At 64.6% G+C, this 57,671-nt stretch carries 50 protein-coding genes and 3 pseudogenes (2 of these 53 running past the window's edge); 27 read left to right on the top strand and 26 right to left on the bottom strand.

Annotated features, from left to right (window positions below; all coding sequences use genetic code 11):
* A protein-coding gene (locus H276_RS24650) for a hypothetical protein (protein WP_155943066.1) crosses the window boundary here: on the top strand, window positions 1–207 show its 3' portion. The gene continues 21 nt to the left of window position 1, outside the view; only the last 207 of its 228 coding nucleotides appear in the window; the start codon falls outside the window, past its left edge; its stop codon occupies window positions 205–207.
* Here H276_RS24650 and H276_RS0112280 read toward each other — a convergent pair.
* A complete protein-coding gene (locus tag H276_RS0112280; RefSeq protein WP_019971611.1) occupies window positions 184–516 on the bottom strand; it encodes a hypothetical protein in 333 nt (110 codons plus the stop codon). The genes H276_RS24650 and H276_RS0112280 overlap by 24 nt on opposite strands.
* A 23-nt stretch (window positions 517–539) precedes the next feature.
* Here H276_RS0112280 and hisN point away from each other — a divergent pair, with 23 nt between their 5' ends.
* The 3 genes from hisN (at window position 540) to H276_RS0112295 (ending at window position 4,095) form a co-directional block, all read left to right on the top strand.
* Window positions 540–1,322, top strand: coding sequence for a histidinol-phosphatase (gene hisN / locus H276_RS0112285; protein WP_019971612.1), 783 nt, complete (start codon window positions 540–542; stop codon window positions 1,320–1,322).
* Window positions 1,323–1,425: 103 nt separating this feature from the next.
* Window positions 1,426–2,835: an acyl-CoA dehydrogenase family protein gene (locus H276_RS0112290; RefSeq protein ID WP_019971613.1), complete on the top strand. Its 1,410-nt coding sequence runs from the start codon at window positions 1,426–1,428 to the stop codon at window positions 2,833–2,835.
* A 39-nt stretch (window positions 2,836–2,874) separates the two neighbouring features.
* Window positions 2,875–4,095 carry an acyl-CoA dehydrogenase family protein gene (locus H276_RS0112295; protein WP_019971614.1) on the top strand — a complete coding sequence of 407 codons (1,221 nt, stop codon included), beginning with the start codon at window positions 2,875–2,877 and terminating at the stop codon, window positions 4,093–4,095.
* Window positions 4,096–4,221: 126 nt separating this feature from the next.
* On the opposite strand, the gene H276_RS0112300 is transcribed toward H276_RS0112295, so the two are convergent.
* Window positions 4,222–5,199: an esterase family protein gene (locus H276_RS0112300; RefSeq protein ID WP_019971615.1), complete on the bottom strand. Its 978-nt coding sequence runs from the start codon at window positions 5,197–5,199 to the stop codon at window positions 4,222–4,224.
* Between the two features lie 484 nt (window positions 5,200–5,683).
* Window positions 5,684–6,241 carry a type 1 glutamine amidotransferase domain-containing protein gene (locus tag H276_RS0112305; RefSeq protein WP_019971616.1) on the bottom strand — a complete coding sequence of 186 codons (558 nt, stop codon included), beginning with the start codon at window positions 6,239–6,241 and terminating at the stop codon, window positions 5,684–5,686.
* 203 nt (window positions 6,242–6,444) lie between these two features.
* Here H276_RS0112305 and H276_RS24660 point away from each other — a divergent pair.
* The 19 genes and pseudogenes from H276_RS24660 to nuoN all read left to right on the top strand — a co-directional run.
* A pseudogene (locus H276_RS24660) lies at window positions 6,445–6,600 on the top strand (alpha/beta hydrolase); the annotation flags it as partial.
* A 17-nt stretch (window positions 6,601–6,617) separates the two neighbouring features.
* Window positions 6,618–7,817 (top strand): CaiB/BaiF CoA-transferase family protein, encoded by a 1,200-nt coding sequence (locus H276_RS0112315; protein ID WP_019971618.1) that lies wholly within the window; start codon window positions 6,618–6,620, stop codon window positions 7,815–7,817.
* Window positions 7,814–8,704: a hydroxymethylglutaryl-CoA lyase gene (locus tag H276_RS0112320; RefSeq protein ID WP_019971619.1), complete on the top strand. Its 891-nt coding sequence runs from the start codon at window positions 7,814–7,816 to the stop codon at window positions 8,702–8,704. Before H276_RS0112315 ends, H276_RS0112320 begins: the two co-directional genes overlap by 4 nt.
* A gap of 74 nt (window positions 8,705–8,778) precedes the next feature.
* A complete protein-coding gene (locus H276_RS0112325) occupies window positions 8,779–9,297 on the top strand; it encodes a YceI family protein (protein WP_019971620.1) in 519 nt (172 codons plus the stop codon).
* Between the two features lie 64 nt (window positions 9,298–9,361).
* Window positions 9,362–9,760 carry a response regulator transcription factor gene (locus tag H276_RS0112330; RefSeq protein WP_019971621.1) on the top strand — a complete coding sequence of 133 codons (399 nt, stop codon included), beginning with the start codon at window positions 9,362–9,364 and terminating at the stop codon, window positions 9,758–9,760.
* A 174-nt stretch (window positions 9,761–9,934) separates the two neighbouring features.
* The gene (locus tag H276_RS0112335; RefSeq protein WP_019971622.1) at window positions 9,935–10,303 is read left to right on the top strand and encodes an NADH-quinone oxidoreductase subunit A; all 369 of its coding nucleotides are present in this window, start codon (window positions 9,935–9,937) and stop codon (window positions 10,301–10,303) included.
* Window positions 10,294–10,848, top strand: a complete 555-nt coding sequence (locus H276_RS0112340; RefSeq protein ID WP_026356910.1) for an NADH-quinone oxidoreductase subunit B family protein — start codon at window positions 10,294–10,296, stop codon at window positions 10,846–10,848. Before H276_RS0112335 ends, H276_RS0112340 begins: the two co-directional genes overlap by 10 nt.
* Entirely contained in the window at window positions 10,845–11,522 is a 678-nt protein-coding gene (locus H276_RS0112345) for an NADH-quinone oxidoreductase subunit C (RefSeq protein ID WP_019971624.1), read from the top strand. Before H276_RS0112340 ends, H276_RS0112345 begins: the two co-directional genes overlap by 4 nt.
* A complete protein-coding gene (gene nuoD / locus H276_RS0112350) occupies window positions 11,522–12,820 on the top strand; it encodes an NADH dehydrogenase (quinone) subunit D (RefSeq protein ID WP_019971625.1) in 1,299 nt (432 codons plus the stop codon). Before H276_RS0112345 ends, nuoD begins: the two co-directional genes overlap by 1 nt.
* Window positions 12,821–13,552, top strand: coding sequence for an NADH-quinone oxidoreductase subunit NuoE (nuoE, locus tag H276_RS0112355; RefSeq protein ID WP_019971626.1), 732 nt, complete (start codon window positions 12,821–12,823; stop codon window positions 13,550–13,552).
* Entirely contained in the window at window positions 13,549–14,865 is a 1,317-nt protein-coding gene (nuoF, locus tag H276_RS0112360; RefSeq protein WP_019971627.1) for an NADH-quinone oxidoreductase subunit NuoF, read from the top strand. Before nuoE ends, nuoF begins: the two co-directional genes overlap by 4 nt.
* A 92-nt stretch (window positions 14,866–14,957) precedes the next feature.
* Window positions 14,958–17,345 carry an NADH-quinone oxidoreductase subunit G gene (locus H276_RS0112365; protein WP_019971628.1) on the top strand — a complete coding sequence of 796 codons (2,388 nt, stop codon included), beginning with the start codon at window positions 14,958–14,960 and terminating at the stop codon, window positions 17,343–17,345.
* Window positions 17,342–18,562: an NADH-quinone oxidoreductase subunit NuoH gene (nuoH, locus tag H276_RS0112370; protein ID WP_019971629.1), complete on the top strand. Its 1,221-nt coding sequence runs from the start codon at window positions 17,342–17,344 to the stop codon at window positions 18,560–18,562. The genes H276_RS0112365 and nuoH overlap by 4 nt, the downstream gene beginning before the upstream one ends.
* The gene (nuoI, locus tag H276_RS0112375) at window positions 18,555–19,079 is read left to right on the top strand and encodes an NADH-quinone oxidoreductase subunit NuoI (protein ID WP_019971630.1); all 525 of its coding nucleotides are present in this window, start codon (window positions 18,555–18,557) and stop codon (window positions 19,077–19,079) included. The genes nuoH and nuoI overlap by 8 nt, the downstream gene beginning before the upstream one ends.
* Complete coding sequence (locus H276_RS0112380) at window positions 19,076–19,840, top strand: NADH-quinone oxidoreductase subunit J (RefSeq protein WP_019971631.1); 765 nt, start codon at window positions 19,076–19,078, stop codon at window positions 19,838–19,840. The genes nuoI and H276_RS0112380 overlap by 4 nt, the downstream gene beginning before the upstream one ends.
* 77 nt (window positions 19,841–19,917) lie before the next feature.
* Window positions 19,918–20,217 carry an NADH-quinone oxidoreductase subunit NuoK gene (gene nuoK, locus H276_RS0112385; RefSeq protein ID WP_019971632.1) on the top strand — a complete coding sequence of 100 codons (300 nt, stop codon included), beginning with the start codon at window positions 19,918–19,920 and terminating at the stop codon, window positions 20,215–20,217.
* Between the two features lie 7 nt (window positions 20,218–20,224).
* A complete protein-coding gene (gene nuoL, locus H276_RS0112390; protein WP_019971633.1) occupies window positions 20,225–22,105 on the top strand; it encodes an NADH-quinone oxidoreductase subunit L in 1,881 nt (626 codons plus the stop codon).
* Window positions 22,099–23,703: an NADH-quinone oxidoreductase subunit M gene (locus H276_RS0112395; protein WP_019971634.1), complete on the top strand. Its 1,605-nt coding sequence runs from the start codon at window positions 22,099–22,101 to the stop codon at window positions 23,701–23,703. Before nuoL ends, H276_RS0112395 begins: the two co-directional genes overlap by 7 nt.
* Before the next feature lies 1 nt (window position 23,704).
* Window positions 23,705–25,270, top strand: coding sequence for an NADH-quinone oxidoreductase subunit NuoN (gene nuoN, locus H276_RS0112400; protein ID WP_026356911.1), 1,566 nt, complete (start codon window positions 23,705–23,707; stop codon window positions 25,268–25,270).
* Window positions 25,271–25,343: 73 nt separating this feature from the next.
* On the opposite strand, the gene H276_RS0112405 is transcribed toward nuoN, so the two are convergent.
* The 9 genes and pseudogenes from H276_RS0112405 to H276_RS0112445 all read right to left on the bottom strand — a co-directional run bounded on the left by H276_RS0112405 (window position 25,344) and on the right by H276_RS0112445 (window position 34,253).
* Window positions 25,344–25,940: a TetR/AcrR family transcriptional regulator gene (locus H276_RS0112405; RefSeq protein WP_019971636.1), complete on the bottom strand. Its 597-nt coding sequence runs from the start codon at window positions 25,938–25,940 to the stop codon at window positions 25,344–25,346.
* Window positions 25,937–27,430 carry an FAD-dependent monooxygenase gene (locus H276_RS0112410; RefSeq protein WP_019971637.1) on the bottom strand — a complete coding sequence of 498 codons (1,494 nt, stop codon included), beginning with the start codon at window positions 27,428–27,430 and terminating at the stop codon, window positions 25,937–25,939. Before H276_RS0112410 ends, H276_RS0112405 begins: the two co-directional genes overlap by 4 nt.
* A 147-nt stretch (window positions 27,431–27,577) precedes the next feature.
* Entirely contained in the window at window positions 27,578–29,002 is a 1,425-nt protein-coding gene (locus H276_RS0112415; RefSeq protein WP_019971638.1) for a DUF2252 domain-containing protein, read from the bottom strand.
* A gap of 51 nt (window positions 29,003–29,053) precedes the next feature.
* Window positions 29,054–30,091 (bottom strand): zinc-dependent alcohol dehydrogenase family protein, encoded by a 1,038-nt coding sequence (locus tag H276_RS0112420; protein ID WP_019971639.1) that lies wholly within the window; start codon window positions 30,089–30,091, stop codon window positions 29,054–29,056.
* Window positions 30,092–30,139: 48 nt separating this feature from the next.
* Entirely contained in the window at window positions 30,140–30,826 is a 687-nt protein-coding gene (locus H276_RS0112425; protein WP_019971640.1) for a PIG-L deacetylase family protein, read from the bottom strand.
* 19 nt (window positions 30,827–30,845) lie between these two features.
* Window positions 30,846–31,015 (bottom strand): annotated as a pseudogene (locus H276_RS24080) (TetR family transcriptional regulator); the annotation flags it as partial.
* A gap of 237 nt (window positions 31,016–31,252) precedes the next feature.
* Window positions 31,253–31,612, bottom strand: a complete 360-nt coding sequence (locus tag H276_RS0112435; protein WP_019971642.1) for a DUF4345 domain-containing protein — start codon at window positions 31,610–31,612, stop codon at window positions 31,253–31,255.
* A gap of 62 nt (window positions 31,613–31,674) precedes the next feature.
* Complete coding sequence (locus H276_RS0112440) at window positions 31,675–33,165, bottom strand: NAD(P)/FAD-dependent oxidoreductase (RefSeq protein ID WP_026356912.1); 1,491 nt, start codon at window positions 33,163–33,165, stop codon at window positions 31,675–31,677.
* A gap of 155 nt (window positions 33,166–33,320) precedes the next feature.
* Window positions 33,321–34,253 carry an alpha/beta fold hydrolase gene (locus H276_RS0112445; RefSeq protein WP_019971644.1) on the bottom strand — a complete coding sequence of 311 codons (933 nt, stop codon included), beginning with the start codon at window positions 34,251–34,253 and terminating at the stop codon, window positions 33,321–33,323.
* Window positions 34,254–34,436: 183 nt separating this feature from the next.
* Between H276_RS0112445 and H276_RS0112450 the strand changes: the two genes are divergently transcribed.
* The 4 genes from H276_RS0112450 (at window position 34,437) to H276_RS0112465 (ending at window position 39,966) form a co-directional block, all read left to right on the top strand.
* Entirely contained in the window at window positions 34,437–35,405 is a 969-nt protein-coding gene (locus tag H276_RS0112450) for an NADPH:quinone oxidoreductase family protein (protein ID WP_019971645.1), read from the top strand.
* 84 nt (window positions 35,406–35,489) lie between these two features.
* On the top strand, window positions 35,490–36,587 hold the full coding sequence (locus tag H276_RS0112455) for a DUF2235 domain-containing protein (protein ID WP_019971646.1): 1,098 nt from the start codon (window positions 35,490–35,492) through the stop codon (window positions 36,585–36,587).
* 188 nt (window positions 36,588–36,775) lie between these two features.
* On the top strand, window positions 36,776–39,694 hold the full coding sequence (locus H276_RS0112460; protein WP_019971647.1) for a UPF0182 family protein: 2,919 nt from the start codon (window positions 36,776–36,778) through the stop codon (window positions 39,692–39,694).
* Between the two features lie 32 nt (window positions 39,695–39,726).
* Window positions 39,727–39,966 (top strand): hypothetical protein, encoded by a 240-nt coding sequence (locus H276_RS0112465; RefSeq protein WP_019971648.1) that lies wholly within the window; start codon window positions 39,727–39,729, stop codon window positions 39,964–39,966.
* Window positions 39,967–40,049: 83 nt separating this feature from the next.
* Here H276_RS0112465 and H276_RS0112470 read toward each other — a convergent pair whose 3' ends face one another.
* The 14 genes and pseudogenes from H276_RS0112470 to H276_RS22930 form a co-directional block, all read right to left on the bottom strand.
* Entirely contained in the window at window positions 40,050–41,306 is a 1,257-nt protein-coding gene (locus H276_RS0112470; protein ID WP_019971649.1) for an SLC13 family permease, read from the bottom strand.
* Window positions 41,307–41,614: 308 nt separating this feature from the next.
* Window positions 41,615–43,258, bottom strand: a complete 1,644-nt coding sequence (locus tag H276_RS0112475; RefSeq protein ID WP_019971650.1) for an NAD-dependent malic enzyme — start codon at window positions 43,256–43,258, stop codon at window positions 41,615–41,617.
* A gap of 32 nt (window positions 43,259–43,290) precedes the next feature.
* Window positions 43,291–43,485, bottom strand: a complete 195-nt coding sequence (locus H276_RS25305) for a hypothetical protein (protein ID WP_019971651.1) — start codon at window positions 43,483–43,485, stop codon at window positions 43,291–43,293.
* A gap of 383 nt (window positions 43,486–43,868) precedes the next feature.
* A complete protein-coding gene (gene sucD, locus H276_RS0112485; RefSeq protein WP_019971652.1) occupies window positions 43,869–44,741 on the bottom strand; it encodes a succinate--CoA ligase subunit alpha in 873 nt (290 codons plus the stop codon).
* A gap of 3 nt (window positions 44,742–44,744) precedes the next feature.
* On the bottom strand, window positions 44,745–45,935 hold the full coding sequence (gene sucC / locus H276_RS0112490; RefSeq protein WP_019971653.1) for an ADP-forming succinate--CoA ligase subunit beta: 1,191 nt from the start codon (window positions 45,933–45,935) through the stop codon (window positions 44,745–44,747).
* Between the two features lie 8 nt (window positions 45,936–45,943).
* Window positions 45,944–46,789 carry an alpha/beta fold hydrolase gene (locus H276_RS0112495; RefSeq protein WP_196807901.1) on the bottom strand — a complete coding sequence of 282 codons (846 nt, stop codon included), beginning with the start codon at window positions 46,787–46,789 and terminating at the stop codon, window positions 45,944–45,946.
* Between the two features lie 63 nt (window positions 46,790–46,852).
* The gene (locus H276_RS0112500) at window positions 46,853–48,139 is read right to left on the bottom strand and encodes an acetyl-CoA hydrolase/transferase family protein (RefSeq protein WP_036460966.1); all 1,287 of its coding nucleotides are present in this window, start codon (window positions 48,137–48,139) and stop codon (window positions 46,853–46,855) included.
* 105 nt (window positions 48,140–48,244) lie between these two features.
* A complete protein-coding gene (locus H276_RS0112505) occupies window positions 48,245–48,535 on the bottom strand; it encodes a hypothetical protein (protein ID WP_019971656.1) in 291 nt (96 codons plus the stop codon).
* Window positions 48,536–48,602: 67 nt separating this feature from the next.
* On the bottom strand, window positions 48,603–49,700 hold the full coding sequence (gene phaC, locus H276_RS0112510) for a class III poly(R)-hydroxyalkanoic acid synthase subunit PhaC (protein ID WP_231376664.1): 1,098 nt from the start codon (window positions 49,698–49,700) through the stop codon (window positions 48,603–48,605).
* 5 nt (window positions 49,701–49,705) lie between these two features.
* Window positions 49,706–50,446 carry a poly(R)-hydroxyalkanoic acid synthase subunit PhaE gene (locus H276_RS0112515; protein WP_231376665.1) on the bottom strand — a complete coding sequence of 247 codons (741 nt, stop codon included), beginning with the start codon at window positions 50,444–50,446 and terminating at the stop codon, window positions 49,706–49,708.
* A gap of 41 nt (window positions 50,447–50,487) precedes the next feature.
* On the bottom strand, window positions 50,488–51,627 hold the full coding sequence (locus H276_RS0112520) for a zinc-dependent alcohol dehydrogenase family protein (protein ID WP_019971659.1): 1,140 nt from the start codon (window positions 51,625–51,627) through the stop codon (window positions 50,488–50,490).
* The gene (locus H276_RS0112525; RefSeq protein ID WP_019971660.1) at window positions 51,624–53,300 is read right to left on the bottom strand and encodes an acetolactate synthase large subunit; all 1,677 of its coding nucleotides are present in this window, start codon (window positions 53,298–53,300) and stop codon (window positions 51,624–51,626) included. Before H276_RS0112525 ends, H276_RS0112520 begins: the two co-directional genes overlap by 4 nt.
* A 709-nt stretch (window positions 53,301–54,009) precedes the next feature.
* Complete coding sequence (locus tag H276_RS0112530; protein WP_019971661.1) at window positions 54,010–56,250, bottom strand: NADP-dependent isocitrate dehydrogenase; 2,241 nt, start codon at window positions 56,248–56,250, stop codon at window positions 54,010–54,012.
* A 171-nt stretch (window positions 56,251–56,421) separates the two neighbouring features.
* Window positions 56,422–57,671: pseudogene (locus tag H276_RS22930) on the bottom strand (CitMHS family transporter); it runs 230 nt beyond the window's last position.

Genomic DNA, 57,671 nt, shown 5'->3' on the forward strand with positions numbered 1-57,671 from the left:
CAAGTCTCGACCATCACCCTGTGGCGCACCCGTCATTGCCTGCCATTCGCGATCTGCCAATGCGGTTGGCACGGCAAGCCCCGTATTTTCGGCCGCCGGGCCATCGCCGACGCGCACCGGCATGCCGCGGCAACCAACCACATTCTGTCCGAGCCACTCGACCTTTGGAAGGCTGCCCGGCGTTCACGGCGCAGGAGAGTCCGGTGAGGCGAACGCCCACTTGTCCGGATTCTTCGGCGAATACACCACCGGGATCAGCTGGCCCATGGTGGGCCAGGCAGACACATCGACAGCCATGCGCTGATACACCACATGCTCGTTGACCGTCGGTCCGTTGATGACGCCGGTGATCGTCACGAACTGCTCCCCCTGGGCGTCCGGACGCGGACTGACCCCCGTGACCAGCAGCGTGCCGGATACGGTGTCGGGCCCCATACCGCGACGTCGCATGATCCGCGGCGCCAGCAGCAACACCAGCACGCCCACGAGCAACAGGAGTATCCCGAATTCCCACACCAGGCCATGGTAGGACTGCTGCCATGAGCACCTACGCAGATGACCTGTCCCTGGCACTCGGACTCGCCGATCAGGCCGACGCGCTGACCATGGCCCGATTCGGAGCGTTAGACCTGCGCATTGAAACCAAACCCGACCTGACGCCCGTCACCGACGCCGACCGCGGCGCGGAGGAGTCACTGCGAGCGACGCTGGACGACGCGCGGCCGGACGACTCGGTGTTCGGCGAAGAGTTCGGCGGCACCAGCGCTTTGACGGGCCGGCAGTGGGTTCTCGATCCGATCGACGGCACCAAGAACTTTGTCCGCGGCGTGCCGGTGTGGTGTACCTTGATCGCCCTCCTCGAGGATGGCACGCCGACTGTCGGGGTAATCAGCGCACCGGCGTTGGCCCGGCGCTGGTGGGCGGGCGCCGGCCAGGGCGCGTTCGGCTCGTTCGCCGGGACGACGCGCAAGCTGTCGGTCTCCGGTGTCAGCGATCTGGCATCGGCCAGTCTGTCGTACTCCGACCTCACGACCGGCTGGGAGGACCGCCGGGATCGCTTCGTCGAACTGACCGATGCGGTGTGGCGGGTGCGGGCCTACGGGGACTTCTGGTCGTACTGCATGGTCGCCGAGGGCGCGGTCGACATCGCCTGCGAACCCGAGGTGAAGCTGTGGGATGTCGCTCCGCTCGACCTCCTCATCCGCGAGGCCGGAGGCACTTTTACCAGCATCGACGGCGTCGACGGGCCGCACGGCGGCAGTGCGCTGGCCACCAACGGACAGCTCCACTCGGAGGTGCTGAGCAGGTTGTCCGCGGGGTAGCCGACCTGTGCCGGGTGTGAAATTGGTTACTGCGGCGCCATACCTTACTCCAGAGTAAGATACGGTCAGACGCGTCGCCACGACCAACCAGAGGCAGCTGACAATGACCAACACTCTGCCGTCCAAGAACGGCTCCACACCCCACCCCCAGCGCTCCGACCGGCCCAGCGCCGTGGGTATGCACAAGTACAAGCGGACAGCGACCGACATCGGCTTGGCGCTGATCACCCCGATCCTGGGCCAGGAGTTCCTGGATCGCTACGGATTGCGCGACCCGCTCAATCGCGGCCTGAAATATGGCGTGAAGCAGGTATTTTCGACTGCCGGGGCAGCCACCCGGCAGTTCCAGCGGGTGCAAGGCATAGGCAAGTCACCCACCCGGCTGGCGGGCCCTCGGCCCGAAAAGCGCTCAGACTACTTCGACCTCACCCCCGACGACGACCAGAAGATCATCGTCGACACGGTCAATGAGTTCGCCAAGGAACTCCTGCGGCCGGCGGCCCGTGACGCCGACGAAGCGGCCACCTACCCGGTCGATCTCATCGCCAAGGCCGCTGAGCTGGGTATCACCGCCGTTAACGTCCCGGAGGAGTTCGACGGCATCGCCGAGCACCGCAGCACGGTGACCAATGCCCTGGTCGCCGAGGCGCTGGCCTACGGCGACATGGGTCTGGCGCTGCCGATCCTGGCGCCCGGCGGGGTCGCGGCGGCGCTCACCCACTGGGGCAGCGCCGATCAGCAGGCCACCTACCTCAGGGAATTCGCGAGCGAGAACGTCCCGCAGGGCTGCGTGGCGATCGCCGAACCGCACGCGCTATTCGACCCGACCATGCTCAAGACCACCGCGGTACGCACGCCGAGCGGCTACCGGCTGTCCGGTGTCAAATCGCTGGTGCCCGCCGCGGCCGACGCCGAATTGTTCATCGTCGCAGCACAACTGGGTGGCAAACCGGCGCTGTTCATCGTCGAGGCGTCGTCGCAGGGCCTTACCGTCAAGGCCGATCCCAGCATGGGCATCCGCGCGGCCGCGCTCGGCCAGGTCGAACTCGACAACGTCGCCGTACCGCTGCACGCCCGCCTCGGTGAGGACGAGGCCACTGACGAGGATTACTCGGAAGCGATCGCGCTGTCGCGACTCGGCTGGGCAGCGCTGGCGGTCGGTACTTCGCATGCGGTGCTGGACTACGTGATTCCCTACATCAAGGAACGCCACGCGTTCGGCGAGCCCATCGCCCACCGGCAATCGGTGGCATTCACGGCCGCCAACATCGCCATCGAGCTCGACGGCCTGCGACTCATCACCTGGCGCGGTGCCGCCCGGGCCGAACAGGGCCTGCCGTTCGCCCGCGAAGCCGCGCTGGCCCACAAGCTCGGCACCGACAAGGGCATGCAGATCGGTCTGGACGGGGTCCAGCTGCTCGGCGGTCACGGATACACCAAGGAACACCCGGTCGAGCGCTGGTACCGCGGTCTGCGGGCCATCGGCGTCGCCGAAGGTGTCGTAGTTATCTAGCTCAGCGGTCCTTCCTCTTATCCAAGCGAAAGACGAATCATGGCAATCAATCTGGAAATGCCCCGCAAGCTTCAGGCCGTCATCGAGAAGGGCCATCAGGGCGCCGCCGAAATGCTTCGCCCGATCTCACGCAAGTACGACCTCGCCGAGCACGCCTACCCGGTCGAGCTCGACACCCTGGCCAACCTGTTCGAAGGCATCTCGAGCGCCAAGACCATCTCGTTCGCGGGCGCCGAAGCCTTCCGTGACGACGCGAACGGCGACGGCCAGAAGACAACTGTCAACGGTGCCAACATGTCCGCACTGCTCAACGCAGTGGAGATCAGCTGGGGCGACGTGGCACTACTGCTTTCGGTGCCGCGCCAAGGCCTGGGCAACGCCGCCATCTCCTCGGTGGCCACGCCCGAGCAGCTCGAACGGCTCGGCAAGGACGTGTGGGCCGCGATGGCCATCACCGAACCGGGCTTCGGTTCCGACTCCGCTGCCGTGACCACCACCGCGGTGCTCGACGGCGACGAGTACGTGATCAACGGCGAGAAGATCTTCGTCACCGCGGGTTCGCGCGCGACCCACATCGTGGTCTGGGCGACACTGGACAAGTCCTTGGGCCGTGCGGCGATCAAGTCGTTCATCGTGCCGCGCGAGCATCCCGGAGTCACCGTCGAGCGCCTCGAGCACAAGCTCGGCATCAAGGCCTCCGACACCGCGGTGATCCGCTTCGAGAATGCCCGCATCCCGAAGGACAACCTGCTCGGTGATCCGGAGATCCACGTGGAGAAGGGTTTTGCCGGGGTCATGGAGACCTTCGACAACACTCGACCGATCGTGGCGGCCATGGCCGTCGGTATCGCGCGGGCCGCGCTGGAGGATCTGCGCGCCATCCTGACCGATGCGGGCGTGGAGATCTCCTACGACAAGCCTGCGCACGCCCAGAGTGCCCCCGCGGCGGAGTTCCTCCGGATGGAAGCCGACTGGGAGGCCGGTTACCTGTTGACGGTGCGCTCGGCGTGGCAGGCCGACAACAGCATTCCCAACTCCAAGGAAGCCTCGATGGGTAAGGCCAAGGCTGCCCGTGTGGCCAGCGACATCACCCTCAAGGCCGTCGAAATGGCCGGGACCGTGGGCTATTCGGAGCAGACCCTGCTGGAGAAATGGGCACGTGACTCGAAGATCCTCGACATCTTCGAAGGCACTCAGCAGATCCAGCAGCTCGTGGTGGCCCGCCGGCTGCTGGGCCTCTCCTCGGCCGAGCTGAAGTAACCTTCCCCCCTCGCGAGCCGCACTTCGAGCCCAGCGCTGCGCTCCTGGTTTCCAACCGGCCAGCAGACAGAAAACTGCCCCAAATCCGAAGATTTGGGGCAGTTTTCTGTCTGCTCGGCGAGGTGGTTAGCCCAGGACTCGCTGCAGATCCGGAACCATGGCCTGCAGCTCCCGGCCCCAGTAGGCCCAGCTGTGCGTGCCGTTGTCCGGGAAGTTGAACACGCCGTTCTTACCGCCCGCGGCGATGTAGTTGTCCTGGAACGTCTTGTTCGTGCGGATCGTCAAACCCTCCAGGAACGTCGCCGGCAGGTCGCCGCCGCCGAGCTCGTCCGGCTGGCCGTTACCGCAGTAGATCCAGATACGGGTGTTGTTGGAGACGAGCCGCGGGATCTGCACCATCGGGTCGTTACGCTTCCAGGCGCTGTTCGGATCCTCGGTGGGACCCCACATGTCGTTGGCCTTGTAACCGCCGGCGTCACCCATCGAGATGTTGATCAGGAACGGCCACCAGCCCTCGGAGGGGTTCAGGAAGCCTGACATCGAGCCGGCATAGATGAACCGGTCGGGGTGGTAGGCGGCGAGGATCAGCGCGGCCGAACCGGCCATGGACAGGCCGATGGCTGCGTTACCGCTCGCAGCGACGTCGCGGTTCGCGGCCAGCCATTCCGGCAGCTCGCTGGTCAGGAAGGTCTCCCACTTGTAGGTGACGCAACCAGAGTTGCCACAGGCCGGCTGGTACCAGTCGCTGTAAAAGCTGGACTGTCCGCCGACCGGCATGACCACCGACAGCCCGGTGTTCAGGAACATCTCGAACGCGTTGGTGTTGATGTCCCAACCGTTGTAGTCATCCTGGGCGCGCAGGCCGTCGAGCAGGTATACCGCGTGCGAACCCGATCCACCGCTCTGGAACTGAACCTTGATGTCACGGCCCATCGACGGCGACGGGACCATCAGGTACTCCACCGGCAGACCGGGCCGGGAGAACGCTCCCGCGGTCGCCGATCCGCCCACCACGCCGATCAAGCCAGGCAGCAACAGTGCTGCCATGGCCGCCACCGAAAGCCGGCGCGCCCAATGGCCACGAATCTTGTCAATGAAGCTCATACTGCAAATCCGTCCATCTTCCGGTTAACTACGCCCAGTACTGCGCGATCAGAGGTCATCGTGCGACATGCAACGAAGGATCGCTGCATCGTCGCGCCCGCTCGACTGAGCCCGGTGCTTCAGCGGAGCGGACCGAGAAAATTCAGTTGTTGCGTCTTGAGTAAATCATGAGGGCGCGATGAGAGAAAACCGACGGCCCGTTGCGGCGCGGCGCAACTTGGCTCGGCAAAAAATGACGCCGCCTTTGTCTTCACGCCCTGCCGGGGTGTCCTACCAGCGCGAACAGGCACTGTCCCCCGTTCAAGTCCGCCGTGTCAAGTTACGGCCGCGGCCAATCTGTGCACAACCGGTGTCCGGAGGGTTATCCAATCGTCTCCGAGCAGATTCCGACTGCACCACTTCGAAACCACATACTAAATTTCTGCTGCGCCAACACGGGCCGTACTGGAATGGGCCGCAGGGCGGGGTGTCATGGACTGCCCGCCTACGTCTGGGCCGGGGTACTCGCCAGTTCATCGGTGATGGCTTCACAGAATGCCGGCAGATCGCTTGGTGAGCGGCTGGTGATCAGGTTGCCGTCGATGCAGACCTCCTGATCGACGACGTTGGCGCCGGCGTTGCGAAGGTCGGTGCGGATACTCGGATAACTGGTCAGTGTCCGGTCGCGTACTACGTCGGCCTCGACCAGGGTCCAAGGGCCGTGGCAGATTGCCGCAACCGGCTTGCCCGAACGGACGAAATCTCGGACGAACGCCACGGCGGTCCCGTCGAGCCGCAATTTGTCGGGGTTGACGGTGCCACCGGGCAGGATGAGGGCATCGAAGTCATCGACCCTCACCTCGCCCACCGTGCGGTCCACCTGAAAGCTGCCGGCCGGTTCGAGATCGTGATCGCGGGCCTGGATTTCTCCCGCGTTGATGGACAGCAGCTCGATGTGGCCACCGGCGTTCTCCACAGCGGTGCGCGGCTGTTCGAGTTCGATGCGCTCTACACCGTCCGCGGCCAGAATGCCGATCCGGCGGCCTTGTAATTCCTTGGACATGTGGGTCCTTTCGTTCTGTCCACGGCGCGAGCAAGATCGCTTGTGCGCCAGGTTGATTCGAGATCCAGCGTGGAGGAAGTCGCAGATCGGCGTCGGCGAAGGGCGACTGCGACTCCCTCCACGATCGGTGGCTACCCCGGGAAGCAGACGCTGAAACGCAGCGTTCACCTGCGCAAAGGCAAAACCCTCACAGCGGGTGGACGGGACAGTGCTGTCTAGGCGATCCTCAGGTGGTGAACATGAGCCCCGTGCGCCTGGCCCGATCCTGCACACTCCGCAGCTGGTTGTCGCGGTGGAGCTACGCCGATGCCAATGGCCACGCCGCCAAGACCGGCCCGGGTATCACGGCGCCCACGCTGGGCACGGAGCCGTCGCTGTGACGGGCGCATTGGACGGCATCAGGGTGCTCGAACTCGGCACCCTGATCTCCGGGCCGTTCGCCGGTCGGCTGCTCGGCGACATGGGCACCGAGGTCATCAAGGTCGAGCTACCCGGCAGCCCCGACCCGCTGCGCACCTGGGGCCAGGCCGAACTCGACGGGCACCATTTCTTCTGGACGGTGCACGCCCGTAACAAGAAGGCCATCACGCTGGACCTGCGTGCTGACCGTGGCCGCCAGCTGTTTCTCGAGCTGGTCGACCGCTCCGACATCATTGTGGAGAACTTCCGGCCCGGCACGCTGGAGAAGTGGAATCTGGGCTACGACGTGCTGCGGGAACGCAACAAGGGCATCATCCTGGTACGGGTGTCCGGCTACGGGCAGACAGGGCCGGAGGCCGGTAAGGCCGGCTACGCCTCGGTTGCCGAGGCAGCCAGCGGTCTGCGGCACATGAACGGCTTCCCCGACGGCCCTCCGCCCCGGCTGGCGCTGTCTCTGGGCGACAGTCTCGCCGGGATGTTCGCGGCTCAGGGGGCGCTTGCGGCGCTCTACCGCCGCAGCGTCACCGGCGAGGGACAGGTCGTGGACACCGCGCTGACCGAATCATGTTTGGCGATCCAGGAATCCACCATTCCGGACTATGACACCGGCGGGGTCGTGCGCGGACCGTCCGGCACACGACTGGAAGGTATCGCACCGTCCAACATCTATCAGACTGCGAATGGCAGCTGGGTGGTCATCGCCGCCAACCAGGACACCGTGTTCCGCCGCTTGTGCACGGCAATGGGCCGCCCTGAACTGGCCTCCGACGACCGGTTTGTCAATCACGTTGCGCGTGGCCGTAATCAGGACGAGCTGGACAAGATCATCGCAGAATGGGCAGCCCGGCGTCAGCCATCGGAAATCATCGAGACACTGTCGCAGGCCGGAGTGATCTCCGGACCGATCAACACCGTCGCCGAGGTGGTCAAGGATCCGCAGCTGCAGGCCCGCGGCATGATCGCCGACCACTGGGATGACCGGATCCAGCGCAACGTCAAAGGCCCTGGCATCGTGCCTGTGCTGTCCGAGTCTCCCGGCACCATACGCAACGCCGGACCGGCACGGCCCGGCTTGCACAACGACGAGGTGTACGGCGAGCTGCTCGGGCACTCCGACGCCGAGTTGGCAGCGCTGCGTGAGGAGGGGGTTCTGTGAAGGTCGATATCCGCGAAGTCTGTCTGCGCGACGGTCTGCAACTGGAGGATCCGATTCCATTGTCGGCCAAGGTCGCGCTTCTGGAGGCGATCGTCGCCACCGGCGTCAGGGAAGTCGAGGCAACCGCATTCGTGTCCCCGTCCAAGGTGCCGGCCCTGGCCGACGCCCCCGAGTTCGCGGAGATCCTGACGGCGTTTCCCGACGTGGAATTCTCCGCGCTGGTGGCCAGCCCCAATGGCGCCAAACGTGCCGTCGCCGCAGGGCTGCGATCCATCGAGTACGTGGTGTCGGCCTCCGATGGCCACAGCCAGGCCAACGTCGGCCGCACCAGCGCCGAGGCGACCTCGGCCATCGCAGATGTGACGCGAGTTGCGCACGACGCGGATGCCACCGTCGAGGTCATCGTCGCCACGGTGTGGGACTGCCCGTTCGACGGACCGACGGCTTCGCATCGGGTGCTCGATATCCTCTCCGCTGCAGTCGAATTCGGTGTTGATCGCGTCGCAATCGCCGACACCATCGGGACCACCACGCCGCGCCGGGTGACGTCGCTGATCGAGCAGGTGCGCCAGGTCATCGGTGCCCTGCCGCTCGGCGCGCACTTCCACAACACCCGGGGTGCCGGGCTGGCCAGCGCCTATGCTGCCGTGCAGGCCGGGGTGACGCGACTGGATGCCTCGGTCGGCGGCCTGGGCGGCTGCCCGTTCGCTCCCGGCGCGACGGGCAACATCGCCACAGAGGATCTTGTGTATCTGTTGCGGGACAGCAACATCGACGTCGACGTCGATCTCAGCGCCGCGATCGCCGCAGCCAAGGTGGCCGAGCAGGTTGTGGGCCACGCATTACCGAGCGCCCTGCTGCGCGCGGGTGACCGAATCCTGGACTGACGCGAACTCGATGCCGAGCACGTCGTAGCCCAGCCTGATCAAAGACCCACCAGCCCGATCGTCACGGAGGCGCCATGACCACTCTGCCGGACATCCTCGTCGACACCGCGGGCCGCTGGAGACTCGCGCCAAACCGATCCTCGGTGAGGTTCCGGAACAAGACCGCGTGGGGACTCTCGACGGTGACCGGCACATTCTCCGGGCTCGGCGGCGACGGCATCGTAGGAGAGACGGTGACCGGGCGCGTGACGGTCCGCACGACGTCACTGCACACCGGGATCGCCAAACGCGACAAGCATCTGCGCTCCGCCGATTTCTTCGACGTCGACAACCACCCCGACATCGTCGTGGAGGTGACGGGAGCGCAGCCTGCCGATGCGCACGATGCTCGGCTGCAGGCGACGCTCACGGTCCGCGCCATTTCGCGCCCCGTCGAATTGCCGGTCACCGTGCAGATTCTGGAGGACGGAGCGGTACGGGTGGCCGGTGGCTGCACGGTCGACAGGCGAGAATTCGGCGTCTCGGGCAACCTGCTCGGCATGGTCGGCCCGACGACGGAGATCTCCGCGGAGCTGGTGTTCACCCGCGACTGAACGTATAAGTCGAATTCGCCGAGTTGACCGGTCCGCGCGGTACTCAGCCAGTAGCATCGCGAGCATGGTCGGCCCCTCGCCGCTGCGCATCCTGGTGTACAGCAACAACCCGCGCACCCGCGAGCAGGTACGACTCGCGCTCGGCAAACGCATTCACCCGGAATTACCCGAACTGGAGTATGTCGAGATCGCGACCGCACCGATAGTGATCGCGCAGATGGACAAGGGCGGATTCGACCTCGCCATCCTAGACGGCGAGGCCACGCCCACCGGCGGAATGGGAATCGCCAAGCAGCTCAAGGACGAGATCGACGACTGCCCGCCGATCCTGGTGCTCACCGGACGGCCGGACGATGCCTGGCTGGCCAACTGGTCACGCGCCGAGGCGGCCGTCCCGCACCCGATCGACCCGATCCGGCTCAGCGACGCGGTGGTGTCCTTGCTGCGCACCCCCGCACGGTAACCAGAACGCGAAATATCCTGTAACCGTTCAATATTCATAGCACGGCAAAGTGCACTGTTGCACACCGGCCCGGTAGTAACCGATACTAATCAAAATGCATGGCGCGGGCCGCAAAGCTCGCTAGGCTGTGGGTGAGCTCACATCGACAGCCCAGCGAGGGAGCAGCCGCACGGCATGAATCTATACACACCAATTCTGGTTCTCGGTGCAATCGCCGCGGCGTTCGCGGTGGTTTCCGTGGGCATCGCCCTCATCATCGGTCCCAAGCGTTACAACCGGTCCAAACTCGAAGCCTACGAATGCGGTATCGAACCGGTGCCTCCCGGCTCGGCAGGCACCACCGGCCAGCGGATGCCGATCCGGTACTACCTGACGGCGATGTTGTTCATCGTGTTCGACATCGAGATCGTGTTCCTGTACCCGTGGGCGGTCGCCTTCGACAGTCTCGGCCTGTTTGCGCTGGTGGAGATGCTGTTGTTCATGCTCACGGTGTTCGTGGCGTACGCCTACGTATGGCGGCGAGGGGGCTTGAATTGGGACTAGAAGAACGTCTGCCCGGCGGCATCCTGCTCTCCACGGTGGAAGTGGTGGCCGGTTACGTCCGCAAGGGATCGTTGTGGCCTGCCACGTTCGGCCTGGCGTGCTGTGCCATCGAAATGATGTCGACGGCCGGTCCGCGATTCGACATCGCCCGGTTCGGGATGGAGCGGTTCTCCGCGACCCCCCGTCAAGCCGATCTGATGATCGTGGCAGGCCGGGTCAGCCAAAAGATGGCGCCCGTGCTGCGGCAGATCTACGACCAGATGGCCGAGCCGAAATGGGTGCTGGCAATGGGGGTCTGCGCGTCCTCGGGCGGCATGTTCAACAACTATGCGGTGGTCCAAGGGGTGGATCACGTGGTTCCGGTCGACATCTATCTACCGGGCTGCCCGCCCCGCCCCGAAATGCTGTTACATGCCATCCTCAAGCTGCACGACAAGATTCAGCAAATGCCACTCGGAGTGAACCGGGCCGAAGCGATCCGCGAGGCCGAGAACGCAGCCCTGTCGGTCGCACCCACCATCGAGCTCAAGGGGCTGCTGCGATGAACACCTCCAACGGCGACACACCCGAGGTGATCGGAGTGCGCCACGGTATGTTCGGCCCCTCCGGCACCGGCGATACCTCGGGCTACGGCGGCTTGGTGCGGTCGGTCGCCCTGCCCGGCAGTTCGCCGCGGCCGTACGGCGGGTTTTTCGACGAGGTGGTCGATCGGCTCGCCGAGGCGCTCGGGGAGGACCGCTACGAGGTATCGATCGAGCGGGTGGTGGTGTACCGCGACGAGTTGACCCTTGAGATCAGCCGGATGCAGCTGCCCGCGGTCGCGGCGGTGTTGCGTGACGATCCTGCCCTGCGCTTCGAACTGTGCCTCGGCGTTAGCGGTGTGCACTATCCCGACGACTCCGGCCGTGAACTGCACGCGGTGTACCCGCTGCTGTCCATCACGCACAACCGGCGCATCCAGTTGGAGGTCGCCGCGCCGGATGCCGATCCGCACATTCCGTCGTTGTACGCGATCTACCCGACGACCGACTGGCACGAACGCGAGACCTATGACTTCTTCGGCATCGTCTTCGACGGTCATCCGGCACTGACCCGCATCGAGATGCCCGACGACTGGGTGGGCCACCCGCAACGTAAGGACTACCCGCTCGGCGGCGTTCCGGTGGAGTATCACGGCGCCCAGATTCCACCGCCCGATCAGCGGAGGTCGTACAACTGATGACTACCGACGAATCCTCCGTCGTCATGGTCGGCGGACAGGACTGGGACCAGGTCGTGGCGGCCGCCCGGGAGCATGCCGGCGAGCGCATCGTGGTCAATATGGGCCCGCAGCACCCATCCACCCATGGAGTGCTGCGCCTGATCCTCGAGATCGAGGGCGAGATCGTCACCGAAGCCCGTTGCGGCATCGGGTACCTGCACACCGGCATCGAGAAGAACCTGGAATTCCGCAACTGGACCCAAGGCGTCACGTTCGTCACCCGAATGGATTACCTGTCACCGTTTTTCAACGAGACGGCGTACTGCCTCGGGGTGGAGAAGCTGCTCGGCATCACCGACGACATCCCCGAGCGGGCCAACGTGATCCGCGTGATGCTGATGGAACTCAACCGCATCTCATCGCATCTGGTGGCACTGGCGACCGGCGGGATGGAACTGGGCGCGATGAGCGCGATGTTCTACGGATTCCGTGAACGCGAGGAGATCCTGAAAGTCTTCGAGGCGATCACCGGTTTGCGGATGAACCACGCTTACATCCGGCCCGGCGGACTGGCTGTCGACCTTCCCGACGACGCGCTTCCCCAATTGCGGGCCCTGATGGAATTGCTGCCGAAGCGGTTGAACGACTTGGAGGATCTGCTCAACGAGAACTACATCTGGAAAGCCCGCACGGTCGGCGTCGGCTATCTGGATCTCACGGGGTGCATCGCACTGGGCATCACCGGGCCCGTGCTTCGGTCCACCGGGTTGCCGCACGACCTGCGCAAAACCCAACCGTATTGCGGTTACGAGAACTACGAATTCGACGTGATCACCGACGACCAGTGTGACTCCTACGGCCGCTACATCATCCGGGTCAAGGAGATGCGGGAGTCGTTGAAGATCGTGCAACAGTGCATAGACAGATTGGAGCCCGGTCCGGTCATGATCAGCGACAAAAAGCTGGCCTGGCCCGCGGATCTCAAACTCGGACCCGATGGGCTGGGCAACTCCCCCGAGCACATCGCAAAGATCATGGGCCGCTCGATGGAAGGGTTGATCCACCACTTCAAGCTCGTCACCGAAGGCATCCGGGTACCGGCAGGTCAGGTGTATGTCGCAGTGGAGTCGCCCCGCGGCGAGCTCGGCGTACACATGGTCTCCGACGGTGGCACCCGGCCGTACCGGGTGCATTACCGCGACCCGTCGTTCACCAATCTGCAAGCGGTGGCGGCGATGTGCGAGGGCGGCATGGTGGCCGACGCGATCGCGGCGGTTGCGTCGATTGATCCGGTCATGGGAGGGGTGGACCGCTAGGTGAACGAAGTTTTCCTGGAGCTCGGGCAACGGCCCGACGAAGCGGGCCCGCCGATCAACGGGCCCGCGGCATATCCCGACGACGTCACAGCCCGGCTGAACGTCGACGCGCAACGCATCATCGACCGCTACCCCGATGCGCGCTCGGCCCTGCTGGCCCTGCTGCATCTGGTGCAGGCGGAGGACGGATGCCTCACCCCCGCCGGAATCCGGTTCTGCGCAGCACGACTCGGACTGACCGACGCCGAGGTCACCGCGGTGGCGACGTTCTATTCGATGTACCGGCGCACGCCGGCCGGTGACTATCTGGTTGGGGTGTGCACCAACACGTTGTGCGCGATCATGGGTGGTGACGCGATTCTCGATGTGCTACAGGACCATCTGGGCATCAGCGCCGGTGAGACCACCGCGGACGGACGCGTAACCCTCGAACACATCGAATGCAACGCAGCTTGCGACTACGCCCCGGTCGTCATGGTCAACTGGGAGTTCTACGACAACCAAACCCCTTCGTCGGCACGCGATCTGGTCGACGGGCTACGTACCGGTAACCCGCCGGACCCCACCCGCGGCGCACCGCTGTGCACCTTCCGCGAGACCGCGCGCACACTGGCCGGGCTGACCGATCCACACGTGCCGGGCGGGGCACCCGGAGCCGCCACATTGGCGGGGCTGTACCAGGCACGTGAACTCGGGATGTCGGCTCCGAACCCGGACGGGACAGAAGCATGACTGCGCTAACACCCGTACTGAGCCGGTTCTGGGACGAACCGCAACCCTGGACGCTGGATACCTACCGCCGCCACGACGGCTACCGCGCATTGCAGCAGGCGCTGGCGATGCCGCCTGACGATGTCATTGCGCTGGTGAAGGATTCGGGCCTGCGCGGCCGGGGCGGTGCCGGCTTCCCGACCGGCATGAAGTGGTCGTTCATCCCGCAGGGCACCGAGGGGGCCGGCGCCAAGCCGCACTACCTGGTGGTCAACGCCGACGAATCCGAACCCGGCACTTGCAAAGACATCCCGCTGATGCTGACCACCCCGCATTTCCTGGTCGAGGGCGTGATCATCGCGGCTTATGCGATTCGGGCCAAGCATGCCTTCATCTACTTGCGCGGCGAAGTCGTTCCGGTGCTGCGGCGCCTGCAGGCGGCCGTCGCCGATGCCTATGACGCCGGCTATCTGGGCTCGAACATCCTCGGCTCGGGCTTCGACCTGGAACTGACGGTGCACGCCGGTGCGGGCGCATACATCTGCGGTGAGGAGACCGCACTGCTGGATTCTCTGGAGGGGCGCCGTGGCCAGCCGCGACTGCGTCCACCGTTCCCGGCAGTGGCAGGCCTCTACGCCTGCCCGACCGTGGTCAACAATGTGGAGTCCATCGCCAGCGTCCCGCCGATCCTGCTCAACGGCGTGGATTGGTTCCGGTCCATGGGGTCGGAGAAATCCCCCGGTTTCACGCTCTATTCGCTGTCCGGCCACGTGAACCGGCCAGGGCAGTACGAGGCTCCGCTGGGCATCACACTGCGGGAACTGCTCAACTACGCCGGCGGCATACGTACCGGCCACACATTGAAATTCTGGACCCCGGGCGGCTCCTCCACACCACTGCTGACCGCCGAACATCTCGACGTCCCATTGGATTACGAGGGGATGGCTTCAGTCGGGTCGATGCTGGGAACCAAGGCGTTGCAGATCTTCGACGACACCACCTGTGTGGTGCGCGCGGTCCGCCGCTGGAGCCAGTTCTACGCGCACGAATCTTGCGGCAAGTGCACGCCGTGCCGTGAGGGCACCTACTGGCTGGCCCAGATCTACGCCCGTCTGGAGACCGGCGCGGCGACCGACGAAGACATCGACAAGCTGCTCGACATCTCCGACACCGTCTTCGGAAAATCGTTCTGCGCGTTGGGTGACGGTGCTGCCACCCCGGTCATGTCATCGATCAAGCTTTTCCGCGACGAGTATGTCGCGCACTTGGACGGCGGTTGTCCGTTCGATCCGCACGCCTCGGCGCTGCTGGCAACCGAAGAGGCAGGTGTGTAGATGTTTCTCACCGCGAGCAGACACATAGGTACTCGACACGCCGGGGATACGGGGACTTTCATGTCTGCTCGCGCAAGGAAAGGGGGCCGCTCGTGACACTGGCCGAGCCGACCAAGGACACGCCACCGGTGGAAATGGTGACGCTGATCATCGACGGGGACGAAATCAGTGTGCCGAAGGGAACATTGGTCATCCGCGCGGCCGAGCTGATGGGGATCCAGATTCCCCGGTTCTGTGACCACCCGCTGCTGGAACCGGTGGGCGCCTGCCGCCAATGCCTGGTCGACATCGAGGGTCAGCGCAAGCCGATGGCGTCGTGCACCACCCCCGTCACCCCTGACATGGTGGTGCACACCCAGTTCACCTCCGAGGCGGCCGACAAGGCGCAACGCGGCGTGATGGAACTGCTGTTGATCAATCATCCGCTCGACTGCCCGATCTGCGACAAGGGCGGGGAATGCCCGCTGCAGAACCAGGCGATGTCCAACGGGCGTCCCGAAACCCGGTTCACCGACGTCAAGCGCACCTATCCGAAACCCATCAACATCTCCGCACAAGTCCTGCTGGACCGTGAACGCTGTGTGCTGTGCGCCCGCTGTACCCGTTTCTCCGCCCAGATCGCCGGGGACCCGTTCATCGACCTATTGGAACGCGGTGCGCTGCAACAGGTTGGGATCGCACCGGACGAGCCGTTCCAGTCCTACTTCTCCGGCAACACCGTGCAGATCTGCCCGGTAGGGGCGCTGACCGGCGCCGCCTACCGATTCCGGGCCCGGCCGTTCGACCTGGTGTCCAGTCCCAGCGTGTGCGAGCACTGCGCGTCCGGATGCGCCCAACGCACTGACCATCGCCGCGGGAAAGTGCTGCGCCGCTTGGCCGGTGACGATCCCGAGGTCAACGAGGAGTGGAATTGCGACAAGGGCCGTTGGGCGTTCACCTACCCGACCGTCGGTGATCGCATCACCACTCCCCTGCTACGTGACGACACGGGCACCCTGCGGCCGGCGTCCTGGTCGGAGGCCCTCACCGTGGCCGGAGCCGGTCTGTTGGCAGCGGGCGGCAACGCGGGGGTCCTGGTGGGCGGGCGCAGCACAGTTGAGGACGCCTACGCCTACTCGAAGTTTGCGCGGATGGTCTTGGGCACCAACGACATCGACTTCCGCGCCCGTGACCACTCCGCCGAGGAGGCCGACTTCCTTGCCACCGCGGTGGCCGGCCGGTCGATGGCGTTGCGGTACGCCGAACTCGAATTGGCGCCCACCGTCCTGCTGGCCGGCTTCGAGCCCGAGGAAGAATCGCCGATCGTGTTCCTGCGGCTACGCAAAGGTGCCCGCAAACATGGGGTACGGGTGCTGTCGCTGGCGCCCTTCGCTACCCGCGGTTTGGAGAAGATGTCGGGAACGCTGCTTCCCACCGTCCCAGGTGCCGAAGCCGCCGCGCTCGACGGCTTGACCGGCGATGCCCGGTTGCGCGAACCGGGCGCAGTCATCCTGGTCGGTGAGCGGCTCGCCGGGTCACCGGGTGCGCTGTCCGCGGCCGCGCGATTGTCGGCCGCCACCGGCGCCCGGCTGGCCTGGATTCCGCGACGGGCCGGGGAACGCGGCGCCGTGGAGGCCGGCGCCCTGCCCAACCTGCTGCCGGGCGGCCGTCCCGTCACCGATCCGCAGGCCCGCGCGCAGACCGAGCAGGCCTGGAGCTCCGGTGAACTGCCGAGCACACCTGGCCGCGACACGGCCGCGATCCTGGCCTCCGCGGCCGATGGCCAACTCGGTGCCCTGGTGGTCGGCGGTGTCGAACTCGACGATCTGCCCGATCCGGTCCTGGCGGTGTCGGCGCTGCGCACGACACCGTTCGTGGTCAGTCTGGAGCTACGGGAGAGCGCAGTGACCGAACTCGCCGACGTGGTGTTCCCGGTCGCGCCAGTGGTGGAGAAGGCCGGCGCATTCCTCAACTGGGAGGGCCGGATGCGCCCGTTCGAACCGTCATTGCGCACCAACGCGATTCCGGACCTTCGGGTCCTGCACTACCTGGCCGACGAGATCGGCGTCGACCTCGGCCTGAAGACCCCGGCGGCCGCGGATGCCGAGCTGGCCGCGCTGGGTTCCTGGTCGGGACCACGCCCAGACGCACCATCGGCGCCGACCGCGGCACCAGCGGATCCAGGGCCGGGGGAGGCGGTGCTGGCGAGCTGGCGCATGCTGCTCGACGCCGGGCGTCTGCAGGACGGCGAGCCGTATCTGGCCGGTACCGCACCGACGCCGGTGGCCCGGTTGTCGGCCGCCACTGCCGCTGAAATCGGTGCGGTACACGGTGATCCGGTGACCATCCGCACCGATCGCGGTGCCGTCACCCTTCCGCTTGCCGTCACAGAGATGGCCGACCGGGTGGTGTGGCTCCCGCTGCACTCCCCCGGCTCGGCGGTGTACCGGCAACTCGGCGCCGTCGCCGGGGCCGTCGTGTCGATCGGAGCCGGTTCATGACGTATCCCGACCCCACCCTGTTCGGCCACGATCCGTGGTGGCTGGTCCTGGCCAAGGCGCTGGGCGTCTTCGTGTTCCTGTTGCTGACGGTGCTGACCGCCATCCTGGTCGAACGCAAAGTGCTGGGATGGATGCAGAATCGGCCCGGCCCCAATCGGGTCGGCCCCTGGGGTCTGCTGCAGTCTCTCGCCGACGGCGTCAAGCTAGCGCTCAAGGAGGGACTGACCCCGGTTGGCGTCGACAAACCGATCTACCTACTGGCGCCGGTAATTTCGGTGGTCCCCGCGTTCATGGCGTTCGCGGTGATCCCGATGGGCGGCGCGGTGTCGGTGTTCGGCCACCGAACCCCACTGCAATTGACCGATCTGCCCGTAGCGGTCCTCTATATCCTGGCCGTCACCTCGATCGGCGTGTACGGAATCGTACTGGCCGGGTGGGCATCAGGGTCCACCTATCCACTGCTGGGCGGCCTGCGGTCCAGCGCCCAGGTAATCTCCTACGAGATCGCGATGGCGTTGACGTTCGCCGCGGTGTTCCTATATGCGGGCACCATGTCAACCTCTGGGATCGTGGCGGCTCAGGACCGCACCTGGTTCGTGTTCTTGCTACTGCCGGCATTTCTGGTGTATCTGACCGCGATGGTCGGCGAAACCAACCGTGCGCCTTTCGATCTGCCCGAGGCCGAGGGCGAACTCGTCGGCGGATTCCACACCGAGTACTCGTCACTGAAGTTCGCGATGTTCATGCTCGCCGAGTACGTCAACATGACCACCGTCTCGGCGCTGGCCACCACCATGTTCCTCGGCGGGTGGCATGCACCGTTCCCGTTCAACATGATCGATGGCGCCAACAGCGGGTGGTGGCCGCTGCTGTGGTTCACCGCCAAGGTGTGGACCTTCATGTTCCTCTACATGTGGCTACGCGCCACCCTGCCGCGGCTGCGGTACGACCAGTTCATGGCGTTGGGTTGGAAGATCCTGATCCCGGTGTCGCTGGCCTGGATCATGGTCGTGGCCATCACTCGCAGCTTGCACAGCCATGCCGACCAAGCCTGGGCGACCGGTTTGATCGGTGCCGCAGTGGTAATGGTCGCCATCCTTCTCGCGCTGTGGAAGTTCCTGCGAGGCAGAACCGTTCGACCGACGCCGCGGCAGAGCATCGGGGCATATCCGGTGCCGCCGCTGCCAGCCGCCATTAAGGAGACCGCTGATGCCTAAATTCCTCGACGCCCTGGCCGGCTTCGCGGTCACATTCACCTCGATGTTCAAGAAGCGGGTCACCGAAGAGTATCCGGAGAAGCCAGGGCCTGTCGCACCCCGCTACCACGGCCGCCACCAGCTCAACCGGTATCCCGATGGCCTGGAGAAGTGCATCGGTTGCGAGCTGTGCGCCTGGGCCTGCCCGGCGGACGCCATCTTCGTCGAAGGTGCCGACAACCTGCCCGGCGAGCGCTTTTCACCAGGTGAGCGCTACGGGCGGGTGTACCAGATCAACTATCTGCGCTGTATCGGCTGCGGGTTGTGCATCGAGGCGTGCCCGACGCGCGCGCTGACCATGACCAACAACTACGAAATGGCTGACGACAACCGCGCCGATCTCATTCTGGACAAGGACAAACTGCTGGCCCCGTTACAGCCCGGCATGCAGGCCCCGCCGCATGACATGGCGCCGGGCAGCACCGACGACGACTACTACCTGGGCAAGATCACACCCTGTACCGAGAACGCCCGATGAGGCTCGAGCTAATCGCCGCCGCGACCGACGGCATGACGACGACCTCGATGTCGGAAGCCGTCGTGTTCTGGATCCTCGGCGCGGTAGCGGTGGTCGGTGCCGTCGGTGTGGTGGCCGCGCCCAAGGCGGTGTACTCGGCGGTGTTCCTGGCCTCGACGATGATCGCGCTCGCGGTGCTCTACGTCGCCCAGGATGCGTTGTTCCTCGGAGTGGTTCAGGTGGTGGTCTACACCGGTGCCGTGATGATGCTGTTCCTGTTCGTGCTCATGCTCATCGGTGTCGACCTGTCGGAATCACTGGTGGAAACCCTGCGCGGGCAACGGGTCGCGGCACTTGTCGCAGGGCTGGGCTTCGGCATCCTGCTGATCGCGGGCGTCGGCACCGTCTCGACTGTCGGCTTCACCGGGCTCACGCAGGCCAACAGTGGCGGCAACGTGCAAGGGCTGGCCGCGCTGATCTTCACCCGCTACCTGTGGGCATTCGAGCTCACCAGTGCCCTGTTGATCACAGCTGCGCTCGGCGCCATGGTATTGGCGCACCGGGAGCGGTTCGAACGCCGAAAGACCCAGCGCGAATTGGCGATCGAACGCTTCCAAACCGGTGGGCGTCCGACCCCGTTGCCCAATCCCGGCGTCTACGCGCGCCACAACGCGGTCGACATCCCGGCCCGACTGCCCGACGGCTCCGATGCCGTGCTGTCGGTCAGCGCCATCCTGCCGCAGCGCAGTGTCGCGACGGATGCGAAGAGGGAGGGCCAGTGAACCCGCGGACGCGAGGAGCACAGATGCATCTGCGGACGCGAGGAGCACAGATGGATCTGCGGACGCGAGGAGCATAGATGAATCCCGCGAACTATCTGTATCTGTCGGCTCTGCTGTTCACCATCGGTGCATCCGGAGTGTTGTTGCGGCGCAACGCCATCGTCATGTTCATGTGCGTGGAGCTGATGCTCAACGCGGCAAACCTCGCATTCGTGACGTTCTCCCGCATGCACGGTCACCTCGACGGTCAGGTCGTGGCCTTCTTCACCATGGTGGTCGCCGCCTGCGAGGTGGTGATCGGGCTGGCCATCATCATGACCATCTTCCGCACGCGACATTCGGCCTCGGTCGATGACGCCAATCTGCTGAAACATTAAGGGCGCGATGACACTACCTGTATGGCTGCTGATCGCCCTCCCGTCCGCGGGGGCAGCGATCCTGCTGTTGGCCGGGCGACGCTCCGACCGCTGGGGTCACCTGCTGGGGTGTGCGATGTCGATCGCCGCGTTCGTGGTGGGGGCAGTGCTGTTCACCGGAATGCTCGGCCGCGACGGCGAGGACCGGGCGATTCACGAGACGTTGTTCTCCTGGGTCCCTGCCGGCGGACTGCATGTCGACTTCGGTATGCAGCTCGATCAGCTGTCGGTGTGCTTCGTGTTGCTGATCACCGGCGTCGGCTCACTGATCCACATCTACTCGATCGGGTATATGGCCGAAGATCCGGACCGGAGAAGGTTTTTCGCGTACCTCAACCTGTTCCTCGCAGCCATGCTGCTGCTGGTGCTGGCCGACAACTACCTCGGTCTGTACGCCGGGTGGGAAGGCGTGGGCCTCGCGTCCTACCTGCTCATCGGGTTCTGGTCGTACAAGCCGTCGGCGGCGACCGCGGCCAAGAAGGCATTCGTCGTCAACCGAGTCGGTGACATGGGCCTGGTGATCGCTGTGGCGATCATGTTCGCCAGCATCGGCTCGATCTCGTTCGCGGGGGTGTTCTCCGCCGCGCCGGCGGTGAGTCAGTGGGCGTTGACCGCCATCGGGCTGCTGTTGTTGCTGGGGGCGTGCGGTAAGTCTGCGCAGGTGCCGCTGCAGTCCTGGCTGGGTGATGCGATGGAAGGTCCGACGCCAGTGTCGGCGCTGATCCACGCGGCCACCATGGTCACCGCGGGCGTGTACCTGATCGTGCGGTCCGGCCCGATCTTCGATCTCGCACCGGCCGCCCAGACCGGTGTCGTCATCGTCGGCGCCGTCACGCTGCTGTTCGGTGCGATCATCGGCTGCGCCAAGGACGACATCAAGAAAGCCCTCGCGGCATCGACCATGAGCCAGATCGGCTACATGGTGCTCGCGGCCGGGCTCGGGCCGGCCGGTTACGCATTCGCCATCATGCATCTGCTGACGCACGGGTTCTTCAAGGCCGGGCTGTTCCTCGGTGCCGGTTCGGTCATGCATGCCATGAACGACGAGGTGAACATGCGCCGCTACGGCGGGCTGCGGAAGGTTCTGCCGATCACGTTCGCCACGTTCGGGCTCGGTTACCTCGCGATCATCGGGGTGCCGCCACTGGCCGGGTTCTTCTCCAAGGACGGCATCATCGAAGCCGCGCTGGGGGCCGGCGGAGCGCGCGGCGTGATTCTCGGCGGGGCCGCCATTCTCGGCGCCGGGATCACCGCCTTCTACATGACGCGCGTGATGCTGATGACGTTCTTCGGTGAGAAACGTTGGGCCCCAGAAGCACACCCTCACGAAGCCCCGGCCGTGATGACCTGGCCCATGATCCTGTTGGCAGTCGGCTCGGTGGTCTCCGGTGGCGCCCTGGCGATTGGCGGGACGCTGTCGCACTGGCTCGAACCGGTCGTCGGCAGCCATGAGGCAGAGCACGGCGTACCCGCGTGGGTGGTGACGGTCGTGGTGTTGGCGGTGGTGGCAGTGGGTATTGCGATCGCCTACCGCATGTACGCCCGCCAGCCGGTTCCGGTGGACGTCCCGGTAGGTTCGGCGCTCACAGTGGCCGCCCGCCGGGATCTGTACGGCGACGCGTTCAACGAGGCGGTGTTCATGCGGGGTGGGCAGACGCTGACAGCGGTCCTGGCCGAGGTAGATGACAAGGGTGTGGACGGGACCGCGAACGGGTTGGCCGCCCTGGTCAGCAGAACCTCTGACCGATTACGACAATGGCAGACCGGCTTCGCGCGGTCCTATGCGCTGTCGATGCTTGCCGGTGCGGCGCTGGTGGTGGCGGCAATCCTGGCGGTGAGACTGTGGTGAGTACCTTTCCGTGGCTCACGGTGCTCTGGGCGGTTCCGACCGTGGGCGCCGCGATCGTGATCCTGATCCCGGCCGGTCAGCGGGTTCTGGCCAAATGGCTCGCCCTGGCCGTGTCGATCGCGGCGCTCGGCGTGACGATCGTCCTCGCGGTCGGCTTCGACCCGGGCGGCAAGCAGTACCAGTTCGTCGAATCACACCCGTGGATCCCTTCTTTCGGCACCGGATACATCCTCGGCGTCGACGGGATTGCGCTCGCGCTTGTGGTTCTCACCGCGGTTTTGCTGCCGCTGCTGATCGTCGCCGGCTGGAACGACGCCACCGACCGGACGGGCCTGGCCGGCCGATCGGTCCAGGCGTATCTCGCACTCATGCTGGCGGTCGAAGGCATGGTGTTCATGTCGCTGGTCGCCCTGGACATCCTGCTGTTCTACGTGTTCTTCGAGGCCATGCTCATCCCGATGTACTTCCTCATCGGCGGGTATGGCGGCAGCCGAGCGCAGGCTTCCAAGGCCGCAGTGAAGTTCCTGCTGTACAACCTGTTCGGCGGGCTGGTCATGCTGGCCGCGGTGATCGGGCTGTACGTGGTGACGGCGCAGAGCGATGTTTTCGGGTCCGGCACGTTCGACTTCCGCGCCATTGTCGAGGCGGTCACGTCGGGCCGACTGGTGCTCAGTCCGGCGGTGGGCGGCTTCCTGTTCCTGGGGTTCATGTTCGCGTTCGCCGTCAAGGCGCCGCTGTGGCCGTTTCACCGTTGGCTGCCCGATGCCGCAGTGGAGGCCACCCCGGCCAGCGCCGTGCTGATGATGGCCATCATGGACAAGGTCGGCACGTTCGGCATGCTGCGCTACTGTCTGCCGTTGTTCCCCGACGCGGCGACCTATTTCCGCCCGTTCATCATCACGCTGGCGGTGATCGGCATCGTCTACGGCGCAGTGCTCGCGATCGGTCAGGTCGACGTGATGCGGCTGATCGCCTACACGTCGATCTCGCACTTCGGCTTCATCATCCTGGGCATCTTCGTCATGACCAGCCAGGGGCAGTCCGGGTCGACGCTCTACATGATCAACCACGGGATCTCCACGGCTGCCCTGTTCCTCATCGCCGGCTTCCTGGTGTCCCGGCGCGGCAGCCGGCTCATCGCCGCCTACGGCGGGGTGCAGAAGGTGGCCCCGGTCCTGGCCGGCACGTTCCTGGTGGCCGGGCTCGCCACCCTGTCACTGCCCGGCCTGGCGCCGTTCATCAGCGAATTCCTGGTCCTCATCGGCACCTTCACCCGCTATCCGGTGCTGGCGGTATTCGCCTCGACGGCCCTGGTGCTCTCGGCGGTCTACATCCTGTGGACCTACCAACGGATGATGACCGGTCCAGTCCGTGAGGACGACGGGGACGGCACCGCCGGTGTGGGCAGCCTCCGCGATCTCGTTCCTCGCGAACTCGCCGTGGTGGCACCGTTGATCGCTTTGTTACTGGTGCTGGGGATCTATCCCAAACCCGTGCTCGACGTGATCAATCCGGCAGTCCAGCACACCCTGACCATCATGGGCCAGACCGATCCGATACCGAGTGCACCGCCGACCGTGGCGGAAGGGAGCCGCTGACATGGTGACACCCAGCATCGAGTACGGCTTGCTCTCGCCCATGCTGATCGTCTTCGGCGTGGCGGTCGCCGGTGTGCTCGTGGAGGCCTTCGCGCCTCGGCGCAGCCGTTACCCGGTTCAGGTGACCTTGGCGCTCGGCGGGCTGGTCGCGGCCCTCGCCGCGGTGGGACTGTTGGCGCACGACCTGCACGGCAGCCCCGGGCGGGCTGCCGTGCTCGGCGCGGTCATGCTCGATCCCCCGGCGCTGTTCCAGCAGGCCACGATTGCCTTGGTCGGTATTCTCGGAATCCTGCTCGTCGCCGAACGACAGATCGGCAGCCAAACCGACGGTGGCGCACGAGGTCTGGACGCTTTCACGCCGCAGGCTTCAGCGGTCGCGGGCAGTGTGGCCGAGCAGTTGGCCACCCGGGCCGGCGTCATGCAGACCGAGGTGTTTCCGTTGACCATGCTGGCCATCGGCGGCATGCTGCTGTTCCCGGCTGCCAACGACTTGCTCACCATGTTCATCGCCCTGGAAGTGCTGTCGTTGCCGCTGTACCTGTTGTGCGGGCTGGCACGTCGGCGGCGGCTGCTGTCGCAGGAAGCCGCTCTGAAATATTTTCTGCTCGGCGCGTTTTCGTCGGCGTTCTTCTTGTACGGCGCGGCGATGATGTACGGCTACGCCGGAACCCTGACACTGCCGGGAATCGCCGACGCGGTGGCCGCAGGCAGTGGCCGCACGCCGCTGGCGCTGATCGGCATCGGCCTGTTGCTGGTCGGGGTGCTGTTCAAAGTCGGTGCGGTGCCGTTCCATTCGTGGGTGCCCGATGTGTATCAGGGCGCTCCGACGGTGATCACTGCGTTCATGGCGGCCGCCACCAAGATCGCCGCCTTCGGCGCCATGCTGCGGATCTTCTACGTGGCATTGCCGGAGTTGCGGGCTGACTGGCGCCCGGTGTTGTGGGCGGTGGCGATCCTGACCATGGTGATCGGCACTGTCGTCGCGGTCACCCAGACCGATGTCAAACGGATGCTGGCCTATTCCGCTATCTCGCATACCGGCTTCATCCTCACCGGCGTGATCGCCGCAAACCCGGCCGGTGTGTCCTCGACGCTGTTCTACCTGTTCGCCTACGGTTTCAGCACGGTCGGTGCGTTCGCCGTGGTCGGCCTGGTCCGCGATGACACGGGCGAAGAGGCGACCGCCATGTCCCGATGGGCCGGGTTGGGGCGGCGCTATCCGGTTGTCGGTGTGGTGTTTTCACTGTTTCTGCTGGCTTTCGCCGGTATCCCGCTGACCAGTGGGTTCGTCAGCAAGTTCGCGGTGTTCAAGGCGGCTGGTCAGGGCGGCGCCATTCCGCTGGTGATCGTCGGCGTGATCGCCAGCGCCGTCGCCGCCTACTTCTACGTGCGGGTGATCGTGCTGATGTTCTTCACCGATCCTCCTGACGACGCGCCGCAGGTGGTGGTACCGAGCGCGCCGACCATGACCGTAGTGGTCGTCACCGCGGTGGTCACCTTCGTATTGGGCGCGCTGCCGCAGCCGCTGCTGGATCTGGCCAACAACGCCGAGGTGTTCCTGCGCTGATTTCCCCTGCGCGAGCAGACATTGCGGTACCGGACACGCCGCATTTCCGGTACCGCAATGTCTGCTCGCGCGGTTAAGGCAACAGACCCGCCTGACGATAGGCGGCCTCCAGGTAGTGCTTCATCTGCTTGACGGTCGGTGGATCTGGTTGCAGCACACGGTAGGTCACGCCGCCGGCGAGCATGTCGACCAGCACCTCCAAATCCGTGTCGGGTGCGATCCGGCCGTCGGTTTTCGCGCGGCGGAGCATCGCGATGGTCAGCTCACGCCGCGGCTGGATGTAGTGCGTCCAATACGTCTGCATCAGCAGCGGATGCGTCACCGCCGAGCCGTAGATCTGTGCGATGAGGGCACGAAATCGCGGATCGGCGGCAGTGCGGGCTGTCGCCGCAATGTTTCGTTTGACGAGTTGATGCGTTGGTACGGCATCGATCTCGTCGCGGGTCGGCCAGGTGACATCGGCGACGACGAGCGCTTCGATCGCGTCGGCAATTAGCGCCTCTTTCGTCGACCACCGCCGGTACAGCGTCGGTTTGCCGACGCCGGCACGTTTGGCGATCTGCTCGATGCTCATCGCGGCGATACCTTGTTCGATGAACAGATCCAGTGCCGCGGTGAGGATCGCCGTGTCGACTGCGGGGTCACGGGGGCGCCCGCGCCCGACGGTCATCTGACCCGTCCGCCGACCAGCGTCCGGGACAGCCAGCTGTCGAGCTGCCCGGAATCGGTGCCGCGCCAGGCGAGGTGACCGTCGGGGCGGACGAGGTATGTCTCGGACCGGTCGGCCTGACGCAGAATGGTCACGCGGCTGCCGAGATAAGCCCGGGCGACGCCGCACAACGCCGATTGACTGTCAGGCACGACAAGCACCCAATGCCCACGCAGCTGCGGGTAGAGGCGCACCGGGCTGCCATCAAGCGCCAGGTACGACCCATCCGGCACCCGGTCGCCGGGTCTTGGCTTGCGCGCCAACGGAAATGACCTTTCGGCCAGCGGTCCCTTGCGGTAGCTGACCCACAACTGCGACGTCTGATAGGTCACCCAGCGCTGCACGGCAGGCAGATTGAGGAGCGGCACGGCGATCCGGTCGCGGATGAACCGGCCGGCCGGTCGCTGCGTGATGTTCACCTTGGTGACCGCAGTGGTGCCCCGCAGCACCTCTGTCGCCAGTGGACGGCGTTCGGCCTCATAGCTGTCGAGCAACACGGCGTCGGCGACACCCTGGACCACCAGACCGAGCTTCCACGCGAGGTTCTCGGCATCGCCGAGGCCGGTCAGCATGCCTTGTCCACCGAAGGGAGCATGAGTGTGAGCGGCGTCGCCGGCGATCAGGACCCGGCCCCGACGGTAGGTGTCGGCCAGCCGACGATGCACGATGAACATCGACAGCCACTCGGCCGCCGTCACCTGCACGTCACGGCCGGTTCGCCCGGGTAGCAGTCGCTGTAGCCGATGCAGGATCTCGTCGTCGGGCGCGTCGCCGGATAGACCGGGGTCGTAGGCAATGATGCGCCAGCTGCCGCCGGGCATCGGCATGGCGCCGACCATGCCGTCGGGGTGAATCCAGCCGGTGGTGCCCGACCTGTCCAGGTCCCAGTCGAGCCGCACGTCGGCCAGCAGGAAACGCTCGGTCAGTTGTACGCCGGGGAATCCGATCCCGGCGCGGCGTCGTGTGGTGCTGGCGGCACCATCGCAGCCGACCAACCAGGCCGTCCGAGTCGTGCTTCCATCCTCGAAGGTCGCCGCGACGCCGGTGGCATCCTGTCGTAGGTCGGTCAGCGGTGTCGACCACTCCACCGCACCGCCCAACTCGGTGAGCCGGTCCCGCAGTGACGCTTCGACCATCGCCTGGGAGATGACCATAGGTGGTGCGGCCGAACGAATTCCGGGATCCCCGAACCGCAACCGCATGATCGGTTTATCGCCAAGATAGGTGGTGATCTGCATGGCACGCACCGACTGTTGCGGCAAGTCGTCGAGTGCACCGAGGCGGTCGAGCACCTCCGATCCGCGCGCGTGCACGAAGTTGGCCCGCGACGTGGTGGCGGGACCGCCGGCCTTGTCGACGATGCGCACCGGCACGCCCTGACTCAGCAAGCCGCAGGCCACTGCCAGTCCGGCCGGGCCGGCGCCCGCGATCAGTACCTCACGATCGGCCATGATCCCTACTTAAATAACGAAACGGTATCGTAACTAAATTACACCTCACCGTAGTCCTCCGCCACAGCGATCATGATCCGGTCCGGCCCCTCGCTCGGAAGCCCGGAATGCGTTGCGCCGTCGGGTCAGTTTCTCGACTGATCGACGCTAGACGCCCCGCTCGACGGGCAGCAGCCCACGGTCCACGGCGGCCACCAGCGCAGCGTGATCGGCCTCGGTCTGATCGGCGTAGCGTCGGGCGAACAGGCACAGTGCCTGGTCGACCCGATCGGAGCGGCCCATGTAGCCGGCGATCATCGACGCGCCACTCGTGCGCGCGTGCCCCTTGGCGAGTAACTGCCCCACCACGCCCGCGTAGTCGGTGAGCGCGGCGGCGTCGATGGCATCCAACGGAATGGTGCCCTTCATGTTGCGGAACTGACGCACGTAGTACTGCCGGCCGCCCATGCTTGTCCAGCCCAGCAGCGGATCGCTCACGGTCTGCAGCGCCTGCTGGTACTCCACCACCCGCTGCCCCTGGTGGGCGTGCCAGGCGGATTCGCCGTGCACGTAACGCGCCAGCACCGATCGGCGGGCCTGTTTGAGCTGCAGGAAAATCACGTCGTCAGCAGTCGAACCTTCGAGCAGCGCGACGTAGGCGCGCAGTCCGACACTGCCGACGCCGACCACCTTGTGCGCAACGTCCACGAGCGTGTACCCACCGAGCATGCGACGCCAGTGCGGGGCCAGGGTGGTCAGGTACTCGTCGAGCGCTTCGGCGAGTTGCGCGGCGTCCGGCTCGGACAACCGATTGATCAGCGGCGGCTCCTCCACCAGCCGCCGCACCCCGTCGATCTCCTGGGTGAACCGTGGCAGGGCCCGATCGCTCGTGCGGTTGCGGGCACGCTTGGCCGCGCGGCTCACCTCGCCCTGCAGCGGCCCCTCAGCCTCGGCAGCCAGTTTGTCGGCGAGGATCCGCTGAAACGAGCGGGCGAACAGCGGCTGGTCGGCCAGCCAGCGAATCTGGCTGCGGTAGGACGCAACACAGGCTTGCACCGAGGCGCCGCACTGCTCTTCGGTGGCGCCATTGTGCCGGCCGGCGACCCAGATGCTGGCCACCAGCCGGCGCAGATCCCATTCCCAACCGCCGGGATGAGCCTCGTCGAAATCATTGAGGTCGATGACCAGGTCCCGTTCGGGTGACGCGTAGAACCCGAAATTACCCAGATGCGCGTCACCGCAGACGACGGGGGTGATGCCGGTGGTCGGTAGGTGCGCGACGTCCTCGGCCATGACCACCGCCGAACCACGGAGAAAGCCATACGGAGAGGCGATCATGCGGCCGACCCGGATCGGTATGAGCCGATCGACGCGGCCTTGGTGGTTGATCGAGATCAATTGGACCGGATCGGGGCGACCGACCGGTGGATCCCAGTCAGCCAGCGTGCGGCGTGGCACCCGTTTACGCAACGCCTTGCCGATCCCGTACCGCTCAGCACGCGACACCGGCCGGTGCCGCAGCGACTGATAGGCGGTGCTGTCGGCCTCAGCCAACACAGTATGGCCGCCGTTCTTTCCCGAAGCGCTGGTCACAGGCTGATGGTACGACTTGACACCGCGCGGCCCGGAGGCGAGGAGGGAAAGTCAAACCGGCATGACGATGGTCATCCCTGGACCTGCCGGCGCATCCATGGCAGCCAATGCCGCGCCCGCCTCATCGAGTCCGACCACACGGGTGACCAAACGTTGCGGGTCGAGTGCACCGCTCACAAGGAGCTCCAGCATCGCCGGATAGTCGGCAGCAGGCATCCCGTGGGATCCGAGGATCGCGAGTTCCTGTGCGACCACGCGGTCCATGGGCAGGGCGGTGTGCGCCGCATCACCGAGCAGCAGACCAACCTGGACGTGGCGACCGCGCCGGCGCAGCGACGACACCGAAGCTTTCGCGACCGCGGGATGGCCGATGGCGTCGACCCCGATATGCGCGCCTCCCCCGGTCCGGTGCACGACTTCGCTTGCGACATCTATGATCTCGGACCCATTGATCACTTCGTCGGGTCCCAGCCGGCTGGCTGTTGCGAGGGCTTCGGCGCTGTGGTCGATAGCAACGACCTTGGCTCCGAAGGCTTTCGCGATCATCACCGCCGACAGGCCGACGCCCCCGCAGCCATGCACAGCGACCCACTGTCCGGGCTGTACCCGGCCATGGGTCACGACAGCCCGGAACGCCGTGGCGAACCGGCAACCCAGCGCTGCCGCCGCGACGAACGACACGGTATCCGGCAAGCGCACCAGGTTGGCCTGCGCGCGTGGTATCGCCACCTGCTGCGCGAAGGCCCCCGGCAAGGTGAACCCGGGCTGCAGTTGATCGGGGCACACCTGGGCATCACCGGCCAGACAGAACTCGCAACGCCCGCAACCTATTGCGAACGGCACGGTGACACGCTCGCCGACCTGCCAACCGGACACGTCCGCCCCGACTGTTGTGATGGTGCCGGAGAACTCGTGGCCGGGAATGATCGGAAGTTCCACGGGATCGTGGCCCCGCCAGGCGTGCCAATCCGACCGGCACACGCCCGTCGCGGCCACCGCGAGGATCACCCCATCGGCCGGGCATTCGGGGTCGGGCACCTCGACGACCGTGGGAAGTGCACCGACCTCGGTATACATGACAGCACGCACAGCTGTGATGGTAGGCGGATCATCGCCGACACCGGTCCCGATCGCCGCTCAGCGATGCCGTTTCAGAATGAAACCCACAGTTCGCGCACCTAGTTCGGAGAGCGGGGGCGTCGACATCTCGACCTGCCTGCGGGCCTGTTCGATGACCGGCGTGTCCGGATCGAGCACCGACAAATAGACCTCATGGGCGGCAAGTGAATTCACCGCCAGTTCGGTGTAGCCGTCGACCACTTCACAGTGGGTCGGGTCCGGCCCGTTCTCGAACAGCCATGCCGGTGGCTCGGAGAGGCCGTCAAAGGCGGCCGCGACCGCGTGCGCGAATTCGATGTGATCCCGTTGATTCGGCGCGTCAGGAGCCCAACGGGACCCGCCGTAGATGGTGACGACGACGTCGGGCCGCAGCGCCGAAATGGTCTCGGCGATCTTTGCCCGCAGCGGCGCGGTGTCGCGAATGTTGCTGTCGGGGAAGTTCCAGAACACCACGTCGCGGACACCGACGACGGCGGCCGACCGTCGCTGCTCGCTTTCGCGCAGTGGCCCCGCCTGTTCGGGCGGCATACCGGCGATACCCGCCTCGCCGCGTGAGGCCAGCGCATAGTGCACGTCCTTACCGGCAGCGGTCCACTTCGCGACGGCGGCGCCGATCCCGTACTCGGGGTCGTCCGGATGCGGCACCAACACCAGTGCGGTGTTCCAGCTCGCGGGAAATGGTTGTACGGCTTTTTCGTTCACCACACCAGTGTCAGACCTCAATGACGGTTGACGTCAAGCGTCCATCGATGGTCGAGATCGCGGTCGGCGGCATGTCGGCGGCAACATCTCCGGCCGGGGTGGCCAGAGCACTCGGCGCTGCGGGGAAACCCGCCTCGTGCACAAGTTCGGCCTTCTTCGGTACAGCGCAGTCTTGGTGGCCTGGGCACGTTCGGGACCTTGCCATTCGAGGACCGGGCTGCTTTCGTAACGCTACCGACAGGATCGCAATCACGCCGGGAGGGAAAGCTTGTGGGCACTGAACAGGCCGTGGTGACCGACCCCGCGAGCAGACGCTGCGGTACCGGTTTTGCGGCGTGTCGGGGTACCGACACGTCTTCTCGAAAATGAGGGTGACCAATATGCCACCACCACCCTGCTGCTCGCCCGGGCAGCCGCTCGCGGAGAAAATCACGCCACCGAAAACAGAGCGGACGCCGCGAGGGTCTCGACCAGGCAGTAGAACCAGTTGGGGTAGAACGAGGTCCGGCTGTCGATCACGGCAGAGACGATGCGGCCCAAAGCCATTCCCACGAGAGCGACGCCGATGGTGATCACGATCCCGGTACGCAACTGCCCAGGCGTGGCGGCGGCGTAGCCGAGCACAGCGGCCACCGCCACACCGAAACCGCCGTACACCGCGCGCACCTCGGCGCGGGCGGTCGGCTCGACGGGCACCATGCCGAACGGCCGCAGCAGAGCCCCCGGAGCAGCCAGTGCGTAGAGCCCCATGCCCGCGAAGAACGCGCCAACGACGATGATCACAACCACGGCAACCCCCCTGTTCAGAACGGCCAGGAGACCAGCATGGCACCCCCAGCTAGTACGCCGCGCTAAGACGCACGCTCGCGGACCAGGGTTTCCGCGGGCGCGCGGCCGAACACCATGGACTCCTCGATACGGTCGAACCGGTGGTCGATGGCGTCGAGAACGTAGTTGTGCCGGACATGCCACGGTCGTTTGGTACCCGACCGCGGCAACGCATGTTCAGAGCGTTGGATGTAGCCCGCCTGCAGGTCCCAGGTCCGCTTCTCCTTCATAGGCCCCGGCCCCAGGTGTGGATAGGCGTGTGTGTAACCGTGGGAGTCCATGTACGCCAACAACTTCGCCACAGCGCGGGCCGTCATGTCGGCACGCAATGTCCACGACGCGTTGGTATAGCCAATGCACCACGCCATGTTGGGGACGTCTTCGAGCAGGAACTCTTTGTAGACGAACCGGCCGGTCGGCGTGAACTCGGCGCCGTCGATGCCAAGGGCGACGCCGCCGAGTGCCTGCAACTGCAAACCGGTTGCTGTGACGATGATTTCAGCGTCGACGCGGTCACCCGATCGCAACACGATGCCGTCGGCATCGACGTGGTCGATGTGGTCGGTGACCACGTCGACGCGGCCCTCGCCGATGTGCTCGAACAGATCCCCGTCGAGCACCACGCACATGCGCTGGTCCCACGGGTTGTACCGGGGCTTGAAGTGCACGTCGACGGGGTAGCCTGCGGGCAGCGCCGTCACTGTGCGGTTGCGGATGAGTCGCCGCCCGAAATTTGGCGCCTTGCGAAACATGCAGTACACCAACGCGTGGATCATCGCGTTGCGGAACCGGACAACATGATGAGAAATACTGCGCGGCAACGTCTTCCGAATAGTCTGCACAGCCGGGTCGATGCGTGCGATCGACATCATGTAGGTCGGCGAACGTTGCAACATGGTCACGTGGCCGGCTCGGCGGGCCAGCGCCGGGATGAGGCTGATCGCGGTGGCCCCGCTGCCGATCACCACGATGCGTTTGCCTGAATAATCCAGCGTTTCAGGCCAGGACTGCGGGTGCACCACCACACCGCGAAAGTCCTCGATCCCGCGGAACTCCGGCGTGTAGGGCTCGTCGTAGTTGTAGTAGCCGGTTCCGAAGAAAACGAACCGCGCCCGGTGGACCTGCACCGAGCCGTCCTGCTGCGCCTGCACGGTCCAGGTATCGGTGCTCCAATCCCAATCGGCAGAGAGCACGCGCGTATCGAACCGGATGTGCCGATCGATGCCGTATTTGCGCGCCGTCGCGGTGAGGTATTCGCGGATGTCGGCGCCTTCGGCCACGTTCTCGGGCCGGGTCCACGGTTCGTACGGGAAGCTCAGTGTGAAGATGTCACTGTCGGAGCGGATTCCCGGGTAGCGGAACAGGTCCCACGTTCCGCCGATACGACTGCGGCGCTCCAGAATCGTGTAGGTCAGGCGGGGGTTTTTCTCATGGATGCGATAGGCCGCACCGATTCCGGAGATACCGGCACCGACGATGAGCACATCCGCGTAATCAGGCTTCATGGCAGCCATCGCGAACCTCCCTTGGGCGCGCTGCGTACCGTCCACATTAAGACCTCAAATATGGGGAGCGTCAACGATCTCAGCCAGCGCGTGGCGTGAGAGCCTGGTCAGATGAGCATCCCGACCAACGCCGACGTCGTCATGGTGGGGCCGGGTGACGAGCTCTAGCTGACGCGCTCCCGCGGGACCACCGATTCGGCCAAGACCCGTAGCTGACGGTTGACCTGCTCAGGGCGTTCCAGGATGGCGCAATGGCCACCGGTGAGTTCGACGAACGCGGCCAGGTTGGGCGCGTCCGCAGCAATCCGCCGGGAGGCGTTGATGGGCAGCAACCGGTCCTGCTCGCTGCCGATCACCAGCGTGGGCACCGCCAGGTTGCGCAACGAAATGTGCCGGGACCCCAGGTTGTCCACCAACACCCGCGCCCAGCCGCCGCGTCCGGCCGCCGGGGTCGAAGCGAACAGCTCGTAGACGAATTGCGCTACCCACGGGTCGGCGTCACGGCCCACCGCGAGGTAACACACGAACCGCTTGTTGGCGCCGTCGACCAGCCGCGGTATGGGCGTCGCACCGAACGTCCTGAGCAGCGTCCCGGCGGCCCGGACCCGGGTGGCGGTCAACGGTGCGGGCACCTGAGCCAGCTGCACGTCGCGCAGCAGGTCACCGGTGGTGGTGTTGATCAGTGCGACAGCGGCGGCACGTTCGCACACCCGGTCGGGGTAGCGCTGCGACCACGCACTGATCGCGATGCCACCCATCGAATGGCCCGCGATGACGGCCCGCTCGCCCGGTGCGAGGGCGGCGGCCAGCACAGCATCCAGATCGGCCGCCAAGTGGTTGAGGCTGTAGCCGTGTCGCCCACGCGGGGTCTCGCTACGACCGTGCCCGCGGTGGTCATAGGCGATCACGCGATAATCGGTGGCCAGATCGACGATCTGATGTGCCCACACCCTGATGGCGCAGGTGATGCCGTGTGCGAGCACGATCGGTTGACCATCGCGCGGCCCGAACACCTGGGCATGCAGCCGGACGCCATCGGTGCCTCGAACCTCCAACGGACGTCCCGGTGGTAGCTGTGGAAGGTCTCCGGTGGTCATGGACTGCTCCGATCGTCGGCGTCGTTGCCTTCAAGAAGTGCACTTATTGTCAGCCTACCCGCCGGTAACTAATCGGGGTTTGACCAAATTACGTTTGCGGTTGGCCCCAGTTTCCGAACCGGACGAGAGCACCGGCGGCGGCAGGCGCAGAATTGGTCCTGATCCGATACGGAAAGAGACCCGATGCGCGCAGCACAGATCACTCGGCTCGACGGACCGTCTGCGGTACAGGTGGCCGAGATCGATGAGCCGTCCGGCGACGGGGTGGTGATCGACGTTCACGCGGCGGGGGTGGCATTTCCCGACGCGCTGCTGACGCGTGGCCTTTACCAGTACAAGCCCGAGCTGCCGTGCACCCCTGGCGCGGAGGTTGCCGGCGTGGTGCGCCGTGCACCTGCAGGCGCCCACGTGAGCGCGGGCGACCGGGTGCTGGGACTGACCATGCTGTCCGGCGGTATGGCCGAAGTCGTTGCGCTGCCGCCCGACCGGGTGTTCGCCCTGCCCGAATCGGTGTCGTTCGAATCCGGGGCCGGCATCCTGTTCAACGACATGACTGTGCATTTCGCACTGCGCACCCGCGGCCGGCTGGCGGATGGTGAGACAGTCCTGGTGCACGGCGCAGCCGGAGGAATCGGTACTTCGGCGCTGCGCCTGGCGCCTGCGCTGGGCGCAGCCCGCACCGTCGCCGTGGTCTCCACCGAGGAGAAGGCCGAGATCGCCAGGGCGGCAGGGGCTTCCGATGTGGTGCTGACCGAAGGCTTCCGTGCTGCGGTCAAAGAGCTGACGGGCGGCCGCGGCGTCGACGTCGTGGTCGACCCGGTCGGCGGTGATCGGTTCACCGACTCGCTGCGGTCGCTCGCCGTAGGCGGGCGGCTACTGGTGATCGGCTTCACCGGCGGGGAGATCCCGACGGTCAAGGTGAACCGATTGCTGCTCAACAATATTGACGTCGTCGGCGCAGGCTGGGGTGCGTGGATGTTCTCCCACCCCGGCTACGTGGCCGAACAGTGGGCCGAACTCGCGCCGTTGCTGGCCTCCGGCGCGATCCTGCCGCCTGCTCCCGAGGTCTATCCGCTGGAGCAGGCGGGCGAGGCCATTGCGTCGCTGGAAAACCGCAGTGCCAAGGGCAAGGTGGTGCTGCGCCTGCGCTGAATCGTGGCGTCAGGACAGGCTGCCAGAAACCCACGAATGACCGCCTGCGTCGATATCGTTTAGATGTCCACGTAAGGGAGAAACATGCCGAGACGCCTGGTGCTGTGCTGCGACGGCACATGGAACACCCCCGATCAACAGGCGCCGACCAACGTCACCAAGGTCGCCCTCGCCGTGGCCGATCATGACGCCAGGGGAACCGAACAACGAGTCTTCTACTCCCTGGGTGTCGGCACCACACGAGGTGAGCGGATCATTGGCGGTGCGTTCGGATACGGGCTGTCGCACAACGTCATCGAGGCCTACCGATTCCTGGTGGAGAATTACGTCCCGGGTGACGAACTGTTCTTCTTCGGGTTCAGCCGGGGCGCCTTCACCGTGCGCAGCGCCGCGGGATTCGTCCGCAATGCCGGCATCCTGAGGCCGCAGCATGCCGACCGGATCGGCGAGGCCTACACGCTCTACCGCGACCGGACCAGTAAGACACATCCGCGGAGCACCGAGGCGACCCTGTTCCGACGGTCATTCTCGTATGAGTCCCGAATCCGTTTCATCGGCGTCTGGGACACGGTCGGTGCACTGGGCATTCCCGTGACCGGCCTCGCCAAGCTGGTGAACAAGCGATGGAGGTTTCACGACACGGACCTGAGCAGCTACGTCGACGCGGCCTTCCAGGCGCTGGCCATCGACGAGATGCGCGGCCCGTTCCGCCCGACGCTGTGGGCCCATCAGCCGGATCCCCCGGAAAACCAACGGGTGGAACAGGTCTGGTTCTCCGGCGTGCATTCCGACGTTGGCGGCGGATATCCGGAACACGACCTGAGCGACATCACGCTGCTGTGGATGGTGGGCTGTGCGCGTGACTGCGGCCTGGCTTTCTATCCCACAGCGTTCGACCAACACCCGCCGGGCGCGGCGCCGCCGGCCCCGGAGGAAGAGACCCTTGCCACCCAGACGCAGGTGTACCCCGACGCGTTCGGCAAACAGCACCAGACCCGAACCGGCATATACCGGCTGATCACGCGGTACGTCCGCCAGCCGGGCGCCACCGATCCCGACACCGAGTATGTCGCATCGAGTGCGCTCACGCGCAGTCGTGCGCTGGCGCCCGCCGCGACAACCACGCTCGGCTTCCTCGAAGGCAGTCCACGCTCGATGCCGGTGCGGTACCTGCGGCGCTGACACCGTGCCGGGCACGGCCCGCTCGGGTGTCTACACCGGGGCATACAGGTCTTGTCCCGCCATGAATGGGTGTCTGACCCGATGGTGATCGACCGTCCTACCGAGAAGACTGGCCTCACACCAAGTTGCTCTGCCGCCCGGCGGAGATCACCGATTTGGGAAAGGTGTCTCGAACTTCGGAGTAGCACATGCAGAAGGGTCCGACCGACAGACCGGCGGTGTCCAACCGGGCCCGCATCCTGATCAGCGCAGCCGTCGCCGTTGTCGTACTCCTGCTTGTCGTTTCTCGGCTGTTGAACTCATACCTCGACTGGTTGTGGTTCGGAGAAGTCGGTTTCCGCAACGTCTGGATCACCGTTGCGTTGACGCGGGTGGCGCTCTTCGTCGCGGTGACCCTGCTCGTCGGCGGCAGTGTTCTGCTGGCGATGAGGTTGGCATATCGCAGCCGGCTGATTTTCGTCCCGACCCGGCGCGACAACAACTCGGTCACGCTGTATCGGGCCCTCGCAATGCGCCGGCCACGCTTGCTGTCATGGGGCGTCGCATCGGCGATCGCGGCGCTGTGCGGTCTGGTCGGGCAGACCAGTTGGGTCACGGCTCAACTGTTCCTGCACGGTGAACCCTTCGGTATCGCCGATCCGGAATTCGGGCGCGACATCGCCTTCTTCGTGTTCGACCTACCCTTCTACCGATTCGTACTCAACTGGCTTTTCGTCGCCGTATGCCTGGCCTTGGTGGCAAATGTAATGACGCACCACCTCTTCGGCGGCATCCGACTGACCGACGGCAAGGCCACGCTCACGCAGGCCGCCCGGATGCAGATCGCCGTGCTGGCCGGCACAGCCATCCTGCTGAAGGTTGTCGCGTACTGGCTCGATCACTACGAATTGGTGTTCAGCACCCACAAAGAACCGACGTTCACCGGTGCCGGCTACACCGCCATCCATGCCGAGCTACCGGCCAAGCTCGTCTTGCTCGTGATAGCGGTGCTGTGCGCATTGGCAATATTCGCGGTGATCTTCCTGCGGGACATGCGGATTCCGGCGATGGCGATCGCACTGCTCGTGCTGTCATCAGTTCTGGTGGGCGGCGCATGGCCGCTGGTGTTGGAACAGTTCTCGGTGCGGCCCAACGCAGCCGACGTCGAGCGCCCCTACATCGAACGCAACATCGCGGCGACTCGCGACGCGTACCGGCTCGGCAACGACTGGGTCGAATACCACGACTATCCCGGCATCGGGACCAAAAATCCCCGTGACGTCGCCGCGGACGTCACCACCATCGCCAATGCGCGGTTGCTCGACCCCAATGTGCTCTCCCGGACGTTCACCCAGCAACAGCAGCTCAAGAATTTCTACAGCTTCCCAGCCGAATTGGACATCGACCGCTATCACATAGACGGCCAGCTGCGGGATTACATCGTCGGCGTCCGCGAACTGTCACCGGACAGCCTGACCGGGAATCAGACCGACTGGATCAACCGGCATACCGTCTACACCCACGGCAACGGTTTCGTTGCCGCACCGGCGAATCGGGTGAATGCGGCGGTCCGTGACGCCCCGAACACCTCGGAACCCTCCGACAGCAACAGTGGCTACCCGATCTACACGATCAGCGACATCGCCTCTCATGGGTCCGATCGACAGCTCATCCGGGTCGACCAACCACGCATCTACTTCGGCGAAGTGATCGCCCAGGCGGATCCGGACTATGCAATAGTCGGCGGAACGCCGGATGCGCCGCCCCGCGAGTACGACACTGACACCTCGAAGTACTCCTACACCGGTGCCGGCGGCGTGCCGATCGGCAACTGGTTCAACCGCACGTTGTTCGCCGCCAAGTTCACCGAACGCAACATCTTGTTCTCGCGCGCGATCAGTGCGGAATCGAAACTGATCCTCTACCGGAACCCGAAGGAGCGCGTGCAGCGCGTGGCCCCGTGGCTGACCACTGACACCAATGCCTATCCGGCAGTGGTCAATGGACGCATCGTCTGGATTGTCGATGCATACACGACCCTGGAGCGGTATCCCTACGCGCAGCGCAGCTCGCTGCAAGGACCGGTGACCGGCGCCGGCGGCATCACTCGACCCGGCGCACCGGTCGGGTACGTGCGCAACTCCGTCAAGGCCACCGTCGACGCCTACGACGGCACCGTGACGCTCTACCAGGTCGACCGCGACGATCCCGTGCTACGCGCATGGATGCACGCCTTCCCCGGCGTCGTGCAATCCCCGGACAAGGTGTCTGACGAACTGCGCGCGCATTTCCGCTATCCCGAAGATCTGTTCAAGATCCAGCGGGAGATCTTGGCGAGATACCACGTCGACGAACCTCGAGAGTTCTTCACCACCAACGCATTCTGGTCGGTGCCCAGCGATCCGACCACTGACTCCGACGAACCGCAGCCACCGTCCTACGTCCTCATCGGTGACCAGCAGAGCGCACGACCGTCGTTCCGGCTGGCCAGCGCGATGGTCGGGTACAACAGGGAATTCCTGTCGGCCCACATCTCGGTGTATTCCGATCCGGAGAACTACGGCAAGATCAGCGTGCTGCAGCTACCGACGGATACGCTGACACAAGGTCCGCAACAGATCCAGAACTCGATGATCTCCGACACTCGGGTCGCCTCCGAGCGCACCCTGCTGGAGCGATCCAACCGAATCCACTACGGCAACCTCCTGACACTGCCGATCGCCGACGGCGGCGTGCTCTACGTGGAACCTCTTTATACCGAGCGCATCCCGACCACACCCCACAGCTCGACATTCCCACAGCTTTCCCGGGTGCTGGTCGGCTTGCGCGAACCCCGTGCCGACGGTGGAGTCCGAATCGGCTACGCCCCAACGCTGGCCGAAGCCCTCGATCAAGTATTCGGTCCCGGCGCTGGGCGCGCGGCGACCGCCCCCGGTGGCGATGCCGCCGCGACACCGCCACCGGATATGCCGCGGCCACAATCTCCCCCACCCGCCGCCGTGCCACCGACCACCGGTGGTCCACCCCAAACAGCGACTGAACTCAAAGAGGCACTCACGGAGTTACGCGCGGTTCTCGATCGCCTCGAAAAAGCGGTCAACGCACACGAAAACGCGGGCGGACAGTAATCACTGCTCGCACACGCAAGAAAGCGCACCATATGAAGACCAAGCCACTGGATGCGGTCCAGCCGGCTCAGGACGTCGCCGCGAGGCTGGCAACGGAATTCGACGGGCTGCTGCCACCCGAACTCGTGACCCGCATCGTGGTGGAAGCCATCCGCGATCTCCACGGACAGGTGCAGCCCAAAGCCTTCCCCGAACTACTGCACCGGCTCGCCCACTATCGACTCGACATCGCGTGCGGCAGAACTCAGGCTTCGACGGTCGCGTCCCCGTAGAAGACCGACATTTGCAGCCTGACCTACATCGGCACCGGCGAGCGAGCCCGCCATTGACACGCAGCAGCACGACACGCTTGACATCAGGAGGCGGCTACGGCGACGCCGGCCAATATTCCGGGGACGACGACCGCGAGCGCCAGGGCGAGCCCGAGGAGCCTACGGAACAGCATGTCCTGGTGTTTGACAGCGCTGTTGCCGATGATCAGGGTGCCGGCCACGTGGATGGGGTTCATGACCATGAGAGCAGCCGGTGCGCAGATGGCCGCGATGACCCAGAACACTCCCGGTGACCCACCGAAGGCGGTGAATGCCAGCGGCATCATCAGCCCCAGGACTCCAAGGGTCGAGCTCTCGATGTTGCACAGGAACGCCGTCGTATAGGCCAGGACGAAAATGAGCAGGACCCCGGCGCCGAGGTGCTGGAGGTCCTTCTCGATCGAGTCCATGGTGCCGATCTTTTCCATGAGCCCGAGGTAGGTGAGCAGGCCGCACAGGAGCAGCACGCTGTTCCAGGGGATCCGAGCGAGCAGCGCATGCTCCTTGGGATGAAAGACGATCTGGAGCAGCGCAGCCAGGCACATGGCCGTCACACCGACATCTGTCTTGGGGACGACGACGAGGACGACGAAGAGGATGAGGGAGAGACCCGAGCACCAGGCATAGGTCTTGTGATGCTGTTGCCCCTCCGACGACTCGGCCAGTGGTGGTGCGGGCCATACGACGAAGGCCTGTCCGCGCCGCGCTCGGAGGGCGAGGATGAGCTGGAGGGCGATGACGACGATGACTGCGACCGCGACGGAAACCGCCCACAGTCCCCAGCCGGAGTAGTGCACGTGGAATTTGTCCGCGGCGGTGCGCACGACGGCGCCGGTGGGGTTGAGCGGTGAGAGTCCGGCGCTATTGGCCCCGATGATGACGGCGAGCTCGCAAAGGTAGAAGCTGCGGCGGTAACGCTCACCGAGGTGGGCAACCATTGGCACGAGGAAGGCGATGGGCGCCGTGGAGAAGGCACCCGCCGTGGAGAGAGCACCGGCGATGAGGAAGCCGGCCCATGGCAGCAGCGCCTCACGATCGCCGACGGCCGCGTAGATTTTCTCCACGACGTGCGCAAGGGCGCCGCTGCGTTCAAGGTGCGCGAAGAGCAGGGAGACGCCGGCGATGAGCACGAAGATGCTGCCGGGGAAAGTCGTGTACATCGTCGTCGGGTTCAGGCCCGAAACGGCCAGCACGGGCAAGGCCGCGGCGAGCGCGAGCGCGCCGATGTTCATCCGCCGCCAGATCGCCACGATCAGTACGACGAGAAGGAGTGCTATGGATAGGATTTGGGCCGACGACATCGGTGGCCTCCTCGTCGTAGACACGCGCTCCGGATCACCTGCGGGCTTCCTCCGGAGGTTATACCGATGACGTTGGTTGCGTGCTCATTTCGCGTAGCTGTGCGTCTACTCCCCTGTCGACTTCTCACCGCTCCCCGGAAGTCCGGAGCAGGCTCGATTCAGCCCGAGCTTGACGCCGCAATCGACTGCACTGCAACATATTTGACCGGATAGAATCGTCATTTCCCGGTCAACCTTTCGTTGGCAGCAGCGTCGGGTCGTTCTGGCAATGAACATGATTCCCGGTGGCCGCACACCGTTCGGCACCATCAGTCGTCGTAGCTCGGGCGCCACCGAATGCCCTCGATAGCGCGGCCGATGTTGTCGTAGGTCTTTCTGGCCACGCCGTCGGCGACGGCCGCGTGGTACACCGCCTCCGTGACTGCCGTCGATATGGCCGGCAGATCGGTGACGCTGGGCAGCAGACCCGCGCCGGGTGCGGTTGGGTCAGACTGGCGGGCAACGGCTTTGGCAGCGGCGTCGAGCATCCGGTTGGTCACGCGGGTGGCACCGGACACGGCCACTCCCAGTCCGATTCCGGGGAACGTCAGGACGTTGTTGGCCTGGCTGACGGTATAGGTGACGCCGTCGTATTGCACTGGGGCCGAGGGTGAACCGGTCGCCACCAAGGCACGGCCGTTCGACCATGTGATCACCTCGTCCGGGGTGGCCTCCATGCGAGAAGTCGGATTCGAGATCGGGAAGACCAGCGGGCGGGCGGTACCCGCTGCCATCGCTTCGATGACCTCGCGAGTGAAGGCGCCAGGCACACTCGCGCAACCCAGCAGAATGGTCGGTCCGGCCAGCTTGACGGTCTCGAGCAGGTCCACCCGCCGATCCGCCGGGAACCCGAGCTGCTGCCGGTTCTTGGCGTAGGGCACTTGAAATTCGTGCAGCCCGTCCATGTCGTCGAACAACAAGCCTTGCTTGTCGATCGGCCAGATGCGCGCCGCCGCCTGCTCTGCGGTCGCCCCGGCGGCGATCATCGCGTCGCGGATCTGGTCGGCGATCCCGATCCCGGCACTGCCTGCGCCGAGCACCACCACGGTCTGCTCGGTCATCGGGACGCCCGTGACCTTCAGCCCGGCGTACAGGGCTGCCATCACCACCGCGCCGGTGCCCTGTACGTCGTCGTTGAACACGCAGTACTCCGATGAGTACCGGTTTAGGATCGCGCGCGCGTTAGCCGCACCGAAATCCTCGAAATGCAGCATGGCGTGCGGGAACAGGCGGTGCACGGTCTTCACGTAGCGCTCGATGAACTCGTCGTATTCGGTGCCGCGCCGGCGCGGATGACGATTGCCCACGTAGAACGGATCATTGAGGAGCTGCTCGTTATCGGTGCCGACATCGAGTGACACCGCGATGGTTCGGCGCGGATCGATGCCACCGCCTGCGGTGTAGAGAGCAAGTTTCCCGGCGCTGATCTGGATGCCGCCCACCCCCCAGTCACCGATACCCAGTATCGACTCGGCGTCAGTGCACACGATCAAGTCGACGTCATCGGGACCCTGGCGAAGAGTTTCGAAGGATTCTGCGATCTCATCGGGATGGTCGATGGAGAGGTAGATGCCCCGTTGCCCACGGTATTCGCCGGAGAATCGCTGGATGGCCTGGGAAACCGTCGGGGTGTATACCACCGGCATCAGCTCGGTCAGATACTCGGAAAGCACCTTGAAGAACAGGATCTCGTGGCGGTAGCGCAACTGATCAAGAGCCAGGTTACGCGCCATATCCGTTGGCATTCCCTGCAACTGGCGCCACACCCGCTCGGCCTGCTGGTCCAGCGTCAACACACCGGAGGGCAGTCTGCCCGTCAGCCCGAGCTGCTGCCGCTGCTCATGGGTGAACCCCACCCCACGATTGAGACTCGGAACGGACAAAGCGACGGGAACATGCGGTGTGCCGGTCATTTCACCTCATCATTCGTTGATTTCGGGCAGGGTCATACGGCGTAGAAGGTGAGTCCGAGCACCGCGTAGATGGCGAGCAGTTGCAAGCCTTCGAACCATGTGGATTCACCGCGCTGGGTGACCTCGTTGCCGATGATGACCGCCAAGAAGATCGCGCCGATCTCGAACCCGTTGAACACCAGGGGCATCGGGAACGGTCCGAGCACGAACGACGCCAGCACCAGCACCGGGGCGACGAACAGCGCGATCTGGGCAGCCCGGCCCCCAGCGCGAACAGCGCGATGATCAACTCCGGGGCGTTGCCGAATGTCACGTTGAGCAGAGCACCCAGCCCCGGACCCGAGCGGGCCGCCAGCTCCTCGGTTGCGCGGCCCATCAGCGCTGCCGTCGGTATCACGCCGAGCGCGGACGCGGCGAACACGGCTACCGCGTCGGCGTGCACGAATTCCAGCAGGATCGCGACCGGGATCAACGGCACCAGCAGGTACGGCCAGCCCTCCCCCGTCAGCAGAAACGGCTTGGGGCGTTCAGTGGCCGACGTCACAGCACTCGTCATCGTGTCCCTTCGGCAGTTCGTCCGTGAGGACTCACTTTTCGATGGGTCCCGCAATCAGCCGGGACTCACCGCAGCGCGTACCAGCGCGGCGGTCTCGGACGGAGTCTTTCCGACCTTGACACCGATGGCCTCGAGCGCGGTTTTCTTTGCCGAGGCGGTGCCGGATGATCCCGATACGATTGCGCCCGCGTGTCCCATGGTCTTGCCTTCGGGGGCAGTGAATCCGGCGATGTAACCGAACACCGGTTTGGTGATGTGCTCGGCGATGTAACGCGCGGCACGTTCCTCGGCGTCTCCGCCGATCTCGCCGATCATGACGATCAGGTCGGTTTGGGGATCATCTTGAAATGCTTGTATGCAGTCGATGTGGGTGGTGCCGACTACGGGGTCGCCACCGATCCCGATGCATGACGAGAAACCGATGTCGCGGAGCTCGTACATGATCTGATAGGTCAAGGTGCCCGACTTCGACACCAGGCCGATGGAACCCGCACTGGTGATGTCTGAAGGAATAATGCCCGCGTTGGATTGGCCGGGGCTGATCAGGCCGGGACAGTTCGGCCCGATCACGCGAGTGACGCCGGAATTGGCTGCGCGCTGGACGAATTCGGCGGTGTCCCGCACCGGAACACCCTCGGTGATCACCACGACCAGCGGTATCCCTGCATCGATCGCCTCATGGACTGCGTCTTTGGTGAACCGAGGCGGTACGAATACCACCGATACGTCGGCACCCGTCTCTTTGGCGGCCTCGGCCACGGTCGAGAAGACAGGTATGCCGTCGATCTCCTGACCACCCTTGCCCGGTGTCACGCCCGCCACGATATTGGTGCCGCCGGCCACCATGCGCCGGGTGTGCTTGAGACCTTCGGAACCCGTAATACCCTGCACCAGAACCCGGCTGGCCTTGTTGAGAAAAATCGGCATCGTTCAGGCTCCTTTACCCGTGGCCCCGGCAAGTTCGGCGGCCCGGCGGGCGCCTCCGTCCATGGTGTCGACGCGTTCGACGAAATCGAGCGCGGACTCCTCGAGGATCCGGCGCCCTTCGGCGGCATTGTTGCCGTCGAGCCGTACGACAAGCGGCTTGTTGACCGCGTCGCCCTGGCGTTCGAGCATGTCGATGGCCTGGACGATGCCGCCGGCCACTTCATCGCATGCCGTGATGCCGCCGAAGATGTTGACAAATATGCTCTTTACGGCCGGGTCGCTCAGGATGATGCCGAGCCCGTCGGCCATGGTCGCAGCTGACGCGCCGCCACCGATGTCGAGGAAGTTCGCGGGTGCGACACCGCCGAATTCTTCGCCGGCGTACGCGACGACATCTAGCGTCGACATCACCAACCCCGCGCCGTTGCCGATGACGCCGATCTCACCGTCCAGCTTGACGTAATTGAGGTCCTTTGCCTTTGCCTTGGCTTCGAGCGGGTCAGCGGCTGCACTGTCCTCCAATTCAGCGTGACCGGGCTGGCGAAATGCCGCATTCGAATCGAGGGATATTTTCGCGTCGAGTGCCAGTACGCGTCCCTCCTTGGTCTTGACCATCGGGTTCACCTCGACCAACGTGGCGTCCTCGGATACGAAGACCTGCCACAGTTGTTCGATGATCGCGGCGACTTGCTCACGGACATCGTCGGGAAAGGCTGCCGCATCGACGATCTCACGTGCTTTGTCCGCATCAACTCCGTCAACCGCATCGATGGGTATTCGCGCCAGTGCGGAGGGCTTGGTCGCGGCGACCTCTTCGATGTCCATGCCTCCCTCGACCGACGCCATGGCGAGATACGCGCGGTTCGCCCGGTCGAGGAGCAACGAGAAGTAGTACTCGTCGGCGATATCGGCTGCCGGAGCGAGCATCACCCGATTAACGGTGTGCCCCTTGATATTCAGCCCCAGAATCTCAGCGGCCTTGTCCTGCGCGTCATCTGGTCCATCCGCAAGCTTCACCCCACCGGCTTTACCCCGCCCTCCGGTCTTGACCTGAGCTTTCACCACGACGCGACCACCGCCGAGACGCAGTGCTGCCTCTCTGGCCTCGGCGGGGGTTTCAGCGACGGCGGCGTCCAATACCGGTACACCGTGTTTGGCGAATATGTCTCTTGCCTGATGTTCCAACAGATCCATTTTGCCGCCTATCTGAAAGTGTTACCGAGATCTTCATTGCCTGTGGCCGACACTGCGGTACGAACAATGTCGTTGAACACATCAGGACGCTCGATCCAACAGAGATGTCCGGCTCCGTCCAACGTGATCACCGACGCATGGGGGTGTCGGCGCTCGAGATGGGCGACATTCGCGTACGGCACGACGCGATCTGCGGTCCCGTGCACAATCGTGATCGGCCGGTTGATGTCGCCCTGCGGCAGACCGTCATGCAGGAAGACTGCACTCGCCTCGAACTGCAACCGCCACGTGGCCGTCGGTGTGCTTGCGTGCAATCGAAGCGCCAACAGCTCTTCGAACTCCTCCGGGTGCTGTCGTGCCCAGCCGGGGGTAAAAGACATCGGCATGGTGGCACGCGCGAACTCGGCAGGACTGAGCCCCGACGCCCCTATCCAACATCTCAATGTCTCGTCCGGGACCGGGGTGCACCCCTCGCCACCGCTGGTGGTGGACACCAGAATCAGCGATCGGACCACGTCCGGGTGACGCAGCGCCAAACTCTGCGCGATGTAGCCGCCCATCGAGGTTCCCACCACATGAGCCGGACCGCGCGCTTTCTGCCGCAGCACCTCGTAGGCGTCGTCGGCCATCTGCTCGATGGAATAACGGTTCCGCGGCTTGTCTGAATGTCCCACGCCCCGGTTGTCCATCGCCAGCATGCGGGCGAACTCCGAGATCGGACCGACCTGACGCTCCCAGCACCATCCGGCATATCCCAGGCCGGGAATAAACAGCACATCGTCGCCTTGGCCGTGCTCCGACACGAACAACCGGGTGCCGTCTGACGCCAGCGCCATCTCGCTGTCGACTATCACGCTTGCTCTACCATCGTCGTTGACGTCCTTCCCACTGTTGTCCGCCGACTGTTCGTGCACTTGTCAGATCAGCGCCATCTCTCGCGCGGCGGCGGTCAATTCGTCGCGGAAGTTGGGGTCTGCGATGGCGATGAGGGCCCGCGCACGTTCGCGCAGCGTCTTGCCGCGCATCTCGGCCACCCCGTATTCGGTGACGATCTTGTCGACGGTGTTCTTGGACGTGGTGACCACCGACCCGGGAGTCAGCGTCGGTGTGATCTTCGACTTCGAGCCGTCCCGAGTGGTCGACTGCAACACGATGAAACCCTGGCCGCCATCGGAATACACTGCGCCGCGGGCGAAGTCATACTGCCCTCCGCTGGAGGAGAAGTACTTTCCGGCCACGGTCTCCGAGGCGCACTGCCCGTAGAAGTCGACCTCGGTGGTGGCGTTGATGGAAACGAAGTTCGGCTCCCGGGCGATGACCCGCGGATCGTTGACCCAGTCCACCGGCGCGAAATCGACCGCCGAGTTCTCGTGCAGGAAGTCGTAGAGCCGCCGGGAACCCAATGCCAGGGTGGTCACGATCTTGCCGCGGCGAAACTGCTTGTGGGTACCGGTCACCACACCGGACTCGACCAGGTCGATCACGCCGTCGGAGAGCAACTCGGTGTGTACACCAAGATCCTTGTGCCCCTTGAGCATCGACAACAAGGCGTTGGGCATGCCCCCGATGCCGGCCTGAATGGTGGCCCGGTCCGGGATCCGTTCGGCGACCAGCGCGGCGATGGCCTGATCCTTGTCGGTAGGCACCACCGCATGACCTTCGATCAAGGGGTAATCCGTCTCCGTCCAGCCCACCACCTGGCTGATGTGCACCTGATTGCCACCGAAGGTGCGCGGCATCTGCGCGTTGGCCTCCAGGAAGAACGGTGCCCGCCCGATCAGCGACGCGGTGTAGTCGCAGTTGGTGCCCAACGAGAAGTAGCCCTGCCGGTTCGGCGGCGACGCCGCGGCGATCACCAGTGAGCATTTGGTGTAACGCTGCAGCAGGTCCGGTACCTCGCAGAAATGGTTCGGCACCAGGTCGCACTTGCCGGCCAGAAACGCCTTGCGCGACGCCGGCGCCAAGAAATACGACACATACCGCAGATGATCGCCGAACTCCCCGTTGATGTAGCGCCGTTCCCGCAGCGCGTGCATCTGGTGAATCCGTACGTCCTGCAATTCTTGCGCGTGTTCCTCCAGGGCGTCGACCACCTTGACCGGCTCGCCGTTGGCATTCGGCATGATGAGGTCCGCGCCCGGTTTGATGTGCTCGAGTACAGCCTCAGGTGGCACCGGGGGGGTGAGAATGTTGTGAGAAGTCATCGGTCGTCGTCTTCCTGGCAGCATGGCAATGTTGTTCGTGGAGCGAATGTTGTTGCGGCGAATCGTTGGGAACCCGCCTCGGATGCGCGTCCGCAGCTGAGAAACCTATTTGACCGAGTCCCGGGCAGCTTTGACGTACGCCGCACTGATGTCTTCGACGAATTTTGTGTGTGCCGAGGCCAACGCCGAGATCCAGTCGAGCTGATTTCCACCGCGAGCTACGCGTTCCTGAAAATCGACCATGCTCCGCAACGCCTTCTCGTAGGCGTCCAGTGCGGCCCGGCCGGCGGTCCTGTTGGATTCGATCAGCTTTTCTGTCATCTGCCGGATCTGCGCGATGGTCTTGTCGAGACTCGCCGGGTCGAAGTTGGTGTTGGTGAAGTCACCGGGGTTCATGAGTACAGCCTCTCTACTTGGTTGGATGCCGGAGGGTGGAAGCTACGGCGGTAGGCCCGAAGCCGCGTCAGGTATCGCGATCCGCCAGCCACTCGGTAATGCCGTTGCCGACTATTCCCTGCGATTTGGAGGAGACGAACAGCCCGATGTGACCACCGCGTAGGCCCATCTCGGTGTAATCGCTCGTGCCCAGTTTCCCGTCCAGGGCCTTCGACGTCGCCGGCGGAATGATGTGGTCGCCCGACGCGAAAATATTGAGAACCGGCATGGTGACCTGCCGGAGATCGACATTGCGGTCGCCGAGCTTCCAGGTGTTCTTGATGAGCTTGTTGTCCTGGTAAAGATCCTGCAACCATTCCCGAGCGGCTTCACCGGCATGGTCGGGCCGATCTGCAAGCCACTTCTCCATGCGCAGGAAGTTCAAGAATTTGTCGTCATCATCGATGACATCGAGTATGTCCAAATTATATTTGGTGGCGGATCGTACCGGTGTAAGCATCGAGAAGACAGCACCCATGAATTCACCGGGAAGCACTCCCCACACGTCGATCATCTTGTCGATGTCATCCTTGGTGAGGCTGCGTGTCCATACGTTGATGAACCCCTTCCCGGGATCATCCTCTTCCTCGTCGGCGTGAAAATCGAGCGGTGTCACGGCCAACACCAGGTTTCGCACTTTCGCCGGCTCCAGGGCCGCGTACGCGAGTGTGAACACACCGCCCTCGCAGATACCGAGAAGGTTGACCTTGTCCGTTCCCGTGACGTCGCGCATGGCGGTCACACATTCGTCGATGTAACCCGACACATAATCGTCGATACTCAGCCAGCGATCCGCACGACTGGCGTTGCCCCAGTCCACCACCCACACATCGATGCCCAGACCCAGCAGTTTGCGGACCAGCGATCGATCCTCTTGCAGGTCGGTCATCGTGTAACGGCCGATGAGGCTGTACACAATCAGCAACGGGGTCCGGATCCGCTGTTCTGCCAGGGGTCGATACCGCGACAGCGTGACCTTATCGGTGCGCAGGATCTCGTCCTTGGGGGTCGTCGCGATCTCGACCTCGGAGTCCTTGATACTGCTGAGCCGCTCCATTCCCGCGGCGATCTTTGCATTGAGAGCCGAAGCCTCTTGCATGAGCTCGGCCGCATTCGGAATCGGCATCATCGTCACTCCTCACCCTTGTCACCGGACGCACTCGACTCTGCGTCTGTCAGTGCCCGCAGAGTTTTCTGCAGCGCTTTGACCTGCTTTTTGAGTTCGTGTACGTTCAGATGCACTTCGTCGATTTCAGATCGCGTCGGCAGGCCTATCGGTTTGACCAGATTCTCGATGAATTCGCGTTCGACACGGATGAAATCCAGTCCATCTCGCAGCAGCTGCCGCTGTGCAGCCAGAAACTTCTCCGACCGCTGTGTCTCGAGAAGAACCTGATTCGAGATATCCAACCAGACCTTGAGTGCTTCTTTTGCGTCGAGTTCGCCTTGCCCGGTGCGATGGCGTTCCGCCATCTGCCCGGCATAACGGGTATTGGTTTCGGCCCAATTGGCCGCCAGGATTAATTCATACTCCTGAGTGGATTTCTGGACCGCCAGCCACTGTTCCATCACCCTGGCCATCAGTCGCTCGGGCGCACCTACGTCGGCGAAACTGGGTCCTTCCGTCACTCTTCGCAGTACGTCACTGACGACACCGCCACCGGCCAACGACAACGAGATCGAATCCGGCAGACCCCCCATCACGCCGGCACCCGGGAAACCTTTGCCGACACCGTTCGCCGATGACCCCCACAAGGAATTACCCAGCGTCGTCCACGACCGCCATAAATCCGTGAACGCCGGGGCGCCCGGCATGGTGGCCTCGGACTGGTTGAACCAATTCTGTGCCTGCGCCGCCTGGTCCACGTACATCTCGCGCCACCGTTTGGCCTGTTCCTCCCAGGATTCGGCGGTCATAGTTCGATCACCTGGCGGATCGCCTGACCATCGTGAAGACGATCGAAGCCTTCGTTGATGTCGTCCAGCCCGATGGTGCCGGTGAGGAGTCGGTCGACAGGCAACCGGCCCAACCGGTACAGCGCGATGTAGCGCGGGATATCGCGGGTGGGCACGGCCGTGCCGATGTAGCTGCCCTTTAGGGTGCGTTCTTCGGCCACCAAGGTAACCGGTGCCAACGGCATCGTCGCGTTCGGTGCGGGAAGCCCAGCCGTCACCGTCATGCCACCGCGGCGCGTGATCCGGTAGCCGAGGTCAAGCGCCCGCGTCGATCCGGTGAAGTCGAATGCATACTCCACGCCGCCGCCGGTCGCGGCCCGCACTTGCTCGGCGGCCTCGGGGTCGGCGGCGTTGATCGTCGAGGTGGCACCGAGCTCACTGGCGAACTTCAGTTTCTCGTCGGAGAGATCAACGGCGACGATCGAACGTGCACCGGCGGCCACGGCGCCAAGAAGCGCCGCCAGACCAACGCCACCGAGTCCGATCACTGCAGCAGAGGCGCCGGCCGGCATCCGTGCGGTGTTGATGACCGCACCCGCCCCGGTCAGAACCGCGCAGCCGAACAACGCTGCTTCGGTCAGGGGCAGGTCCGGGTCGACCTTGACCAGTGAGCGACGGGACACTGTGGCGTATTCGGCAAATCCCGATACACCCAGGTGGTGATTGACGTCAGTCCCGTCTTCACGGTGCAGCCGCCGTGCCCCCGAAAGCAGTGTGCCTGCCCCGTTGGCCGCTGCGCCCGGTTCGCACAACGCCGGACGACCTTCGGTGCACGGCTCGCAATGCCCGCAGGACGGCACGAAAACAAACACCACATGATCGCCGGGCCGCAGATCCGGTTCCCCGCCTCCCGCCGACGGGCCGACCTCCTCGACGATGCCCGCGGCCTCATGGCCCAACGCCATGGGCATCGGGCGGGGGCGGCTGCCGTTGATCACCGACAGGTCGGAATGACAAAGGCCCGCGGCTTTGACCTTGACCAGAACCTCACCCGGGCCGGGCCCATCCAGCTCCAACGTCTCGATTTTGAGGGGTTTCGACGACGCATACGGCGAATCGACACCCATCTCATTCAGCACAGCGGCTCTGGTGATCATGACGAGAACACCTCCAAGGGAGCGGGAACACGGTTTTGAAGCTCGTCGACCAGAACCCGGGTGTTCTCCGAATAGTCGACCGGTACCACCACCAACTGCACGCCGCCGCGCTCGAACGCCGATTCCAGGACGGAAACGAAATCCTCACACGACTGCACGAGTGATCCCTGCGCACCGTACGACTGTGCATAGGACACAAAATCCGGATTGCCGAACGTCATACCGAAGTCGGGGAACTTATCGACGGCTTGTTTCCAGCGGATCATGCCGTAGGCATTGTCCTGAAGGATCAGCACCACGAGGTTCAGCCCGAGCCGGACCGCCGTTTCGAGCTCCTGCGAATTCATCATGAACCCGCCGTCGCCGCACACTGCGAGAACCCGGCGCCCCGGACAGGTGATCGCGGCCATCATCGCCGACGGCAAACCGGCTCCCATGGTGGCCAACGCATTGTCCAGCAGCAATGTGTTCGACATGGGAGTGCGGTAGTTGCGGGCAAACCAGATCTTGTACATACCGTTGTCCAGCGCCACGATCCCGTCCGCCGGCATCACCTTGCGGACATCGGCCACGATGCGCTGCGGCACGATGGGGAAACGGGCGTCGTCGGATCCCTCCATGACCTGGCCGAGGATGAAGTCCCGCAGCGCCAGCAGTGCCGAACCGTTCGGCAGTTGCCCCTCGAGCCGGTCGGCCAACAGCAGCAGATCGGGCCCGATATCACCGACGAGAGAGGCGTGCGGGAAGTACACCTCTTCCACGTTGGCCGCGGTGTATCCCACGTGAATGACCGTGGGGCCGCTCGGTCCCATCAAGAATGGTGGCTTCTCGACCGTGTCGTGACCGATCGCGAGGATCACGTCAGCGCGATCGATCGCCTCGTGCACGTAGTCGCGCTCCGACAACGCGGCGGTGCCCAACCACTGTTCGACGGGCGCTCCGTCCGGATCGCCGGCCACCACGCCCTTGCCCATCTGGGTGGTGATGAACGGCATCCGTGTGCGTGTCAGGAACTCGCCCAGGAATGCGCCGAGCCGCGGCCTGCTGGCGCCGGCTCCGAGCATGACGAGCGGGCGGGCCGCCCCGCGGATCATCTCGGCGACCCGGTCGATGGCTACCGTTGGAGCTATCGGCAACTCGACTTCGTGCGGAGAAATCAGCGGCACCTCAGCACACGACTCGCCAGCGATGTCTTCCGGCAACTCCAGGTGCACCGGACCCGGCCGTTCCTCCGTGGCCACCCGGAAGGCCTCCCGCACCACAGTGGGGATGCTCGACGTGCTGGCGATCTGGCGGGAGAACTTGGTCAGTGGCTTCATCGTCGCCACCATGTCGACGATCTGGAAGCGCGCTTGTTGGCTACTCCTGACGGCCTTCTGTCCGGTGATCAGAATCATCGGCATCGCGCCCAGGTGTGCGTAGGCCGCACCCGTCGCGAGGTTCAATGCACCTGGACCCAGTGTGCTCATGCAAACACCGGGCCGGCCGGTAAGCCGGCCGTATGTGGCAGCCATGAACGCCGCCGATTGCTCATGACGGGTGACGACGAGCTCGATGCTCGACGTCCGTAGCGATTCGACCGTGTCGAGGTTCTCCTCCCCCGGCACGCCGAAGATGCGCTCAACGCCCTCGTTCTCCAGCGCCCTGACGAACAGATCCGAACCCTTGGTCATGCGATGATCCCTTTACGTGTGAAGCTGTTCATGTCAAATGAGTGCATCGCTGGCGGAATCGTCGGCGGGGGGCGTCTCGACGCCGGCGCAGTTTCGCGACGACGACCCAGCCCGGACCTGGTATGCAACGTGTGCGCTCCGCTCGGAACTAGTTGCAGGCCATCGGAAGTCGAAAGTGATTGGCACGAGGTTCGTTCTCCGTCGGCACCCGTGCTCATCATTTTCCTGAACCTCCGCGTGGTCGGTTGGTCGGACCACAGTCCGAACCTGCAATGCAGATCGGTACAGAGCATTGAAGACTGTCGCCAACACTCTATGCCGACAGCCGAAGTTCCAAGGCACATTTCGGGTTTGCGGTATCGAATGCCAACCGGTCACAGCGGCGCTCTGGACGAAGGCGATCCGCGACCGGTTCCCCATCCGCAGCAGGCGATCGACGCAGAACACAATCCGTTCCAGGCATGCCAGAATGCTCTCGACACACCCGGCGGCGCGTCAACAGTTCGATCGGAGTTTCCATCCAGTGAGATTTGAGCTGTTGTAGTGCTTTTCAGACACCGCAGCCACACCGAGACAGTGGGTAACTCCTGGCATGGCCAGGACACTTTGCTGCTGTCGCACGCCGGTGGCGGATCAAAGGTGCTCACCCCGAATCGCCCAACGTCATTCAGGCTCAACAGAACTCACACCTGCTCATTGAGCAGGAAGGTTAGACCTCGACTCGGCCTGTCAGCGCGGCGTTGAACGTCTTGCTCGGCCGCATCACTGCAGCGGTCGTCTCCTTGTCCGGTGCGTAGTAGCCTCCGAAATCCACCGGCTTGCCCTGTATTTCTGCAAGTTCGGTCACGATTGCCTCTTCGTTCTCGGCCAATGCCTCGGCCAGCGGCGCGAAGTGTTCGGCCAGCTCCTGGTCGTCGGTCTGCCGGGCGAGCTCCTGTGCCCAGTACATGGTGAGGTAGAACTGGCTGCCGCGGTTGTCGAGTTCACCGGTGTTGCGCGACGGACTCTTGTCGTTGTCGAGCAGCTTACCGATCGCGGAGTCGAGGGTCGTGGCCAACAACATGGCCCGCTTGTCACCGGTCTTGTTGCCCACGTCCTCGAAACAGGCACCCAGAGCCAGAAACTCGCCGAGCGAATCCCACTCGAGGTGGTTCTCCTCGACCAACTGCCTGACAAGCTTGGGTGCTGTGCCGCCGGCTCCCGTTTCGTACAATCCGCCGCCGGCCATCAGCGGCACAATCGAGAGCATCTTGGCGCTGGTACCCAGTTCCAGGATCGGGAACAGATCGGTGAGGTAGTCGCGCAGGATGTTGCCCGTGACAGCGATGGTGTCGAGCCCGCGAATCAGGCGCTCCATCGTGTACCGGATGGACCGCACCTGCGACATGATCTGGATGTCGAGGCCCTCGGTGTCGTGATCTTTCAGGTAGGTCTGGACCTTCTTGATCATCTCGTTCTCGTGCGGACGGTAGGGGTCCAACCAGAACAGTGCGGGCATGCCGGAGTTGCGTGCCCGGGTCACGGCGAGCTTGACCCAGTCGCGGATCGGCGCATCTTTGACAGTGCACATGCGCCAGATATCGCCGGTTTCCACGTTCTGGGTCAACAGCACCTCGCCGGTGTCGAGATCCACGATATTGGCCACGCCGTCCGCGGGGATCTCGAACGTCTTGTCGTGGCTGCCGTACTCCTCGGCCTTCTGCGCCATCAGACCGACATTGGGCACGGTGCCCATCGTCGTCGGGTCGAACTGGCCGTTGGTCTTACAGAAGTTGATGACCTCCTGGTAAATCCGGGAGAAAGTGGACTCCGGGTTGACCGCCTTGGTGTCCCTGAGCTTTCCGTCGGGCCCGTACATCTTGCCGCCTGCACGAAGCATCGCAGGCATCGATGCATCGACGATCACGTCACTGGGGGAATGGAAATTTGTGATACCCCTGGCCGAATCCACCATGGCCAGCTCGGGCCGATGCTCATGGCACGCGTGCAGATCCTGGATGATCTCGTCGTGTTTCGCTGCCGGCAGTGACTCGATCTTGCCGTAGAGATCCGACATGCCGTTGTTGACGTTGACGCCCAGCTCGTCGAACAGCTGCTGATGCTTGGCGAAGGCGTCCTTGTAGAAGATCTTCACACAGTGGCCGAAGACAATGGGGTGGCTGACCTTCATCATCGTGGCCTTGACGTGCAACGAGAACAGCACGCCGGTCTGGTATGCATCCTCGATTTGTTCCTCGTAGAACTCGCACAACGCCTTCTTGCTCATGAACATCGAATCGATGATCTCGCCCGCGTCCAGCGACACCTTGGGCTTGAGCACGATCGTCTCGCCGCTCTTGGTCACCAGCTCCATCTTCACGTCGCGTGCGCGGTCCAAGGTCATCGACTTCTCGCCGGCGTAGAAGTCGCCGTGGCGCATGCAGGCCATGTGGGTGCGCGAGGCCATCGACCACTTGCCCATGCTGTGCGGGTGCTTGCGCGCGTACTCCTTCACCGCTTTGGGTGCGCGACGGTCCGAGTTGCCTTCCCGCAGCACCGGATTCACCGCGCTGCCGAGCACCTTGGCGTACCGCTCCTTGATGGCCTTTTCCTCGTCGGTCTTCGGATCCGCGGGATAGTCCGGAATTGCATAGCCCTTCTCCTGCAACTCTTTGACAGCGGCGGTGAGCTGAGGCACCGAGGCGCTGATGTTCGGCAGCTTGATGATGTTGGTGTCCGGTAGCTGCGTCAGCCGAGCCAAGTCGGTGAGGTCGTCCGCCACCTGCTGAGTGTCGGTCAGGTGGTCGGAGAACTCGGCGAGGATGCGAGCGGGCACCGAGATATCTTTGGTCTCGACCGTGATGCCGGCGGGCCGGGTGAAAGCCTGGACTATCGGTAGAAAGGCGTAGGTCGCCAGCAGCGGTGCCTCGTCTGTCAGCGTGTAGATGATGGTCGGTTGCTCAGCACTCATTCTGGTTCTCCCGGCGTCAGTTTCGGTGCGGTTCAACGGCATTTCACGTTGGAGTGGTCACTGGATGCGTCCACGCGTGGCAAGCCCGGAGTTCCGATTCTGCGCCCTCATTCTATGAACTGCTCCGAGCCGACTCAATGTCGGACACTCTCTATCTCTCGTAGTGGGGCGTCAGCCGATGGGGACGACACCGATGGCGATTGCGACGCCAAGCATGACCACTGAGCAGACAGCCGCTCGCCAGATGGCCTTCTTGTGGAAGTCGGCGAGGTCGACCCTGGCCAGGGAGATCAGCAGGAGCATCGCTGGAACGAGCGGACTGGTCAGGTGGACGGGTTGCCCGACGATGGAAGCCCGGGCCATCTCGACAGGTGTGATGTCGTACTGGGCCGCGGCCTCGGACAGGATGGGCAGAACACCGAAATAGAAGGCATCGTTGCTCATGAAGAACGTGAGCGGCATGCTCAAGAAACCGGTGATCACCGCGAACCAGGGCCCCAGGCCCGATGGCACCACCGCCACGATGGCATCGGCCATGGCCGTGACCATCCCCGTGCCGTCCAAGATGCCGACCAGGACTGCGGCAGCGAAGACCATGGAGACCACTGCAACGATCGAACTGGCGTGCGCCTTGATCCGCTCGGACTGGTCGTGCGGGTTCGGGAAATTTACAACTAGACCAATGGCCGCGGCGATCATGAACAGCAGGCCGAGTGGGAAGATGTCCATCCCGAGCATGACCAGCAGGACGATGGTCAACGCGGCGTTGAACCAAATCAGCTTCGGGCGCAGCGTCGATCGATTCGGGTCCAGCCCGGTGATCATGTCGGGATTGTCCTCGGCGTAATCCAATTCGGCGTCGGGATCACCCACGTGGGGCGGGAGGACGTCCAACCCTTGATGGCCGCCGTGGCTTCGGCTGCCGCCGCCACTTCCGCCTTCGGCGACTGCGGTGGCGGTGGTCGGTTTGCTCACGCGGAGCGATTCGGCGACGGTATCCAGGGTCTTGCCGGAGGCCAGCAGCCGTTTCTTCTCCGAGCGCCCCAGCATGTACGCCAATATCAGCACCGCCACCAAGGCCACCGCCATGCCGGGCACCATGGGGAGGAAAAGATCGTTCGGGGAGACCTTCAACACCGTCGCGGCCCGTACCGTTGGCCCACCCCAGGGCACGATATTCAGCACGCCGTTGGCCAACACGGCCACCGTGGTGAGCACGACGGGACTCATCCCGAGCCGCAGGTAAATGGGCAACAGTGCCGACACGGTGATGATGAAGGTCGTCGAACCATCGCCATCGAGCGAAACCATCGCCGCAAGCAGCGCGGTCCCCAACACGACCCGCACGGGGCTGTTACCGACCACTCGGAGAATGAACCGGATCACCGGGTCGAACAGACCCACATCGAATCATCAACCCG

This window comes from Mycobacterium sp. 141, from assembly GCF_000382405.1.
Lineage (GTDB): Bacteria > Actinomycetota > Actinomycetes > Mycobacteriales > Mycobacteriaceae > Mycobacterium.

Bases quoted from the DNA above. Each gene is read 5' to 3' on its own strand.
- sucD (WP_019971652.1), bottom strand. From the start codon at position 44,741: ATGCCGATTTTTCTCAACAAGGCCAGCCGGGTTCTGGTGCAGGGTATT.
- nuoI (WP_019971630.1), top strand. From the start codon at position 18,555: ATGCCTAAATTCCTCGACGCCCTGGCCGGCTTCGCGGTCACATTCACC.
- H276_RS0112380 (WP_019971631.1), top strand. From the start codon at position 19,076: ATGAGGCTCGAGCTAATCGCCGCCGCGACCGACGGCATGACGACGACC.
- H276_RS0112305 (WP_019971616.1), bottom strand. From the start codon at position 6,241: ATGTCCAAGGAATTACAAGGCCGCCGGATCGGCATTCTGGCCGCGGAC.
- H276_RS0112460 (WP_019971647.1), top strand. From the start codon at position 36,776: ATGCAGAAGGGTCCGACCGACAGACCGGCGGTGTCCAACCGGGCCCGC.
- phaC (WP_231376664.1), bottom strand. From the start codon at position 49,700: ATGCCGATTCCGAATGCGGCCGAGCTCATGCAAGAGGCTTCGGCTCTC.
- H276_RS0112470 (WP_019971649.1), bottom strand. From the start codon at position 41,306: ATGTCGTCGGCCCAAATCCTATCCATAGCACTCCTTCTCGTCGTACTG.
- H276_RS0112290 (WP_019971613.1), top strand. From the start codon at position 1,426: ATGACCAACACTCTGCCGTCCAAGAACGGCTCCACACCCCACCCCCAG.
- H276_RS0112465 (WP_019971648.1), top strand. From the start codon at position 39,727: ATGAAGACCAAGCCACTGGATGCGGTCCAGCCGGCTCAGGACGTCGCC.
- nuoH (WP_019971629.1), top strand. From the start codon at position 17,342: ATGACGTATCCCGACCCCACCCTGTTCGGCCACGATCCGTGGTGGCTG.
- hisN (WP_019971612.1), top strand. From the start codon at position 540: ATGAGCACCTACGCAGATGACCTGTCCCTGGCACTCGGACTCGCCGAT.
- H276_RS0112335 (WP_019971622.1), top strand. From the start codon at position 9,935: ATGAATCTATACACACCAATTCTGGTTCTCGGTGCAATCGCCGCGGCG.
- H276_RS0112300 (WP_019971615.1), bottom strand. From the start codon at position 5,199: ATGAGCTTCATTGACAAGATTCGTGGCCATTGGGCGCGCCGGCTTTCG.
- H276_RS0112530 (WP_019971661.1), bottom strand. From the start codon at position 56,250: ATGAGTGCTGAGCAACCGACCATCATCTACACGCTGACAGACGAGGCA.
- H276_RS0112330 (WP_019971621.1), top strand. From the start codon at position 9,362: ATGGTCGGCCCCTCGCCGCTGCGCATCCTGGTGTACAGCAACAACCCG.
- nuoD (WP_019971625.1), top strand. From the start codon at position 11,522: ATGACTACCGACGAATCCTCCGTCGTCATGGTCGGCGGACAGGACTGG.
- H276_RS0112345 (WP_019971624.1), top strand. From the start codon at position 10,845: ATGAACACCTCCAACGGCGACACACCCGAGGTGATCGGAGTGCGCCAC.
- nuoF (WP_019971627.1), top strand. From the start codon at position 13,549: ATGACTGCGCTAACACCCGTACTGAGCCGGTTCTGGGACGAACCGCAA.
- sucC (WP_019971653.1), bottom strand. From the start codon at position 45,935: ATGGATCTGTTGGAACATCAGGCAAGAGACATATTCGCCAAACACGGT.
- H276_RS0112500 (WP_036460966.1), bottom strand. From the start codon at position 48,139: ATGACTTCTCACAACATTCTCACCCCCCCGGTGCCACCTGAGGCTGTA.
- H276_RS0112455 (WP_019971646.1), top strand. From the start codon at position 35,490: ATGCCGAGACGCCTGGTGCTGTGCTGCGACGGCACATGGAACACCCCC.
- H276_RS0112520 (WP_019971659.1), bottom strand. From the start codon at position 51,627: ATGATCACCAGAGCCGCTGTGCTGAATGAGATGGGTGTCGATTCGCCG.
- nuoK (WP_019971632.1), top strand. From the start codon at position 19,918: ATGAATCCCGCGAACTATCTGTATCTGTCGGCTCTGCTGTTCACCATC.
- H276_RS0112505 (WP_019971656.1), bottom strand. From the start codon at position 48,535: ATGAACCCCGGTGACTTCACCAACACCAACTTCGACCCGGCGAGTCTC.
- H276_RS0112515 (WP_231376665.1), bottom strand. From the start codon at position 50,446: ATGTACGTGGACCAGGCGGCGCAGGCACAGAATTGGTTCAACCAGTCC.
- nuoN (WP_026356911.1), top strand. From the start codon at position 23,705: ATGGTGACACCCAGCATCGAGTACGGCTTGCTCTCGCCCATGCTGATC.
- H276_RS0112325 (WP_019971620.1), top strand. From the start codon at position 8,779: ATGACCACTCTGCCGGACATCCTCGTCGACACCGCGGGCCGCTGGAGA.
- H276_RS0112525 (WP_019971660.1), bottom strand. From the start codon at position 53,300: ATGACCAAGGGTTCGGATCTGTTCGTCAGGGCGCTGGAGAACGAGGGC.
- nuoL (WP_019971633.1), top strand. From the start codon at position 20,225: ATGACACTACCTGTATGGCTGCTGATCGCCCTCCCGTCCGCGGGGGCA.
- H276_RS0112405 (WP_019971636.1), bottom strand. From the start codon at position 25,940: ATGACCGTCGGGCGCGGGCGCCCCCGTGACCCCGCAGTCGACACGGCG.
- H276_RS0112475 (WP_019971650.1), bottom strand. From the start codon at position 43,258: ATGACCGGCACACCGCATGTTCCCGTCGCTTTGTCCGTTCCGAGTCTC.
- H276_RS0112450 (WP_019971645.1), top strand. From the start codon at position 34,437: ATGCGCGCAGCACAGATCACTCGGCTCGACGGACCGTCTGCGGTACAG.
- H276_RS0112410 (WP_019971637.1), bottom strand. From the start codon at position 27,430: ATGGCCGATCGTGAGGTACTGATCGCGGGCGCCGGCCCGGCCGGACTG.
- H276_RS0112295 (WP_019971614.1), top strand. From the start codon at position 2,875: ATGGCAATCAATCTGGAAATGCCCCGCAAGCTTCAGGCCGTCATCGAG.
- H276_RS0112445 (WP_019971644.1), bottom strand. From the start codon at position 34,253: ATGACCACCGGAGACCTTCCACAGCTACCACCGGGACGTCCGTTGGAG.
- H276_RS0112440 (WP_026356912.1), bottom strand. From the start codon at position 33,165: ATGGCTGCCATGAAGCCTGATTACGCGGATGTGCTCATCGTCGGTGCC.